Annotated in this window: 62 protein-coding genes and 1 tRNA gene (2 of these 63 only partly in view); 14 read left to right on the top strand and 49 right to left on the bottom strand. The window is 69.1% G+C overall.

The features are described from left to right. From OHS17_RS20270 to rpsJ, 23 genes are all read right to left on the bottom strand, one after another. Positions 1-146, bottom strand: partial view of an adenylate kinase gene (locus OHS17_RS20270; RefSeq protein WP_018101213.1) — the 5' end (the start) only. 514 nt of this gene lie to the left of the window's left edge; the window shows 146 of its 660 coding nt (coding positions 1-146); it begins with the start codon at positions 144-146; the stop codon falls past the left edge of the window. Then, positions 146-1,465 carry a preprotein translocase subunit SecY gene (gene secY, locus OHS17_RS20265; RefSeq protein ID WP_018101214.1) on the bottom strand — a complete coding sequence of 440 codons (1,320 nt, stop codon included), beginning with the start codon at positions 1,463-1,465 and terminating at the stop codon, positions 146-148. The genes OHS17_RS20270 and secY overlap by 1 nt, the downstream gene beginning before the upstream one ends. Before the next feature lie 225 nt (positions 1,466-1,690). Next, complete coding sequence (gene rplO, locus OHS17_RS20260) at positions 1,691-2,146, bottom strand: 50S ribosomal protein L15 (protein WP_018101215.1); 456 nt, start codon at positions 2,144-2,146, stop codon at positions 1,691-1,693. Position 2,147: 1 nt separating this feature from the next. Further along, positions 2,148-2,330, bottom strand: coding sequence for a 50S ribosomal protein L30 (gene rpmD, locus OHS17_RS20255; RefSeq protein ID WP_003966943.1), 183 nt, complete (start codon positions 2,328-2,330; stop codon positions 2,148-2,150). Next, positions 2,330-2,935: a 30S ribosomal protein S5 gene (rpsE, locus tag OHS17_RS20250; protein ID WP_018101216.1), complete on the bottom strand. Its 606-nt coding sequence runs from the start codon at positions 2,933-2,935 to the stop codon at positions 2,330-2,332. Before rpsE ends, rpmD begins: the two co-directional genes overlap by 1 nt. 46 nt (positions 2,936-2,981) lie before the next feature. Next, positions 2,982-3,365 carry a 50S ribosomal protein L18 gene (rplR, locus tag OHS17_RS20245; RefSeq protein WP_018101217.1) on the bottom strand — a complete coding sequence of 128 codons (384 nt, stop codon included), beginning with the start codon at positions 3,363-3,365 and terminating at the stop codon, positions 2,982-2,984. Between the two features lie 2 nt (positions 3,366-3,367). Further along, positions 3,368-3,907: a 50S ribosomal protein L6 gene (rplF, locus tag OHS17_RS20240; RefSeq protein ID WP_018101218.1), complete on the bottom strand. Its 540-nt coding sequence runs from the start codon at positions 3,905-3,907 to the stop codon at positions 3,368-3,370. Between the two features lie 21 nt (positions 3,908-3,928). Further along, positions 3,929-4,327, bottom strand: a complete 399-nt coding sequence (gene rpsH / locus OHS17_RS20235) for a 30S ribosomal protein S8 (protein WP_164399965.1) — start codon at positions 4,325-4,327, stop codon at positions 3,929-3,931. Between the two features lie 224 nt (positions 4,328-4,551). Next, on the bottom strand, positions 4,552-4,737 hold the full coding sequence (locus OHS17_RS20230; protein ID WP_003948630.1) for a type Z 30S ribosomal protein S14: 186 nt from the start codon (positions 4,735-4,737) through the stop codon (positions 4,552-4,554). Between the two features lie 2 nt (positions 4,738-4,739). After that, a complete protein-coding gene (gene rplE, locus OHS17_RS20225; protein ID WP_018101220.1) occupies positions 4,740-5,297 on the bottom strand; it encodes a 50S ribosomal protein L5 in 558 nt (185 codons plus the stop codon). Continuing rightward, positions 5,297-5,620, bottom strand: a complete 324-nt coding sequence (rplX, locus tag OHS17_RS20220; RefSeq protein WP_003966949.1) for a 50S ribosomal protein L24 — start codon at positions 5,618-5,620, stop codon at positions 5,297-5,299. The genes rplE and rplX overlap by 1 nt, the downstream gene beginning before the upstream one ends. A 2-nt stretch (positions 5,621-5,622) precedes the next feature. Next, entirely contained in the window at positions 5,623-5,991 is a 369-nt protein-coding gene (gene rplN, locus OHS17_RS20215) for a 50S ribosomal protein L14 (RefSeq protein ID WP_003966950.1), read from the bottom strand. Positions 5,992-6,092: 101 nt separating this feature from the next. Further along, the gene (rpsQ, locus tag OHS17_RS20210; RefSeq protein WP_018101221.1) at positions 6,093-6,380 is read right to left on the bottom strand and encodes a 30S ribosomal protein S17; all 288 of its coding nucleotides are present in this window, start codon (positions 6,378-6,380) and stop codon (positions 6,093-6,095) included. Then, a complete protein-coding gene (rpmC, locus tag OHS17_RS20205) occupies positions 6,380-6,604 on the bottom strand; it encodes a 50S ribosomal protein L29 (protein ID WP_014047786.1) in 225 nt (74 codons plus the stop codon). The genes rpsQ and rpmC overlap by 1 nt, the downstream gene beginning before the upstream one ends. Next, positions 6,604-7,023, bottom strand: a complete 420-nt coding sequence (gene rplP, locus OHS17_RS20200; RefSeq protein WP_018101222.1) for a 50S ribosomal protein L16 — start codon at positions 7,021-7,023, stop codon at positions 6,604-6,606. Before rplP ends, rpmC begins: the two co-directional genes overlap by 1 nt. Positions 7,024-7,028: 5 nt before the next feature. Further along, positions 7,029-7,865, bottom strand: a complete 837-nt coding sequence (gene rpsC, locus OHS17_RS20195) for a 30S ribosomal protein S3 (protein WP_018101223.1) — start codon at positions 7,863-7,865, stop codon at positions 7,029-7,031. Then, positions 7,865-8,212, bottom strand: a complete 348-nt coding sequence (gene rplV / locus OHS17_RS20190; protein ID WP_004571827.1) for a 50S ribosomal protein L22 — start codon at positions 8,210-8,212, stop codon at positions 7,865-7,867. The genes rpsC and rplV overlap by 1 nt, the downstream gene beginning before the upstream one ends. 40 nt (positions 8,213-8,252) lie before the next feature. Next, entirely contained in the window at positions 8,253-8,534 is a 282-nt protein-coding gene (gene rpsS, locus OHS17_RS20185; protein ID WP_018101224.1) for a 30S ribosomal protein S19, read from the bottom strand. A 12-nt stretch (positions 8,535-8,546) separates the two neighbouring features. After that, positions 8,547-9,383, bottom strand: coding sequence for a 50S ribosomal protein L2 (gene rplB, locus OHS17_RS20180; RefSeq protein ID WP_018101225.1), 837 nt, complete (start codon positions 9,381-9,383; stop codon positions 8,547-8,549). A 38-nt stretch (positions 9,384-9,421) separates the two neighbouring features. Next, the gene (rplW, locus tag OHS17_RS20175; RefSeq protein ID WP_018101226.1) at positions 9,422-9,745 is read right to left on the bottom strand and encodes a 50S ribosomal protein L23; all 324 of its coding nucleotides are present in this window, start codon (positions 9,743-9,745) and stop codon (positions 9,422-9,424) included. Further along, on the bottom strand, positions 9,745-10,395 hold the full coding sequence (gene rplD, locus OHS17_RS20170; RefSeq protein WP_018101227.1) for a 50S ribosomal protein L4: 651 nt from the start codon (positions 10,393-10,395) through the stop codon (positions 9,745-9,747). The genes rplW and rplD overlap by 1 nt, the downstream gene beginning before the upstream one ends. 4 nt (positions 10,396-10,399) lie before the next feature. Then, on the bottom strand, positions 10,400-11,044 hold the full coding sequence (gene rplC / locus OHS17_RS20165) for a 50S ribosomal protein L3 (protein ID WP_018101228.1): 645 nt from the start codon (positions 11,042-11,044) through the stop codon (positions 10,400-10,402). 14 nt (positions 11,045-11,058) lie between these two features. After that, positions 11,059-11,367 carry a 30S ribosomal protein S10 gene (rpsJ, locus tag OHS17_RS20160; RefSeq protein ID WP_003948644.1) on the bottom strand — a complete coding sequence of 103 codons (309 nt, stop codon included), beginning with the start codon at positions 11,365-11,367 and terminating at the stop codon, positions 11,059-11,061. A gap of 512 nt (positions 11,368-11,879) precedes the next feature. On the opposite strand from rpsJ, the gene OHS17_RS20155 reads away from it, so the two are divergent. The 4 genes from OHS17_RS20155 (at position 11,880) to OHS17_RS20140 (ending at position 17,058) form a co-directional block, all read left to right on the top strand. Beyond that, positions 11,880-13,580, top strand: a complete 1,701-nt coding sequence (locus tag OHS17_RS20155) for an RNA ligase family protein (RefSeq protein ID WP_330313310.1) — start codon at positions 11,880-11,882, stop codon at positions 13,578-13,580. Beyond that, the gene (locus OHS17_RS20150) at positions 13,580-15,721 is read left to right on the top strand and encodes an RNA repair domain-containing protein (RefSeq protein WP_330313309.1); all 2,142 of its coding nucleotides are present in this window, start codon (positions 13,580-13,582) and stop codon (positions 15,719-15,721) included. Before OHS17_RS20155 ends, OHS17_RS20150 begins: the two co-directional genes overlap by 1 nt. Before the next feature lie 72 nt (positions 15,722-15,793). Then, positions 15,794-16,417 (top strand): RNA polymerase sigma factor, encoded by a 624-nt coding sequence (locus OHS17_RS20145; protein WP_330313308.1) that lies wholly within the window; start codon positions 15,794-15,796, stop codon positions 16,415-16,417. After that, positions 16,414-17,058: a hypothetical protein gene (locus OHS17_RS20140; RefSeq protein ID WP_330313307.1), complete on the top strand. Its 645-nt coding sequence runs from the start codon at positions 16,414-16,416 to the stop codon at positions 17,056-17,058. Before OHS17_RS20145 ends, OHS17_RS20140 begins: the two co-directional genes overlap by 4 nt. 121 nt (positions 17,059-17,179) lie before the next feature. Here the strand turns inward: OHS17_RS20140 and OHS17_RS20135 are convergent, their stop codons facing one another. After that, on the bottom strand, positions 17,180-17,449 hold the full coding sequence (locus OHS17_RS20135; protein ID WP_073964445.1) for a GlsB/YeaQ/YmgE family stress response membrane protein: 270 nt from the start codon (positions 17,447-17,449) through the stop codon (positions 17,180-17,182). A 167-nt stretch (positions 17,450-17,616) separates the two neighbouring features. Between OHS17_RS20135 and OHS17_RS20130 the strand changes: the two genes are divergently transcribed. Then, positions 17,617-18,264, top strand: coding sequence for a nucleotidyltransferase domain-containing protein (locus tag OHS17_RS20130; protein WP_330313306.1), 648 nt, complete (start codon positions 17,617-17,619; stop codon positions 18,262-18,264). Positions 18,265-18,271: 7 nt separating this feature from the next. On the opposite strand, the gene OHS17_RS20125 is transcribed toward OHS17_RS20130, so the two are convergent. Both OHS17_RS20125 and OHS17_RS20120 read right to left on the bottom strand, forming a co-directional pair. Next, positions 18,272-18,481 (bottom strand): DUF397 domain-containing protein, encoded by a 210-nt coding sequence (locus tag OHS17_RS20125; protein WP_330313305.1) that lies wholly within the window; start codon positions 18,479-18,481, stop codon positions 18,272-18,274. Beyond that, positions 18,478-19,359: a helix-turn-helix domain-containing protein gene (locus tag OHS17_RS20120; RefSeq protein ID WP_330315304.1), complete on the bottom strand. Its 882-nt coding sequence runs from the start codon at positions 19,357-19,359 to the stop codon at positions 18,478-18,480. The genes OHS17_RS20125 and OHS17_RS20120 overlap by 4 nt, the downstream gene beginning before the upstream one ends. Positions 19,360-19,519: 160 nt before the next feature. On the opposite strand from OHS17_RS20120, the gene OHS17_RS20115 reads away from it, so the two are divergent. The 3 genes from OHS17_RS20115 to OHS17_RS20105 all read left to right on the top strand — a co-directional run bounded on the left by OHS17_RS20115 (position 19,520) and on the right by OHS17_RS20105 (position 21,366). Next, positions 19,520-19,945 carry an ATP-binding protein gene (locus OHS17_RS20115; protein WP_330313304.1) on the top strand — a complete coding sequence of 142 codons (426 nt, stop codon included), beginning with the start codon at positions 19,520-19,522 and terminating at the stop codon, positions 19,943-19,945. A gap of 270 nt (positions 19,946-20,215) precedes the next feature. Continuing rightward, positions 20,216-20,974, top strand: a complete 759-nt coding sequence (locus OHS17_RS20110; RefSeq protein ID WP_330313303.1) for a helix-turn-helix domain-containing protein — start codon at positions 20,216-20,218, stop codon at positions 20,972-20,974. Positions 20,975-21,015: 41 nt separating this feature from the next. Then, entirely contained in the window at positions 21,016-21,366 is a 351-nt protein-coding gene (locus OHS17_RS20105) for a hypothetical protein (protein WP_330313302.1), read from the top strand. A gap of 40 nt (positions 21,367-21,406) precedes the next feature. Here the strand turns inward: OHS17_RS20105 and OHS17_RS20100 are convergent, their stop codons facing one another. From OHS17_RS20100 to OHS17_RS20080, 5 genes are all read right to left on the bottom strand, one after another. Beyond that, positions 21,407-21,853: a penicillin-binding transpeptidase domain-containing protein gene (locus OHS17_RS20100; RefSeq protein WP_330313301.1), complete on the bottom strand. Its 447-nt coding sequence runs from the start codon at positions 21,851-21,853 to the stop codon at positions 21,407-21,409. Between the two features lie 200 nt (positions 21,854-22,053). Beyond that, positions 22,054-22,506, bottom strand: coding sequence for a hemerythrin domain-containing protein (locus tag OHS17_RS20095; protein WP_330313300.1), 453 nt, complete (start codon positions 22,504-22,506; stop codon positions 22,054-22,056). A 32-nt stretch (positions 22,507-22,538) separates the two neighbouring features. Then, positions 22,539-23,312 (bottom strand): ABC transporter permease subunit, encoded by a 774-nt coding sequence (locus OHS17_RS20090; protein WP_330313299.1) that lies wholly within the window; start codon positions 23,310-23,312, stop codon positions 22,539-22,541. After that, positions 23,309-24,814: an ABC transporter permease subunit gene (locus OHS17_RS20085; RefSeq protein WP_330313298.1), complete on the bottom strand. Its 1,506-nt coding sequence runs from the start codon at positions 24,812-24,814 to the stop codon at positions 23,309-23,311. Before OHS17_RS20085 ends, OHS17_RS20090 begins: the two co-directional genes overlap by 4 nt. Then, entirely contained in the window at positions 24,811-25,758 is a 948-nt protein-coding gene (locus tag OHS17_RS20080) for an ATP-binding cassette domain-containing protein (protein WP_330313297.1), read from the bottom strand. Before OHS17_RS20080 ends, OHS17_RS20085 begins: the two co-directional genes overlap by 4 nt. 115 nt (positions 25,759-25,873) lie before the next feature. Here OHS17_RS20080 and OHS17_RS20075 point away from each other — a divergent pair, with 115 nt between their 5' ends. Genes OHS17_RS20075 through OHS17_RS20065 form a run of 3 tightly spaced genes read left to right on the top strand, consistent with a single transcriptional unit; the run spans position 25,874 to position 28,206 of the window. Beyond that, the gene (locus OHS17_RS20075) at positions 25,874-27,061 is read left to right on the top strand and encodes a sensor histidine kinase (protein ID WP_330313296.1); all 1,188 of its coding nucleotides are present in this window, start codon (positions 25,874-25,876) and stop codon (positions 27,059-27,061) included. Further along, positions 27,058-27,729: a response regulator transcription factor gene (locus OHS17_RS20070; RefSeq protein ID WP_330313295.1), complete on the top strand. Its 672-nt coding sequence runs from the start codon at positions 27,058-27,060 to the stop codon at positions 27,727-27,729. Before OHS17_RS20075 ends, OHS17_RS20070 begins: the two co-directional genes overlap by 4 nt. 12 nt (positions 27,730-27,741) lie before the next feature. After that, positions 27,742-28,206 (top strand): GNAT family N-acetyltransferase, encoded by a 465-nt coding sequence (locus tag OHS17_RS20065; protein WP_330313294.1) that lies wholly within the window; start codon positions 27,742-27,744, stop codon positions 28,204-28,206. Positions 28,207-28,347: 141 nt separating this feature from the next. Here OHS17_RS20065 and tuf read toward each other — a convergent pair whose 3' ends face one another. From tuf to OHS17_RS19995, 14 genes are all read right to left on the bottom strand, one after another. Then, entirely contained in the window at positions 28,348-29,541 is a 1,194-nt protein-coding gene (tuf, locus tag OHS17_RS20060) for an elongation factor Tu (RefSeq protein ID WP_018101246.1), read from the bottom strand. Between the two features lie 160 nt (positions 29,542-29,701). Next, positions 29,702-31,831 (bottom strand): elongation factor G, encoded by a 2,130-nt coding sequence (gene fusA, locus OHS17_RS20055; protein WP_073862614.1) that lies wholly within the window; start codon positions 31,829-31,831, stop codon positions 29,702-29,704. A 38-nt stretch (positions 31,832-31,869) separates the two neighbouring features. Continuing rightward, positions 31,870-32,340, bottom strand: a complete 471-nt coding sequence (gene rpsG, locus OHS17_RS20050; protein WP_018101248.1) for a 30S ribosomal protein S7 — start codon at positions 32,338-32,340, stop codon at positions 31,870-31,872. A 2-nt stretch (positions 32,341-32,342) separates the two neighbouring features. Beyond that, a complete protein-coding gene (gene rpsL / locus OHS17_RS20045; RefSeq protein WP_003948652.1) occupies positions 32,343-32,714 on the bottom strand; it encodes a 30S ribosomal protein S12 in 372 nt (123 codons plus the stop codon). 447 nt (positions 32,715-33,161) lie between these two features. Beyond that, positions 33,162-37,061, bottom strand: coding sequence for a DNA-directed RNA polymerase subunit beta' (locus OHS17_RS20040; RefSeq protein ID WP_018101255.1), 3,900 nt, complete (start codon positions 37,059-37,061; stop codon positions 33,162-33,164). Between the two features lie 130 nt (positions 37,062-37,191). Beyond that, a complete protein-coding gene (gene rpoB, locus OHS17_RS20035) occupies positions 37,192-40,677 on the bottom strand; it encodes a DNA-directed RNA polymerase subunit beta (protein ID WP_018101256.1) in 3,486 nt (1,161 codons plus the stop codon). A gap of 562 nt (positions 40,678-41,239) precedes the next feature. Continuing rightward, complete coding sequence (gene rplL, locus OHS17_RS20030) at positions 41,240-41,623, bottom strand: 50S ribosomal protein L7/L12 (RefSeq protein WP_018101257.1); 384 nt, start codon at positions 41,621-41,623, stop codon at positions 41,240-41,242. A gap of 84 nt (positions 41,624-41,707) precedes the next feature. Beyond that, positions 41,708-42,265: a 50S ribosomal protein L10 gene (rplJ, locus tag OHS17_RS20025; protein ID WP_018101258.1), complete on the bottom strand. Its 558-nt coding sequence runs from the start codon at positions 42,263-42,265 to the stop codon at positions 41,708-41,710. A gap of 292 nt (positions 42,266-42,557) precedes the next feature. Further along, positions 42,558-43,469, bottom strand: a complete 912-nt coding sequence (locus OHS17_RS20020; protein ID WP_330313293.1) for a hypothetical protein — start codon at positions 43,467-43,469, stop codon at positions 42,558-42,560. A gap of 159 nt (positions 43,470-43,628) precedes the next feature. Further along, positions 43,629-44,351 carry a 50S ribosomal protein L1 gene (rplA, locus tag OHS17_RS20015; RefSeq protein ID WP_018101260.1) on the bottom strand — a complete coding sequence of 241 codons (723 nt, stop codon included), beginning with the start codon at positions 44,349-44,351 and terminating at the stop codon, positions 43,629-43,631. 80 nt (positions 44,352-44,431) lie between these two features. Further along, positions 44,432-44,866: a 50S ribosomal protein L11 gene (rplK, locus tag OHS17_RS20010; protein WP_018101261.1), complete on the bottom strand. Its 435-nt coding sequence runs from the start codon at positions 44,864-44,866 to the stop codon at positions 44,432-44,434. Positions 44,867-45,041: 175 nt separating this feature from the next. Continuing rightward, positions 45,042-45,875, bottom strand: a complete 834-nt coding sequence (gene nusG, locus OHS17_RS20005; RefSeq protein WP_330313292.1) for a transcription termination/antitermination protein NusG — start codon at positions 45,873-45,875, stop codon at positions 45,042-45,044. Between the two features lie 71 nt (positions 45,876-45,946). Further along, complete coding sequence (gene secE, locus OHS17_RS20000; protein WP_018101263.1) at positions 45,947-46,234, bottom strand: preprotein translocase subunit SecE; 288 nt, start codon at positions 46,232-46,234, stop codon at positions 45,947-45,949. Positions 46,235-46,340: 106 nt separating this feature from the next. Next, positions 46,341-46,413, bottom strand: a tRNA-Trp gene (locus tag OHS17_RS19995). A 224-nt stretch (positions 46,414-46,637) separates the two neighbouring features. On the opposite strand from OHS17_RS19995, the gene OHS17_RS19990 reads away from it, so the two are divergent. Together OHS17_RS19990 and OHS17_RS19985 are read left to right on the top strand one after the other, a co-directional pair. Beyond that, positions 46,638-47,864: a pyridoxal phosphate-dependent aminotransferase gene (locus OHS17_RS19990; protein WP_026171281.1), complete on the top strand. Its 1,227-nt coding sequence runs from the start codon at positions 46,638-46,640 to the stop codon at positions 47,862-47,864. 125 nt (positions 47,865-47,989) lie between these two features. After that, positions 47,990-49,012: an adenosine deaminase gene (locus OHS17_RS19985; RefSeq protein WP_330313291.1), complete on the top strand. Its 1,023-nt coding sequence runs from the start codon at positions 47,990-47,992 to the stop codon at positions 49,010-49,012. A 3-nt stretch (positions 49,013-49,015) separates the two neighbouring features. Here the strand turns inward: OHS17_RS19985 and OHS17_RS19980 are convergent, their stop codons facing one another. Next, positions 49,016-49,615 (bottom strand): TetR/AcrR family transcriptional regulator, encoded by a 600-nt coding sequence (locus OHS17_RS19980; protein ID WP_018101266.1) that lies wholly within the window; start codon positions 49,613-49,615, stop codon positions 49,016-49,018. An 87-nt stretch (positions 49,616-49,702) separates the two neighbouring features. Between OHS17_RS19980 and OHS17_RS19975 the strand changes: the two genes are divergently transcribed. Then, positions 49,703-50,338, top strand: a complete 636-nt coding sequence (locus tag OHS17_RS19975) for an NAD(P)-dependent oxidoreductase (protein ID WP_330313290.1) — start codon at positions 49,703-49,705, stop codon at positions 50,336-50,338. A gap of 36 nt (positions 50,339-50,374) precedes the next feature. Here the strand turns inward: OHS17_RS19975 and OHS17_RS19970 are convergent, their stop codons facing one another. The 3 genes from OHS17_RS19970 to OHS17_RS19960 form a co-directional block, all read right to left on the bottom strand. Further along, positions 50,375-51,430 (bottom strand): UDP-N-acetylmuramate dehydrogenase, encoded by a 1,056-nt coding sequence (locus OHS17_RS19970; protein WP_330313289.1) that lies wholly within the window; start codon positions 51,428-51,430, stop codon positions 50,375-50,377. Positions 51,431-51,502: 72 nt separating this feature from the next. Continuing rightward, positions 51,503-52,957 carry an MFS transporter gene (locus OHS17_RS19965; RefSeq protein WP_330313288.1) on the bottom strand — a complete coding sequence of 485 codons (1,455 nt, stop codon included), beginning with the start codon at positions 52,955-52,957 and terminating at the stop codon, positions 51,503-51,505. A gap of 77 nt (positions 52,958-53,034) precedes the next feature. Continuing rightward, a protein-coding gene (locus OHS17_RS19960) for a TetR/AcrR family transcriptional regulator (protein ID WP_330315303.1) crosses the window boundary here: on the bottom strand, positions 53,035-53,521 show its 3' portion. 62 nt of this gene lie beyond the right edge of the window; the window shows 487 of its 549 coding nt (coding positions 63-549); its start codon lies off the right edge, out of view; it ends in the stop codon at positions 53,035-53,037.

Raw genomic sequence — 53,521 nt, 5'->3', positions numbered from 1 at the left:
GCCTGCTTGCCAAGGTCGGTGCCCTGGCTGATGTTGGCGCGGAAGAGATCGCCCGTGGAGATGTGCGGAATCGACAGGTTCTTGGCAAGGTACGCGGCCTGCGTTCCCTTGCCGGCACCCGGCGGGCCGACGAGGACGATTCGCATCAGCGGAGGAACCCTTCGTAATTGCGCTGCTGGAGCTGACTCTCGATCTGCTTCACGGTCTCCAGACCCACACCCACGATGATGAGGATGCTCGTCCCGCCGAACGGGAAGTTCTGGTTAGCGCCACCGAAGCTTGCCAACGCCATCGTCGGCACCAGAGCGATCAGACCCAGGTACAGCGAGCCCGGCCAAGTGATCCTGTTGAGCACATAGCTCAGGTACTCGGCAGTAGGTCGACCAGCCCGGATACCCGGGATGAAGCCACCATACTTCTTCATGTTGTCGGCGACTTCCTCGGGGTTGAACGAGATCGCCACGTAGAAGAAGGCGAAGAACACGATCAACAGGAAGTACGCCGTCATGTAGTACGGGTGGGTGCCCTTGGTCAGGTTGTCCTGGATCCAGATGGCCCAGCCCGCCTTGGAGTTGGAGAACTGGACGATCAGGGCCGGGATGTAGAGCAGCGAAGAAGCGAAGATGACGGGGATCACACCCGCCTGGTTCACCTTCAGCGGGATGTAGGTGGAGGTGCCGCCGTACGAACGGCGTCCGATCATGCGCTTCGCGTACTGCACCGGGATACGGCGCTGGGCCTGCTCGACGAAGACGACGAGGGCCACCATGACGAAGCCGACCAGGATGACGGTGGCGAACTCGATCCAGCCGTCCGCCAGCTTGCCGCTGGTCTTGATGGCCCACATGGCCGACGGGAAGGTCGCGGCGATCGAGATGAACATCAGGATCGACATGCCGTTGCCGATGCCGCGGTCGGTGATGAGCTCACCGAGCCACATGACGGCGGCGGTGCCGGCGGTCATCGTGATGACCATCGTGATCGTCGTGAACAGCGAGTCGTTCGGGACGATCTGGTCGGCGACCGGGCAGCCGCTGAACAGGGCGCCGCTGCGGGCGGTGGCGACCAGGCCGGTGCCCTGGAGGATGGCGAGCGCGACCGTCAGATAACGCGTGTACTGCGTGATCTTCGCCTGGCCGGACGAGCCCTCCTTCTTGAGCGCCTCGAGTCGGGGGATGACCACGGTCAGCAGCTGGAGAATGATGCTGGCCGTGATGTACGGCATGATGCCGAGCGCGAAGATCGTGATCTGCAGCAGCGCACCACCGCTGAACATGTTCACCAGGCCGAAGAGGCTGTTGTTTCCCTTGCTGGCCTGATCAACACAGGTCTGGACGTTCTCGTAGCTCACACCCGGAACCGGGATGTGGGCCCCGAGCCGGTAGAGCACGATGATGCCGAGAGTGAAGAGCAGCTTCTTGCGCAGGTCGGGCGTCTTGAACGCCCGGGCGAAGCCGGTGAGCACGGTGCCTCCTGCGACCCCCGCGCAGAGCGTAGAGGTGACGGTCTTGAGGATCGACGGATACGTATGAAAGCCAAGGAGCCCAGGCGCACGCGCCCAGGGGATACCACAGCAACGGACGCCACCTTACCGGCGTACATGCCCCCCTAGGAACGACCAACCGGGGATGCCCCATTTGAGAGGGCATCCCCGGTCGGATGTTCAGGTCACCTGAGTGTCCGAGTTGTCTCAGACGAGCTCGGTGACGGTACCGCCGGCGGCGGTGATCTTCTCCTTGGCGGAGCCGGAGACGGCGTCAACCGAAACCTGCAGCGCCACGGAGATCTCGCCCTGTCCGAGGACCTTGACGAGGTGGTTGTTGCGCACGGCACCCTTGGCGACCAGGTCGGCCACCGTGACCTCTCCACCCTCGGGGTAGAGCGTCGCGAGCTTGTCCAGGTTCACGACCTGGTACTCCGTGCGGAACGGGTTCTTGAAGCCCTTGAGCTTCGGCAGACGCATGTGGAGGGGCATCTGCCCACCCTCGAAGCGCTGCGGAACCTGGTAACGGGCCTTGGTGCCCTTGGTACCACGACCAGCGGTCTTACCCTTGGACGCCTCACCACGACCCACACGGGTCTTGGCGGTCTTGGCACCCGGGGCAGGCCGGAGGTCATGCGCCTTCAGCGGCTTGTTCTCCGCCATGTCAGTCGACCTCCTCAACCGTCACGAGGTGGCGGACGGTGTGCACCATGCCGCGGAACTCGGGGCGGTCCTCCTTGACAACCGAGTCGTTCAGGCGCTTGAGCCCGAGCGAACGCAGGGTGTCGCGGTGGTTCTGCTTGCTGCCGATGTACGACTTCGTCTGCGTGATCTTGAGACGGGCCATTACGCACCCGCTCCCGCACGCGCACGAAGCAGGGCCGCGGGGGCGACGTCCTCGAGGGGCAGACCGCGGCGGGCCGCGATCTCCTCGGGACGCTGCAGGCCCTGGAGGGCCGCCACGGTCGCGTGCACGATGTTGATCGGGTTCGAGGACCCGAGCGACTTCGACAGGATGTCGTGGACGCCGGCGCACTCGAGAACGGCGCGCACCGGGCCACCGGCGATCACACCGGTACCGGGGGAAGCCGGCTTGAGCAGGACGACGCCCGCAGCCTTCTCACCCTGGATCGGGTGAGGGATGGTGCCCTGGATGCGCGGGACCTTGAAGAAGTTCTTCTTGGCCTCTTCCACGCCCTTGGCGATGGCCGCGGGAACTTCCTTGGCCTTGCCGTAACCGACACCGACGGTGCCGTCACCATCGCCCACCACGACCAGCGCGGTGAAGCTGAAGCGACGACCACCCTTCACAACCTTGGCGACTCGGTTGATCGCGACGACGCGCTCGACGTACGCGGTCTTCTCGGCGGCGGCAGCGCCGCCGTCACGGCCCTTCCGGTCCCGCCGCTCGCCGCCACCGGCACCGCTTCCGCGGCGCTGGGGTCCAGCCATTGGATTTACCTCTCTCTGTTACGTCCGCTGTGCGTAGGAACCGGGGCTAGAACTTCAGCCCGGCTTCACGGGCGGCGTCAGCCAGAGCGGCAATCCGCCCGGCGTACTGGTTACCACCGCGGTCAAACACGACGGCCTCGACGCCTGCGGCCTTGGCACGCTCGGCGACCAGGGCGCCGACCTGCTTGGCCTGGCTGCTCTTGTCGCCCTCGCCGCCACGGATGGAGACGTCCAGGGTCGACGCCGACGCGAGCGTGTGGCCCGCGATGTCGTCGATGATCTGGGCGACCATGTGGCGGTTGGAGCGGGTCACGACCAGGCGCGGACGCTCCGGCGAACCGGAGATGTGCTTGCGGACGCGGATGTGGCGCCGCTTGCGAGCCGCGCGCTTGTACGCGTCGCCCTTGGCGATCTTCACGCCGTATGCCATGGCTACTTACCAGCCTTTCCGACCTTGCGGCGGATGACCTCGCCGGCGTACTTGACGCCCTTGGCCTTGTACGGGTCAGGCTTCCGCAGCTTGCGGATCTTGGCCGCGGTCTCGCCGACCTTCTGCTTGTCGATGCCCTCGACGGTGAACTTCGTGGGGGTCTCCACCTTGAAGGTGATGCCCTCCGGGGCCTCGATCAGGATCGGGTGGCTGTAGCCCAGGGCGAACTCCAGGTTGGAGCCCTTCGCCTGGACGCGGTAACCGACACCACTGATCTCGAGCGCCTTGATGTACCCCTGGGTCACACCGGTGATCATGTTCGCCACCAGCGTGCGGGACAGGCCGTGCAGGGCCTTGTTCTGACGCTCGTCGTTCGGGCGGACGACGTTCAGGACGCCGTCCTCACCCTTGGTGACCTCGATCGGCGACGCGACGGTGTGCGTGAGGGTGCCCTTGGGGCCCTTCACGTTGACCGTGCGGCCATCGATGGTGACGTCCACACCGGCGGGAACCTGGATGGGGAGCTTGCCGATTCGCGACATGAGCTATTCCTCCGTTCCCGACTACCAGACGTAGGCGAGGACTTCCCCACCTACGCCCTTCTTCTGAGCCTGCTGGCCGGTCAGGAGACCGTGGGACGTGGAGATGATCGCCACGCCCAGGCCGCCGAGGACCTTCGGCAGGTTGGTGGACTTTGCGTAGACACGCAGACCCGGCTTCGAAATACGCTTGATGCCGGCGATCGAGCGCTCGCGGTTCGGACCGAACTTCAGGTTGAGGACGAGGTTCTTGCCGACCTCGGCGTCCTCGACCTTCCAGCCGGTGATGAAGCCCTCCTGCTGGAGGATCTCCGCGATGTGCGACTTGATCTTGCTGTGCGGCATCACGACGTCGTCGTGGTACGCCGAGTTCGCGTTGCGCAGACGCGTGAGCATGTCTGCGATGGGATCAGTCATGGTCATGAGTTGGCCTTCGGCCTCTCTCGCCGGGGTTTCCTGTATGCGCCATCCCTCTCCCCGCTCAGAGGCGGGACGGGTGCGGTGCGGGGACCTACGGCGTAGTAAGTCGGTCATGGGCGGCAGGCGCCCAACCCTGCAAGCCTACGGCATGCGGGGCCGGGCTCCTGCCGACCAGATGCTTACCGAGAGTCTCCGGTGATTCCCAACGCCCAAAGGGCGAAGGAGAATTACCAGGAGCTCTTGGTCACGCCCGGCAGCTCGCCACGGTGAGCCATCTCACGAAGGCACACGCGGCACAGGCCGAACTTGCGGTAGACGGAGTGGGGCCGGCCGCAGCGCTGGCACCGGGTGTAACCCCGGACGCCGAACTTCGGCTTACGGGCGGCCTTAGCGATCAGAGCCTTCTTCGCCACGGTCAGTTCTCCTTGAACGGGAAGCCGAGGTGACGAAGGAGGGCACGACCCTCGTCGTCATTGGTCGCCGTGGTGACCACGGTGATGTCCATGCCCCGGACCCGGTCGATCTTGTCCTGGTCGATCTCGTGGAACATGACCTGCTCCGTGAGACCGAAGGTGTAGTTGCCACGGCCGTCGAACTGCTTGGGCGACAGGCCGCGGAAGTCACGGATACGCGGCAGCGCGAGCGACAGCGTACGGTCCAGGAACTCCCACATGCGGTCACCGCGGAGGGTGACGTGGCAGCCGATCGGCTGCCCCTCGCGCAGCTTGAACTGCGCGATCGACTTGCGGGCCTTGGTGACGGCCGGCTTCTGACCGGTGATCGTGGTGAGGTCCTTGACGGCACCGTCGATCAGCTTGGAGTCGCGGGCGGCGTCGCCCACACCCATGTTGACCACGATCTTGACCAGACCGGGAATCTGCATGACGTTCTCGTAGGAGAACTCCTCACGCAGCTTGCCGGCGATTTCCTCGCGGTAGCGCGTCTTGAGACGCGGCGCGGTGGTGGTAGTCATCAGATGTCCTCACCGGTGCGCTTGGCAACACGGATCTTGTTGCCCTCGTCGTCAAAGCGGTAGCCGACGCGAGTAACGACCTTGTTGCCGTCCTTCTCAACAACCAGCTGCACGTTGCTGACGTGGATCGGGGCCTCGGTCGTCACAATGCCACCGGTCTGCGAACCGCGAGCGGTCTGGCCGGCCTTGGTGTGCTTCTTGACCCGGTTGACACCCTCGACGAGGACGCGGTCCTGAGCGGGGTAGGCCACGATGACCTTGCCCTGCTTGCCCTTGTCCTTACCGGTGATGACCTGTACCAGGTCGCCCTTCTTGATCTTCATGCTTACAGCACCTCCGGCGCGAGCGAGATGATCTTCATGAACTTCTTCTCGCGCAGCTCACGGCCCACCGGGCCGAAGATACGGGTGCCGCGGGGGTCGCCGTCGTTCTTCAGAATGACGGCGGCGTTCTCGTCGAAGCGGATGTACGAGCCATCCTGGCGACGACGCTCCTTGACGGTGCGAACGATGACCGCCTTGACGACGTCACCCTTCTTCACGTTGCCACCGGGGATCGCGTCCTTGACGGTGGCGACGATGACGTCACCGATGCCCGCGTAGCGGCGACCCGAGCCACCGAGAACACGGATGGTGAGAATTTCCTTCGCACCCGTGTTGTCGGCGACACGCAGTCGCGACTCCTGCTGGATCACGTCTATCTCCTGATCGTCTGCCGGTTCCCGGCAGGGGCCCCGCTAACGGGAGCCCCTGCCGAGCCTGGCGGAACTGACCTGAGGGGAAGTCCCCTCAGGAATTACTTGGCCTTCTCGAGGATCTCGACGATGCGCCACCGCTTCGTGGCGGACAGCGGCCGGGTCTCCATCAGGAGGACGCGGTCGCCGACGCCGGCGGCGTTCTGCTCGTCGTGGGCCTTGAGCTTGTTCGTACGGCGGATGACCTTGCCGTACAGCGCGTGCTTCACGCGGTCCTCGACGGCGACGACGACGGTCTTGTCCATCTTGTCGCTGACGACGAGGCCCTCGCGGGTCTTGCGGAAGCCGCGCTCGGCGGTCTTGCTCTCAGTCACAGTCTTCTCGCTCATCAGACGCTCTCCACCGTCTCGATACCGAGCTCGCGCTCGCGCATCAGGGTGTAGATCCGGGCGATGTCCTTACGGACGGACTTGAGCCGACCGTGGTTCTCGAGCTGGCCCGTCGCCGCCTGAAAGCGGAGGTTGAACAGCTCTTCCTTGGCCTCGCGGAGCTTGTTGAGGAGCTCCTCGTTGCCCAGCTCGCGCAGCTCGGACGCCTTGGTACCGGCCGACATCACGCTTCACCTGCCTCGCGCTTGACGATCCGGCACTTCATCGGCAGCTTGTGGGCCGCACGAGTCAGCGCCTCACGGGCGATCTTCTCGTTGGGGTACGACAGCTCGAACATGACGCGTCCGGGCTTGACGTTGGCGATCCACCACTCCGGGGAACCCTTACCGGAACCCATGCGGGTCTCGGCAGGCTTCTTGGTGAGGGGACGGTCCGGGTAGATGTTGATCCAGACCTTGCCGCCACGCTTGATGTGACGCGTCATGGCGATACGAGCGGACTCGATCTGACGGTTCGTCACGTACGCCGGGGTCAGCGCCTGGATGCCGTACTCGCCGAACGCAACCTGCGTGCCACCCTTGGACATGCCGCTGCGCTTCGGGTGGTGCTGCTTGCGGTGCTTGACCCTACGGGGGATCAGCATTTCGGTCAGGCCTCCGTTCCGGTGCTCTCAGCAGCCGGAGCAGCGGCGGTCGCCTCGGCCTTGGGGGCCTCGGCGGCCGGAGCCGACTGCTGCGGCTTACGGCCGCGACCGCCACGCTCGCCACCGCGGCCACCGCGGCCGGCCGGGCGGTCAGCGCCGCCACGGGCCGGGCGGTTGCCCGCACGGGCAGCAGCGTTCTCGGCGCGGACCTCGGCGATGTTCTTGACGTCGCCCTTGTAGATCCAGACCTTCACGCCGATGCGGCCGAAGGTCGTCTTGGCCTCGAAGAAGCCGTAGTCGACGTTCGCGCGGAGCGTGTGCAGGGGCACACGGCCCTCGCGGTAGAACTCCGAGCGGGACATCTCGGCGCCGCCGAGGCGACCGCCGCACTGGACCTTGATGCCCTTGGCGCCGGCCTTCATCGTGCTCTGCATGCTCTTGCGCATGGCACGACGGAAGGAGACGCGGGAGGAGAGCTGCTCGGCGACGGCCTGGGCCACCAGCTGAGCGTCCACCTCGGGGTTCTTGACCTCGAGGATGTTCAGCTGGACCTGCTTGCCGGTCAGCTTCTCCAGCTCGCCGCGGATGCGGTCGGCCTCGGCGCCGCGGCGGCCGATGACGATGCCCGGGCGAGCGGTGTGGATGTCGACGCGGACGCGGTCGCGGGTGCGCTCGATCTCAACCTTCGAGATGCCGGCGCGCTCCATGCCCTTCGTCATCATGCGACGAATGGCGACGTCTTCCTTGACGTAGTCCTTGTACAGCTTGTCGGCGTACCAGCGGGACTTGAAGTCCGTGGTGATGCCGAGCCGGAACCCGTGCGGGTTTACCTTCTGGCCCATTACCGGGTTCCTTCCTTGCTGCTGACGACCACGGTGATGTGGCTGGTCCGCTTACGGATCCGGTAGGCACGGCCCTGAGCACGCGGACGGAACCGCTTCAGGGTCGGGCCCTCATCCACGTACGCCTCGCTGATGACCAGCGAAGAGGCGTCGGTGTGGTCGTAGTTGTGTGCGGCGTTGGCAATGGCGCTGTCCAGCACCTTGCCGACCGGCACGCTCGCGGCCTGCGGGGCGAAACGCAGGACCGCCTGAGCCTCCGTGGCATCCATGCCACGGATGAGGTCCACCACGCGGCGGGCCTTCATGGGCGTGACGCGGATGTACCGCGCCTGGGCCCTGGCTTCCATGGTTGTCCCTTCGGTGTAAGTCATAGTCAGTCACCCCGCGTTAGCGGCGCTTCGACTTCCGGTCGTCCTTGACGTGGCCGCGGAAGGTGCGAGTCGGCGAGAACTCGCCGAGCTTGTGGCCGACCATCGACTCGGTGACGAACACCGGGACGTGGATCTTGCCGTTGTGCACCGCGATGGTGTGACCCAGCATGGCCGGGACGATCATCGAGCGACGGGACCAGGTCTTGATGACGTTCTTGGTGCCGGCCTCGTTCTGTACGTCCACCTTCTTGGCGAGGTGGCCGTCGACGAAGGGCCCCTTCTTGAGACTGCGCGGCATCTAAACCCGCTCCTAGCGCTTCTTGTTCGTCTTGCGGCGGCGGACGATGTACTTGTTCGACGCCTTCTTGGGCGAACGAGTACGACCTTCCTTCTTACCCCACGGCGAAACCGGGTGACGGCCACCGGAGGTCTTACCCTCACCACCACCGTGCGGGTGGTCGACCGGGTTCATCACGACACCACGGACGGTCGGGCGGACGCCCTTCCACCGCATACGGCCGGCCTTGCCCCAGTTGATGTTCGACTGCTCGGCGTTGCCGACCTCGCCGATGGTGGCGCGGCAGCGGGCGTCGACCAGGCGGATCTCACCCGACGGCATACGAAGGTGGGCCATGGTGCCCTCCTTCGCCAGCAGCTGCACGGAGGCACCCGCGGAGCGGGCGAACTTCGCGCCGCCGCCGGGCCGCAGCTCGATGGCGTGGATGGTCGTACCGACCGGGATGTTGCGCAGCGCCAGGTTGTTGCCGGGCTTGATGTCGGCGGCCGGGCCGTTCTCGACACGGTCGCCCTGGCCCAGGCCACGCGGCGCGATGATGTAGCGCTTCTCGCCGTCCGCGTAGTGCAGGAGCGCGATGCGCGCGGTGCGGTTGGGGTCGTACTCGATGTGCGCGACCTTGGCCGGCACGCCGTCCTTGTCGTGACGACGGAAGTCGATCACGCGGTAGGCGCGCTTGTGGCCACCACCCTGGTGGCGAACGGTCACACGACCGGTGTTGTTACGGCCGCCCTTGTTGTGCAGGGGGCGGACCAGCGACTTCTCCGGCGTGGACCGCGTGATCTCGACAAAGTCGGCGACGCTGGAGCCACGACGGCCCGGGGTCGTCGGCTTGTACTTGCGGATACCCATTTCTCAGTCCTCGTCCGATTCCGGACGACTCGGCCTCACTAGGAGGTCGGGCCGCCGAAGATGTCGATACGGTCGCCCTCAGCGAGGGTCACGATGGCGCGCTTGGTGTCAGCGCGCTTGCCGAAACCGCTCTTGGTGCGCTTGCGCTTGCCCTGGCGGTTGATCGTGTTGACCCCGGTGACCTTGACCGAGAAGACCGCTTCCACGGCCTGCTTGATCTGGGTCTTGTTGGAGCCCGGCGCGACGATGAACGTGTACTTGTTCTCGTCGAGCAGCGCGTAGCTCTTCTCCGAGACAACCGGCTTGACGAGAACGTCGCGCGGGTCGTCGTAGGTCTTGCTGGTAACGGTCGCCTCGCTCATCAGGCGTCGCTCCCTTCGGTCTCAGCGGTCTGGGGGCCAGACACGAAGGACTCGAAGGCGGCCTGGGTGAAGACCACGTCGTCAGAGACGATCACGTCGTACGTGTTCAGCTGGCCCGGCTCCAGGATGTGCACCTGGGGCAGGTTGCGTGCGGAGAGCCACGCGGCCTCGTCGTTGCGGTCGACGACCAGGAGCACGTTCTTGCGCTCCGAGATCTTGCCGAACAGCGTCTTGGCGGCCTTCGTGGAGACCCCACCCTCGACCACGCCGGTGACGACGTGGATACGGGAGTGACGCGCCCGGTCGGAGAGGGCACCGCGGAGGGCGGCGGCCTTCATCTTCTTCGGGGTGCGCTGCGAGTAGTCACGCGGCTGCGGGCCGTGGACGACGCCACCGCCGACGAACTGCGGCGCACGGGTCGAACCCTGGCGCGCGCGGCCGGTGCCCTTCTGGCGGTACGGCTTGCGCCCACCACCGCGGACCTCGCCACGACGCTTGGTCTTGTGCGTGCCCTGACGGGCAGCTGCCAGCTGTGCGACGACGACCTGGTGGATCAGCGGAACGCTGGTCTTCGCGTCGAAGATCTCCGCGGGGAGCTCGACGGTACCGGCCTTGTCGCCTGCCGGCGAAAGGATGTCAATGGTGCTCATTACCTCAAGCCCCCTTGGCCGCGGTACGGACCAGGACGAGGCCGCCGTTCGGACCGGGGACCGCGCCCTTGATGAGCAGCAGACCCTTCTCCGCGTCAACCGCGTGGATGGTCAGGTTCTGGGTGGTGACGCGCTCGTTACCCATGCGACCGGCCATGCGCATGCCCTTGAAGACACGCCCAGGGGTGGCGCAGCCACCGATCGAACCGGGGGAACGGTGCTTGCGCTGCACGCCGTGACCGGCGCCGAGGCCCCGGAAGTTGTGACGCTTCATGACACCGGCGAAGCCCTTGCCCTTGCTCTTGCCCGTGACGTCAACCTTGACGCCGGACTCGAACACCTCGGCATTGATCTCCTGGCCGAGCGTGTACTCGCTGGCGTCAGGAGTGCGGATCTCCACCAGGTGGCGGCGCGGGGTGACGTCGGCCTTGGCGAAGTGACCCTTGAGGGGCTTGTTCACCTTGCGCGGGTCGATCTCGCCGAAGGCGATCTGCACCGACTCGTAGCCGTCGCTGTCGTTCGTACGGACCTGCGTCACGACGCACGGACCGGCCTTGACGACGGTCACCGGGACAACCCGGTTGTTCTCGTCCCAGACCTGGGTCATGCCGAGCTTCTCGCCCAGGACGCCCTTGATGTTCTTGCTCATCTCGGCCCGTCCCCTCAGAGCTTGATCTCGATGTCGACGCCAGCCGGCAGGTCGAGGCGCATCAGCGAGTCAACCGTCTTCGGCGTGGGGTCGAGGATGTCGATGAGGCGCTTGTGCGTGCGCATCTCGAAGTGCTCGCGAGAGTCCTTGTACTTGTGCGGCGACTTGATGACGCAGTACACGTTCTTCTCAGTGGGCAGCGGCACCGGGCCCGCGACCGACGCACCAGTGCGGGTCACCGTCTCGACGATCTTCTTCGCCGAGGAGTCGATGACCTCGTGGTCGTAGGCCTTGAGCCGGATGCGGATCTTCTGTCCCGCCATGGCTACTAGTAGTCCTGTCTCTCGTTTAACGCTCTGGAACCCGGGGTTCGGTACCTTCTCCTCCGACCCACGCGGTCGGGCGTGTCGCATCCCCTCTACGCAGAAGTCCCGAAGGATTTCCCAACCAAGGGGGTGCGGGCCGAAGACCACGCTGCCGGGGGTGAAACCCCACCGGGCGCCTGGCCGGTGCCCCACTTACGCTTCCCGGAAGATTCCCGTACGTCCGGCCCGCATGGGGCCGACGAGTACTGTGGGACTCGCTTCCGGTCCTCCCGGCGGGAGGCGCGCAGCATTGACACTCAACCGAGCAACCTGGCTAGTGTGCCATACGGGCTGCGAGCCTGGCCAATCGGGCCGGGGATCTTACCCCGGCCGAGTGTCCGGTCAAACGCAGGCGCGCATCGGGGGCCTGCGGACCCCACTCCCCTCCCCCGTTATTTCGGTCGTACGCGCGTGCTGCCCGCCCCTACAGTTTCCGACCGGATACGGCAAAGGCACGGGGGCGGAAGATCATGCGGACGCACTATCCACGGACGGCTCATCTGCCCTGGTCGCCCGGGGCCACGTCCGACGACGTGCGGATGACGGACCTGGCGGCGCTGGCCGGGACCGAGGTCGTCGTCACCGAGAAGCTGGACGGCGAGAACACCACGTTGTACGCGGACGGGCTGCACGCCCGTTCGCTGGATTCGGCGCACCATCCGTCGCGGACCTGGGTGAAGGCCCTCCAGGCCCGCGTCGGGGCACGCATTCCGCAGGGGTGGCGGATCTGCGGGGAGAACATGTTCGCGCGGCACTCCCTGGCGTACGACGCGCTGGACAGCCACTTCTACGGGTTCTCCGTGTGGGACGGCGACCGCTGCCTGGGCTGGGACCGGACCGTGGAGTTCCTGCGTTCCCTGGGCATCCCGGCGCCGCCGGTGCTGTGGCGCGGGGTGTTCGACGCAAAGGCGCTGCGCGCGCTGAAGCCGGACACGGGGCGGCAGGAGGGGTACGTCGTCCGCCCGGCGGCGGGCTTCCCGGCCGCGCTGTTCGGGCGCGTCGTCGGGAAGTGGGTACGGCCGGGCCATGTGGTGACCGATACGCACTGGATGCACGCGGAGGTCGTGGAGAACGGGCTCGGTGCGGGGGCGGCGCTGTGGGCGGTACGGAGTGGAGCCCCGGTGGACGCGGGGGCGCTGCGCGCGGCGGTGGGCGCCGGTCCGGAAGCCGGGCCGGAGCCGGGAGCCGGGCCGGCGCCGGGAGCCGGGCCGGCGCACGCCCTCGCCGCCGCCGACGCCCTGGACGCCCTCGGCCGCACCGGGGACGACCGCCTCGCCGGTGTCCTCGCCGCCCTGCTGCACGGCACCCGCCGCACCGCCCTCGCCCCGCTCCTGGCCCCCGCCCTCGGCATGCCGCTCGCCCGGCGCGTCGCGGACCTCGTCGGGCTGGCGCCCGGGCTGCACCGGCCCTACCCCGACGAGGAGCGGCGCGCCGGGCTCGCCCGGATGGCGCTCGCCGCCGACCTGTCCGTCCTGCACGCCGTTTCCGGGGTGCTGGCGGACACCGCCGAGGCGCGGGAGCAGGTCGAGTGGTCGGCGCTGCACGCGGCGGAGGTGCGGGAGCCGGACGGGCTCGCCGAGGCGTTCGCCGATCTCGGGCCGGAGGCCGCCGCGCGCTGCCTGGCGCAGGCCCGCGAGGCGCACGCGGACGGGCGCGTCGCCACCGCGGAGGAGGCGGTCGCCGCGACCTGGCGGTGGCGGTCCGGGGACTTCCCGCGCCTGGTCCAGCTCGCCGGGCCCTCCGGCAGCGGCAAGAGCACCTTCGGCCGGGGCCTGCCGGGGGTCGCCACGTACATCTCGCTGGACGATCTGCGCCTGGCCCGGGGCTCGCGCGCCGATCAGAGCGCCAACGGGGACGTGCTGCGCGAGGGCCTGGACCGCCTGGACGCGGCCCTCGTCCCCGGCGCGACGGTGGTCTGGGACGCCACCTCGCTCAACCCGCACCAGCGCTCCCTGGTGCGCGCGGTCGCCCGTCGCCGCGACGCCCTGGTCACGCACGCCGTGGCCTGGATCGGCGAGGCGGATTTGGCGGCGCGCAACGGACGCCGGGAGCACCCCGTACCACCGCAGGTGCTGGCGTCGCAGCTGCACCGGTTCGTACCCCCGTACCCCGGCCAGGCGCACCGCACCTGGTACATCGGCACCAGCGGAACCGTGGAGGACTGGGCCTGATGCGTACGAGCGAGGAGATCTACCACCGGGTCCGCTGGGACGCCCGCTTCGATCCGGCGCGCTTCGTGCTGGGCGTGGCGCAGCGCGCCCGGGAGCCGAAGCGGGTGCCGTTGGACCGGTTCACTCCGGGCGGGGACATCCCCTGGCACCGGGTCCTCTTCTTCGAGGCGGACGGGGAGGTGGTCTGGGACCGGGCGACGGGCACGGACCGCATCGACGCGACGGACGCCGGGCGCATACGGGAGGCGCGCCGCCTGCCTTCCCCGTACTTCACGGCGCGAACCCCGCACGCGTACTCCCCCGCGACGGGCACCTGGGAACCGGCGCCGACCGGCGCGAAGGGCCCGAGCGGTCCGCTGACCGTCCTCACCTGGAACACCCTCTGGGACCGTTACGACAGCGACCGCATCGACACCGCGCGTCGCCGTCCCCTGTTGGCCGAGGCGTTGCGCGCGGCGGACGCGGACGTGATCGCGCTCCAGGAGGTGGAGCCCGCGCTGCTCATGCTGCTACTGGGGTGCGAGTGGGTGAGTGCTCACTACACCCTCGCGACCGACCCGGCCGGCCACGACGTCCCCGACCACGGTCTGCTGCTGCTCAGCCGCCTGCCGGTGAGCGAGGCGGCGGTGCACGGGCTGGGCCCGCACAAGGCGGTCGCGGCGGCGGTGGTGGAGACGGCGGACGGCCCGGTCACGATCGCCGTCACGCATCTCAGCAGCGACCACTCCCCCGACGGTGCGGCTCGCCGGGAGGCGGAACTCGCGGACCTGGCCACAGGGTTGGCGAACGTGGCGGGCGAACTGCTGCTCGTCGGCGACTTCAACGACGGCGGCGACCACCCGCAGGCCCGTCTGGCGATGACGGACGCGTGGACGGAGGTGCACGGCCCCGCCGACGACACCCCGACCTTCGACCCGTCGGCCAATCCGCTGGCCGCGATCTCGTCCCTCTCGGGCCGGGTGTCCCGCCTGGACCGGGTGCTGCTGCGCACGGACCGGCTGCGGGCGTGTGGGGCGACCCTGCTCGGGGAAGAGCCCGGGCCGGGTGGGCTGCATGTGTCGGACCACTACGGGGTACGGGTGGGACTCGGCGCGGCTTCCCCGAGGGTGGCCGCCGAAACCGCCCGCTCCACCCAGGCGGCCGACGCCGTAACCGCCCGCGTCGCCGCCGCCCTCCCCGAAGCGCACGTCCACCTCGTCGGCTCCCGGCGCATGGGCTGCGCGCGCCCCGGCGCGGATCTGGACCTGGTGGCGGCGCTCCCCGAGGTCACGGGCGTACGGGACCGGCTCGCCGAAGCCTTCCCGGAGGCGCGGGACCCGCGCGAGGTGAGCGGGGCCCGTGTCCCCGGACTGCGGTGGTACGTGGACGGCCTGCGGGTCGACCTGGTCACCGTGGCGACGGGCGCCCTGCCCCCGGCCGAAGCGGTGGCGCGCCGCGCGGAGCTGGGCGAGGCGGCGGCCGTCGCGCTGAGCGCGGTGAGCGACGCGGAAGCGTTCCCGCGCGATGAGGCGTTCACCGCCCTGGCCCGGGACGTGAAGGAGTGGGCGGCGGCCAGGGGCCTGGACTCCGCCCCGTGCGGCGGCCTCCCGGGCATCGCGTGGGCGACCCTCGCGGCCCGTACGGCCCACGAGGGCGGCGGCCTCCGGGACTTCTTCGCGACCTGGGCGGCATGGGACTGGCGCGCCCCGGTGGGCGAGGGCTCGGCGACGGGCGACCCGGTGACGGTGTACACCCCGACAGCCCCGGTCCGCTCCTGCACGACCCAAGTGAGCGCCGCAGGACGCGACGTGCTGACGGCGGAGCTGTTCCGGGCCTGGGAGCTCCTGGACACGGAACCGGCCGCGCTCTGCACCCCGCCCCCGCTCACCGAGCACACCGCCTGGGCCCTCGCCATGGCAACCCCACCCGAGGAGGGCCGCCTACGAGGCCGCCTCCTCGCCCTCACCGCCGCACTCGCGGACGCTGGCGCCCCGGACACCCGCATCTGGCCCCGCCCGGTCACGACCCCCGACCACACGGGCTACGCGATCGGCCTGGGCGCGACACCCCCGGAGGCCCACCGCCTGGCGGAGATCGGGGCGGAGGTCCTGCGCGGGCTGAAGGGGGCGTCGCTGGGCCCCGGCCCGAATCCGCTGGCGTGATGCGCGTGTAACGCCTTGCCCGTCCACTGCCAAGTAGGTGTGACAGGCAGGCCGGGAGATGGGGAGACGACCTTGACGAGCGACACCCGCAGCAAGGAAGGACCAGCGGCGGCGGCGCGCGATCCGGACCTCTTCGAGGAGTTCTACCGGCGCCACTTCGACGCGATCACCCGCTTCGTCGCGCGGCGCGTCACCGACCCTCACACGGTCGCGGACGTGACGGCGGAGGTCTTCCTCGCCGCGATCGACTCCGCGGACTCCTACCGTCCGGGCCGGGGCAGCGAGACGGCCTGGCTGTACGGCATAGCCCGCAACCTCGTCGGCGCCGAGGCCCGCCGCACCGCCCGCCAAGCGGCCCTGGGCGCCCGGATAGCCGGGCGCAGGCTGCTGGAGGCGGACGACATCGCGCGCCTGGAGGAGCAGCTGGACGCCGAGGCCGCCGGGCGCCGGGCGCTGGCCGCGCTCACCGGCCTCCCGCAGGGCGAGCGCGCGCTGCTGGAGCTCATCACCGTGGACCAGCTCACCCTCCCCGAGGCCGCGTCGGCGCTCGGCCTCCGCCAGGTCACCGCCCGGGTCCGGCTGCACCGGGCACGCAAGACCCTGCGCGGGGCGACCGGCAGCGTCCCGGATCAACCGCCCCCGGAACCGGCACTCGCCAGGGACACACTCATCGCGGGGACAGGGGAACGAGCATGAACGCGACATTCGAGGACCGGCTGCTCGAAGAGCTGAAGCGGGAGATCGAGGCACGCGGACCTCAGCCCGCCCCGGCGCGCCGCCCGCGCCGCCTGGTCACGGCACCGCGACTCGCGCTCGTCGCCGGACTGGCCACCGCGGCGACGGTGGCGGCGGTGCTGCTGCCCGGTTCGCCCACGACACCGAAGGCGTACGCCGTGGACCGGAACGGCGACGGCACCGTCACCGTCACCCTCTACGACCTCACCCCGGACCCCGAGGAACAGGACGCCCTCGTGGCGCGGGTACGCGAGCTGGGCGTGCTGGTCAGCATCGACAGCCCGCCCGACGGAACCACCTGCACCCAGCCCAGGGGGGAGGTCATCCAGTCCCCGGCGGGCGTCGCGGACCCCGGGATGAAGATCGAAATCGCGAAGCCGGCGGATACCCCGCCCGGCGTCCCGACCCCGCCGGTCACCAAGGGCAAGGCCCCTGATTCCGATACCGGCTGGCGGGCCACCCTTCACCCCGGCGACACCCTGGTGATCGAGCGCGACAGCGCCTTCGCGTGGTTCTCCGCGGTCAAGGGCGCCGCCACCCCGTGCAACCCCCGGCCCGTCAACCAGCCCGGGCCCCTGCCGCCCCCCGCCACCGCCGACTGAGTTCGCGGCGCCCCTGCCGGTGAACCACCTGTCCACCTGTTGACGGGTGGCGTCCGGGATGCGCGAAACGGCTCCCCCGTGGCTGGGGGAGCCGTTTCGCGACCGTGCGGAGCGGTGTGGGTCAGGCGTGGCGGCGGTTGCCGGTGATGACCCGGTAGAGCACGAGCAGGATGATCGAGCCGACGATGGCCGCGATCCAGGTGGAGAGTTCGAAGAAGCCGTCGATGGAGTCGACGCCGAAGATGACCTTGCCGAGCCAGCCGCCGAGAAGGCCGCCCGCAATGCCGATGAGCATCGTGATGATGATGCCGCCCGGGTCCTTGCCCGGCACGAGCGCCTTGGCGATGAGACCCGCAAGAAGCCCGATGATGATCCACGCGATGATGCCCATGATGTCCCACCTACCTGGTCGTATAAAGATTTCGTCAACGACCGTGTTCACCGGAACGGCGCGTTCAAACATCGGCCGTGCAAATGTCTTCGGCGGGCCTGGAGGTGACGACCGGAATCGGGGCGCACGGGGGCGTTGATGAAACGGCACGCACTACGGTGTGCGTCATGGCGAGTGAGACCGATCGTGCCGCTCTGGCCCATGAGGTGCGCCTCGCGCTGAAGAGGTCCTGCCCCGGATCACGCGCGGAGCTGACCGGCTCGCTGGGGTCGGGCACGGCGGACGCCTTCAGCGACATCGACATCGCGTGGGTGGTGCCGGACGCGCGGTTCCCGGACTGCCTGGATCGCGCGGTGGAGGTCCTGGGCGAGGTCCGGCCGGTCGACGGCGTCCGTATCGACCCGGACTTCTCTCGCTCCGACCGCCGCCGCCTCCTGTTCGTCCGCTTCGCAGGGGTGCCGCTGTTCTGGCGCCTTGACCTGGACGTCCGCGCCGCGTCGGTCGCGGACGACCCGCACTACGACGCGGAGAACCCGGCGGCACGCGCCCATGACGACGAGTGGTCACGCCCTGCCAGTGCCCTGGCGAACGCCATCGGCGCGGTCAAGGCGGTGGCCCGGAAGCGGGACGACGAGGCCCGTGGCCTGCTGGACCGGGGGTTCGCCCGCATCAACGAGGACGACCGGGCCAGCGGCGCCTGGGCGAACGACGTAGTCCGGCTCGCGCACGCCGCCGCCCTGCGCGAGCCGTCCTTGTCGGACCTGGCCGCCCAGGTCACCGTGCTCGCAGCGCGGCACGTGGGCGGCACCGCCTGACGACTCCCTAGGAGTCAGCAGCGTACGAAACGAACCCCGCCCACGCGGTCTCGCCGAAGGCGAGCTCCGGCACGGACAAGTCCTTCGAGTCGCGGACGTGCACAGCCCCCGGAGCCGCAGCGACCTCGACGCAGTCATTTGGGTTGCTGCTGTCGCTGTAGCTGCTCTTGAACCACCGCAGCTCAGAGGCTTCCCCGGCAGTCGGCCTGTGGGTCATGTTTCTCCCCGTACTTGCTTGATGAAAGCCATGGACTCCTCCGGAGTTAGAGCGCGAGCCCGGATGATGCCGAACCCTAGCTCAAGGATACGAAGCTGCTTGGGGTGAACAATGGGCCTGCCAGCGAACTCATCGTCCGCACGGCCAACGGCCGATCCGTCGGCGAACTTCAGCACTTGGATGCGTCCGCCCGTTCCGGGGTGGTCCCACCGGGCGGTCGGCATCACCTGGATGTCAACGAAGGGCAACTCGCCCAGGCGCAGCAGGTTGTCGAGCTGCCGATGCCACACCTCCCTGCCGCCGACCGGACGGAGCAGCGAAGACTCCTCCTGGACAAAGCTGAGTTCAGGCACCGGCACGCGCTCGAAGATGGACTGCCGGGCCACGCGTGCGGCTACAGCTCGCTCCAGGTCGTCCGGCGAGAGAACGGGACGCCTCGTACCGATGAGGGCCCGGGCGTACTCCTCCGTCTGCAAAAGGCCGTGCAGGTTGTGGCTTCCGTACGCCGACAACTCGACGGCCTTCGCCTCCAGCTTCGCCAGGTCCCGGACCTTCTTCGGGTACCGGACCTCCGCGAGGTCCTTCTTCATCGCGGCGATCTTCCCGCCCGCCCCGCACACCTCATCCGCCATGTCCAGCAGCTCGGGCCGGGGAATCCGGCGGCCCCCCTCCACCTTGTAGATCAGGTTCTCGCCATACCCCAGCCGCGTACCGAACTCCGCCGCCGTCAGCCCCGCCGCCTCGCGCCAGGCCCTGATCTGGCGGCCCACGGCGGCGACCACCGCGACGCCCGACTCGTCGTCGGGGTCCACGTCCCAGCCGGGTTCGTCCGCCCCCGCGTCGGGCTGCCAGTCCGCACCGATCTCGTCCACACTCATCCGTGCCCCGCTTTCACGCGTGCCGTCGTTCCTCAACCGTGTACGTCCCCCGGGCGTCACCCCGTACAGCGGGGACAACGCTGGACAAGCTCGGGACAATGACCGTACGTAAGCGCCGAGTCACTGTTCACGGTAGGGGCGCGCGACCACCCTGAGTGACGTGAATCGAGAAATCACCCGAACCGAAACGTCCACTCCCGCCCGGCAGTTCGCCGTTCTGCTCTCCCCCACGCGCCGGGGCGCACGGCTCGCCCGGCTGCTCACGACGGCGCATTTGGGCGACTGGGGGCTCCCCACCGAGGCGGCCGCGCACATCGTGGCCGAACTGGCCGCGAACGCGGCCACGCACGGGCGGGTGCAGGGCCGGGACTTCCGGCTGAGCCTCACCGTGGACGAAGCGTCACGGCTGCGGATCGAGCTGACGGACACCCGGAGTGACCGCCTGCCCGTGCCGGACACCCCCGGCCCGTGCGCGGAGAGCGGGCGCGGCCTGCTCATCGTGGCGGCGCTGGCGGACCGCTGGGGCGTCGAGGAGGGGCCGGTGCCCCGGAAGACGGTGTGGGCCGAGCTCGACCTCGTACCGTGACGCCCCCGACCGCGTCCCGGAGCACCGGGTCGCGGTCCTTCGCGACGCAAAAAGGCTTTTAAAGAACCTGGGAAAGAACCAGACCAAAACCCACCCCACCCCGTCTTGACCTGCATCACTCGCGCGAGTGAACTCGGGCAACTGGGCTGGATTCGGGCCGGGTTCGCTGGCATATGCTCGCCGCGACAACACCACAGAACGTGACGGCCCCCGGCGAGACGGGAATCTCCACCGAGGGCCTGACCAACACGGAAGAGCACAGGCTTCCTGATGGCTACCTCGCAGGTTATCGCGCCCCCTCGCGCCCCCTCCGGCTCACCCGCCGCAGGCGTCCAGCACGCCAACGTCCGCCACACCACCGGCTTCACGGTGATCGGCAACCACCTCGCCCAGCACGCGCAGCTCTCGCTGCTCGCGATCGGGCTCGCCGCGCACATCCAGTCGCTGCCCACGGGCGCCAGGATCGGCATCAAGCTCCTCGCGGCCCGCTTCCCGGAGAGCGAGGCCCGAATTGCCGCTGCGCTACGGGAGTTGGAGGCGGCCGGATACCTGCACCGGGACCGCGTACGCCTGCCGGACGGCCGGGTGGTCACCCGTACGACGTCGTACAACCAGCCGCACGCGACCCCCGAGCAGCAGGAACCCGCCGCCCCGGCGGCACCCCCGGCCCCCGAACCGCACCCCGAGGCGGCCACCCTCCTCACGGGCCTCCGCCGCCACGCGCCCCAACTCACCCTGTCCGCACAGGCGATCAGCGAACTGGCCCCCGCAGTCGCGACCTGGCTCGCCCGCGACGTACACCCCTCCACGGTCCGGCACGCCCTGACGAGCGACCTCCCCCCGATCATCCGGCACCCGGCAGGCTTCGTACACAACCGCCTCACCGCCCTCCTGCCACCCCCACTCCCCAATGCACCGACGTCGGCCATCCCCCTCCAGGACTGCGACCGCTGCGACCGCGTCTTCCGAGCCCCGGAACCGGGCCACTGCCGGGACTGCCGCGAGGCGGAACCGTACAGAGCCGCCTGACCGGCCGAAACCGCCGGCCCCGGACGGGCGTCTCCTCGTACATGGAATCCGCGCACACGACCCCCCGACGCGAAGCCCTCACCGGCACCGCAGGGCTCCTCACGGCGGCCCTCGGCGCCCTCGCGGGCCTCGCGGCCTGGCTCCCGTACGGCCGGAGGGGCCTCTTCGGCGCCTTCGAGGGCGAGCGCAACACCGACGTACTCCTGCTGGGTCTCCCCCTGCTCCTGATCGGCGGCACGCTGACGGCCCTGGCCGCCTTCGCCGCCGTGCGAGGGCGGTGGCGCACCGCGCTCGGACTCACGGCGGCCGTCGCAGCACTCGCCGCCCTCGGCTACGGCCTCGACGTCCTGGCGGGGCCGCAGGCGGTCTCGGACTGCGGGTCGCCCTGCTGAGCGGCCCGGTGACCTGAGGGTTTGCGGTGGGTCCTGCCAGTCACCGCAACGCGGCGGCGGCCACCTCCCCCACGTCGACCGCCAACCGCGCGAAGACGTTCCCGCACGCATGGTGCAGCGCAGTGCGGATGGAGGCGTTCCCGCAATGGGCGGGGTCACCGGTCAGCGCCTTGCTGCTGCCGGGAGGGGTGTAGGACGCCGGGGTGTCCGTCGCCTCGTCCACCGAGGAGTAGAACCCCTTCTCCAGAGCCGCTGCCGCGACGACGAGATGAAAGGTCTCACCCGGCGGCATCGATTCCTTCCTGGTCCGGTTCAACAACGGCTTGTGCCTGTCGCCGACCAGTTCGTCCCAGCTGCGGCCGTCTTCCATCGTATTGCCGCTGAAAGTGGCCGGGTCGTACGACGGAGTGCTGGCCAGTGCACGGATGTGCCCGGTCCGCACGTCCACAGCGACCGCGGCACCCTCCCTGCCGTCCAGCGCGTCCATGGCGGCGCGCTGGACGGCAGGCGAAATGGCCGTCACCACGTTGCCCGGCCGGCTGCCGGGGGAGGACGCGCCGGGGTTCAGGACGTCGTCGTACGCCGATTCCAGCTCATTGCGCCCGAATGCCAGTGGCGCTTAGTCGTAGGCATGCGGTCATCCTAGGTCCGCCCCGTAGGCACACCCCTCACCCGCAGGCTACGGCCCTACCCCGGATGCACCGCCCGCCAAGCCCCCATAGCCCGGTCCCACTCCTCCCCCGTCAACGCCGTGAGCGACGCCGGGAACAGGCCGTCCTCCTCCTTGGCGATGTGGTGGTGCAGCTCGGCCACCGCCTCGCGCAGCCGGGCGATGTCCTCGGCACTGCTCAGGTCGATCCCCCGGAGGAACGCGCCGAGTTCGCGGTGTTCGCGTACGAGCGCGTCGATGTACCCCGCGTACTCCGGGTCCGCGCTCATCACCGCGAAGAGGCCCTGCTCCTCGCCCTGCCAGTGCGCCACGAGCTCCCGCTCCATGCGGGCCACCAGGTCCGGGACGAGGGCCCGGTCCCCGTCGTCCAGCGCACGCAGGGCCGCGCCCGCCGTGTCCGTGACGGACTCGTGCTCCGCGATGAACTCCTTGATCAGGGGGATCTCACGGCAGCCGCAGTAATGGCACATAAGGGGCACTTTGCCACACGTGCCTCGGCCCGCTACGCGTCGCGCCCGCGCAGCAGCAGTCCTCCCACCAGCAGGGCGGCGGCCGCCCACGCCGCGAGCACGCCCAAGCCGGCCCAGGGCCCGATGGGCAGCTCGCGCACATGGACCGTGGCCTGCACGGCGAGCCCGGCGGTCATGGGCGAGACCTGCTGGAGGTGGCGCTGCCACTCCGGGTCCTGGACCACCCCGATCACGACCGGGAAGACGTAGAGCAGCCCGAGCACGATCCCGATGGCGGTCGCCGCATCCCGTACCGCCGTCGCCACGCCGAGACCGAGCAGGGCGACGAGGGCGAGGTAGAGCACCGAGCCCGCGGCCGCGCGCAGGGTCGGGCCGTCGGCCAGGGACAACGGGGCGTAGCCGTGCGCCTCGGTGAATCCGCTGCCGGGCAGGATCAGGCGGCCGCCGAGGAGCGAGGCCAGAACGGCCACCGTGCCGGAGGCCAGGACGACCGCCGTGAGGACCGTCGCCTTGGCCGCGAACACGGTCATCCGGTCCGGCATCGCCGTGAGCGTCGTACGGATCATGCCGGTCCCGTACTCCCCGCTGACGGCCAGCACCGCGAGGACGGTGACAACCGCCTGGCCGACCGTGACGCCGGTCAGGGCGAGCTTGACGGCGTCCCGGCCGCATCCCGTGTCCGGGCACTTCACTGCCTCGGCCGTACCGCAGCCGACCGCCGCGGGCAGCGCGACGGCGAGCAGGAGCAGCCTCCCCAGGTCCCCCGCCGTGCGCAGCTTCGTCCACTCCGCGCGCAGGGCGCTCATACGTCCCTCCCGCGCACCCGCGCCACGGCCAGCCCGTACGCGAGCGCCGCGTACCCGCACAGCACGGCGAACCCCGCCCACGGCGCCAGCGGGAAGTACCCGGTCGACGGCTCGTACACGCTGAGCACCTGCGCGTACCGCGGCAGCGTCTGCTGCACGGCGAAGCCCGCGGCCGGGGTCACCCGCAGCAGCCACTCCGCGGCGCCCGCGGGCAGCACTCCGGAGACGGCGAGCAGGAAGGGCAGCACCAGCGACGCGACGACCAGCGCGACCGCCGTACCGCTGCGCCGCAGCAGCGCGCCGACGCCGAGAGCGAGCACGGCGGCCGTCGCGCAGAGCAGGCCGGTCCCGGCCACGACCCGCAGTTCGGTCGCCGTCGTGACGGGGAGGACGAGGAAGCCCCTGCCGCGCGCACCGCGGGCCCCGAGGGGAACGGCGATCGCGGCGGCCACCAGCCCGACGGCACCCGCGACGCCCCCGGCCACCAGCGCCTTGGCGCCGAGCACCCGGCCCCGCCGGGGTGTGGCCGTCATGCTCGTACGCAGCAGACCCCGCCGGTACTCGCCGGTGATGAAGACCGTGGCCATGACGATCACCGCGATCAGCCCGGCGAAGGTGCCGACGAGGAAGTTCTCGACGGAGAAACCGACGCCCATCACCGGTCCGCCGACGACCGGTGCGATGTCCCCGGCCCCGGTCACGGCGAACCCCTCGCCGGTCCGGGTGAAGCCGCCCTTCAGGGTGTCCGTGTAGCTGCCGGAGGTACCCGCGTCGCCGCCCACCTGCGTGCCGCGCCACGGGGTCCGCGACCAGCCACCGGTCAGGGCGGGCCGGCCGAAGGTGCCGGTGGCCACGGCGGGGCTGAAGCCCGCGCCCGCCCCGGTGTCCTGTTTCGCCTGCGGTGACGTGGCGAAGAGCCCGGCCCGCACGGTGCGCGCGAGCCCGGGCAGCCGCGCCCGGCCGACCTCGGTCCAGCGGGAGCCGTCGGCGGAGGCGTAACCGGTGAGCCGGTCACCGGAGCGGACCAGGCGCAGCCACCGCTGCGGGGCCTCGGGGCCCGCCGTGTCGTGCGTGTAGTCGTACTGCATGCGGATGCCGTGGGCGCCGGTGGCCATGAGCGCCGCGTACGGGGAGCCCTGGGCGAGGCTCTCCTTGACGATGATCCCCGCCTTGGCCCAGGGCTGGGCGCCGCGAGCCGTCTTCCCGGCCCCGGTGTCGGCCACACCCGCCAGGGACCGCAGGGGGACGGTGAGAGTGCCGTCGCCGGTGAGCGTCCGGTGGACGAAGTAGAAGCTGTCGTTGACGGCCTCGCCGCCGGGGCCCCTCGGGTACGAGGCGTCGGCGCCGGGGCCCGGGGCGGCCGTTCCGAGCAGGCCGACCACGATCGTCGCCAGGAGCGCCCCGGCCATGGTGAGGACCCAGCCCCGCACCGTACGGAACTTCGTCCACTCGGCGTGCAGCGTCGCGAGGAAGCCGGTGTGCCTCGTGCGGATGGCGGTCATCGCGTGCCCTCCCCCGCCGGAACGCCCCGGTACTCCACCGCGTCCCGGGTGAGCTCCATGTACGCCTCCTCCAGCGTCGCCCGGTGCGCGGACACCTGCGAGAACGGCACTCCGGTCCGGGCGAGCAGGGCCACGACCGCCTCGTCGGCCAGCCCGGTGACGCCGAGGGTGTCGGGGCCGGTGACGAGTACGGTGGCGCCCGCGCCGCGCAGGGCCTCGGCGGCGCGCTGCGGTGCGGAGGTGCGCAGGACGACCCGGCCGCCGGACGCCTCGGCGAGCAGCGCGGAGACGGCGGTGTCCGCGAGGACCCGGCCCCGCCCGATCACCACCAAGTGATCGGCGGTGTCCTCCAGTTCGCCCATCAGATGGCTGGAGACCAGAACGGCGCGGCCGTCCCGGGCCAGCGACGACAGGACGCCGCGCATCCATACGATGCCGTCGGGATCGAGGCCGTTGAACGGCTCGTCCAGCACGAGCACCGGCGGGTCGCCGAGGAGCGCCGCCGCGATACCCAGGCGCTGGCGCATCCCCAGCGAGAAGCCGCCCGCCCTGCGCCGGGCCGCCCCGCCCAGGCCGGCCTGTTCGATGACCTCGTCCACCCGCCGGGCGGGCAGGCCCTGGGAGTGGGCCAGCCACAGCAGGTGGTTGCGGGCGGTGCGGCCCGGCTGCACCGCGGAGGCGTCGAGCAGGGCCCCCAGATGCCGGAGCGGCCGGCGCAGGGTGCGGTACGGCACCCCGCCGACCAAGACCTCCCCGTCCTCGGCCGCGTCGAGGCCCAGGATGACACGCATGGTGGTGGACTTGCCCGCGCCGTTCGGCCCGACGAAGCCGGTGACACGCCCGGGCCGCACGGTGAACGTCATCCCGTCCAGGGCCAGTCGGGCGCCGAAGCGTTTACGGAGACCGATGACCTCGATCGTCGCGCTCGTACTCTCATCGCTCATGGCCACACCCTCGGAGGCACCGCGTCACAGCAGCCGAACAGCCGCTGTCATCCCGCTGTTAGGCGTCTCCGCCTAGCCTGACCCGTACCGGCCGTGGCGAGAGGGGAGCACGCGGATGACATGGGGTCCTCCCCGACGGCTCGCGGGCCCGCGCCGCACCACCGCCCGCACCCGCTTCACCGCCCTGTACGTCACGCTGTTCCTGCTGTCGGGAACGGCACTGCTCACCATCGCGGCCGTGGTGGCCTCCGGCGGTACGCGGGACAGCCGGACCGCCCCCGGTGCCACCGGACAGCCCGCGGCGGCCCAGGCTCAGGGCCGCATCGCCGAGCTGGAGCAGCAGCTGGCCCAGGTCCACGACACCCAGACCCAGCAGATCCTGATCGGCTGCGCCATCGCCCTCGGCGTGATGGTGGTCCTCTCGGCCGTCCTCGGCTGGTTCGTCGCCGGCCGGGTACTGCGCCCGCTGCGCGTGATGACGGCGGCCACCCGCCGGATCACCGCCGACGGCCTGCACGAACGCCTGGCCATGGACGGGCCCGGCGACGAGGTGAAGGAACTCGCCGACACGATCGACGATCTCCTCGGCCGCTTGGAGAACTCCTTCGAAAGCCAGCGCCTCTTCGTCGCGAACGCCTCCCACGAACTGCGCACGCCGCTCACCACGATGCGGGCCTCGCTGGACGTCGCCCTCGCCAAGCCGGGCCCGCTCCCCCCGCCCACGACCACCCTGGCCGCCCGGCTGCGCACCGAACTCGACCAAGTGGACCGGCTGCTGGAGAACTTCCTCGTCCTGGCCCGCAGCCGGCAGGGCGAGTTCACCGACACGGCGCGCCTCGCCCTCGCCCCGCTCGCCTCGGCCGCCCTGGCGGACCGCGCGGAAGACATCGCGGCCGGGGACCTGACCGTACGCCAGGACCGGGCCGACGGGACCGCGTGGGTGTCCGGCAGCCCGACGCTGCTGCGCCGCGCGGTCGACAACCTGGTCGACAACGCCGTCGTGCACAACGGCCCCGGCGGCTGGATCGGTGTCGCGGTCCGGGCGGAGGGAAGCGCGGTGTCCCTGGTCGTGGAGTCGGGCGGACCGGTCCTCGGCCAGGAGGCGGTGGCGGCCCTCGTCCGGCCCTTCCGGCGCCTGGGCGGCGACCGGACGGGCACCGGCCGGGGCAGCGGGCTCGGGCTCTCCATCGTCGCGGCCATCGCTCGGGCCCACCACGGCACCCTGGACCTGCGCGCCCGCCCCGCCGGCGGCCTGCGCGTCACGCTCACCCTGCCCGGCGCGGGCACGGAGGCGGCGCCGTGAGAGTCCTGGTGGTCGAGGACGCCCGTACCCTCGCCGAGGTCGTCGCCGAGGGGCTGCGCGACCAGGGCATGGCCGTCGACGTGGCCCACGACGGCCTCGACGCCGCGGCCAAACTGGACGCCACCGCGTACGACGTCGTCGTGCTCGACCGGGACCTGCCGGGCATCCACGGCGACACCCTCTGCCGGATGATCACCGAGCGCGACGGCCGGGCGATGGTCCTGATGCTGACGGCCGCGGGTTCGCCGGGCGACCGGGTCAGCGGCCTGACCCTGGGCGCCGACGACTACCTGGGCAAGCCGTTCCACTTCCCCGAGCTCGTCCTGCGCATCCGCGCCCTGGCCCGCCGCCGCCCGGCCGCCCGGCCCCGCACCCTGAGCGCCGCGGGCATCGAGCTCGACCCGGTGCACCGGACCGCCGGCCGCGACGGCCGCAGGCTCGACCTCTCCGTCAAGGAGTTCGCCGTCCTCGAAGCGCTCCTGGCCGCGAGCCCCGCCTTCCTCAGCGCGGAGGACCTGCTCGAACAGGTCTGGGACGAGCACGCCGACCCCTTCACCAACACGGTCGCCGTGACCATCAGCCGCCTGCGCCGCAAGCTCGGCGAACCCGCGGTCATCGCCACCACCCCGGGCGTGGGATACCGGATCGCCGGGCCGGGCGCCCTCTGACAGACTCCCGCCATGCATGTACGTACCACCCAAACCTGCGACCTGCGCCCCGCCACCCCCGCCGACCTGGACGACATCGTCGAGCTCCGGGCCGTCGTGATGCGCCCCGACCTGGTCCGCCTCGGCCGCTACGACGAGCACCGGGTGCGGCAGCGGATGCGTGACTCGTACGTCCCCGAGCACACCTCGGTCCTCGTGGTGGACGGCCGCTTCGCGGGCTGCGTGACGCTGAAGCCGTACGAGGACGGGTGGTGCCTGGAGAGCTTCTTCCTGGACGCGGCGCTCCAGGGGCGGGGCATCGGCTCCGGCGTGCTGCGGCGCCTGCTGGCGCGTGCGGACGCGGAAGGGGTGCCGGTGCGGCTGAACGTGCTCCAGGGCAGCGCCGCGCGGCGGCTGTACGAGCGGCACGGCTTCGTGACCGAGCGGGAGGACCCGGTGGACGTGTTCATGGTCCGGTGGCCCGAGCCCGCGGCGTAAGCCCGTAAACCGACCGCGTAAGCCCGTAAGCCCGCCGCGTAAGCCCGTAGAACCCGAAGGGCCCCGCCCCACCGCGTGAACGGTGGGACGGGGCCCTTCTTGGTGCTCTGTGCGGAGCAACCAGGTCAGACGAACAAGTGATTACTTGTTGATCTTGGTGACCTGGCCGGCGCCCACGGTCCGGCCACCCTCACGGATGGCGAACTTGAGGCCCTCCTCCATGGCGACCGGCTGGATCAGCTGGACCGACATGACGGTGTTGTCGCCCGGCATGACCATCTCGGTGCCCTCGGGGAGGGTCACGACGCCGGTCACGTCCGTGGTACGGAAGTAGAACTGCGGGCGGTAGTTGTTGAAGAAGGGGGTGTGACGGCCACCCTCGTCCTTCGACAGGATGTAGGCCTGGGCCTCGAACTCGGTGTGCGGCGTGACCGAACCGGGCTTGATGATGACCTGGCCGCGCTCGACGTCCTCGCGCTTGATGCCACGGAGGAGCAGACCGACGTTCTCACCGGCCTGGCCCTCGTCGAGCAGCTTGCGGAACATCTCGATGCCGGTGACCGTGGTGGTGGTCTTCTCCTGCTTGATGCCCACGATGTCAACGGTCTCGTTGACCTTGAGGACACCACGCTCGATACGGCCGGTGACGACGGTGCCACGACCGGTGATCGTGAAGACGTCCTCGATCGGCATCAGGAACGGCTTGTCGACGTCGCGCTCGGGCTGCGGGATGTTCTCGTCCACGGCCTTCATGAGCTCGAGGACGGTGTTGCCCCACTCCTTGTCGCCCTCAAGGGCCTTGAGCGCCGAGACCTTGACGACCGGAAGGTCGTCGCCCGGGAACTCGTACTCGGAGAGCAGCTCGCGGACCTCGAGCTCGACGAGCTCCAGGATCTCCTCGTCGTCCACCATGTCGGCCTTGTTCAGGGCGACGACGATGTACGGAACGCCGACCTGGCGGGCCAGGAGCACGTGCTCCTTGGTCTGCGGCATCGGGCCGTCGGTGGCGGCGACCACGAGGATGGCGCCGTCCATCTGCGCGGCACCGGTGATCATGTTCTTGATGTAGTCCGCGTGACCCGGGCAGTCGACGTGCGCGTAGTGACGCGACTCCGTCTGGTACTCGACGTGCGCGATCGAGATCGTGATACCGCGCTGGCGCTCCTCGGGAGCCTTGTCGATCTGGTCGAAGGCCGAGGCCTCGTTCAGGTCCGGGTACGCGTCGTGCAGCACCTTGGTAATGGCGGCCGTGAGGGTCGTCTTACCGTGGTCGATGTGACCGATGGTGCCGATGTTGACGTGCGGCTTAGTCCGCTCGAACTTCGCCTTCGCCACTGGGTCCTCCTGTGGAGTGGTTCTGTACGCCTTGCTTCATCGGCGCCAGGTGATCTTTGCTGGGATGCCGGCCCCCGGGGGCATTCTCCGCGAAGTGTGAACTGCGCGACGAATGCCCCACGGGCTCCGGTGACAAGCCTAAAGCGTGAGCTCGGGAGAGTTACTCGCCCTTGGCCTTCGCGATGATCTCCTCGGCGACGTTCCGCGGAACCTCGGCGTAGGAGTCGAACTGCATCGAGTAGCTTGCGCGACCCGAGGTCTTGCTGCGGAGGTCTCCGACGTAGCCGAACATCTCCGAGAGGGGCACGAGGCCCTTCACGACGCGAGCGCCGCTGCGCTCCTCCATGGCCTGGATCTGGCCACGGCGGGAGTTGAGGTCGCCGATGACATCGCCCATGTAGTCCTCGGGCGTGGTGACCTCGACGGCCATCATCGGCTCGAGGAGCACGGGGGACGCCTTGCGGGCACCCTCCTTGAACGCCTGCGAACCGGCGATCTTGAAGGCGAGCTCCGAGGAGTCGACCTCGTGGTAACCACCGTCGAGAAGGATGACGCGGACGCCGACCATCTCGTAACCGGCCAGGATGCCGAACTGCATGGCTTCCTGAGCACCCGCGTCCACCGAGGGGATGTACTCACGGGGGATGCGGCCACCGGTGACCTTGTTGACGAACTCGTACGACGCGTCGCCGCCCTCGAGGGGCTCGATGGCGATCTGCACCTTCGCGAACTGGCCGGTACCACCAGTCTGCTTCTTGTGCGTGTAGTCGATGCGCTCGACGGCCTTGCGGATCGTCTCGCGGTACGCGACCTGCGGCTTACCGACGTTCGCCTCGACGCGGAACTCGCGCTTCATGCGGTCGACAAGCACCTCGAGGTGCAGCTCGCCCATACCACCGATGATGGTCTGGCCGGTCTCCTCGTCGGAGTGCACCTGGAAGGACGGGTCCTCCTCGGAGAGGCGCTGGATGGCGACACCCAGCTTCTCCTGGTCACCCTTGGACTTGGGCTCGATCGCGACCTGAATGACCGGCGCCGGGAAGTCCATGGACTCCAGGATGACCGGGTTCTTGTCGTCGCACAGCGTCTCACCGGTGGTGGTCTGCTTCAGGCCCATGACGGCGATGATGTCGCCGGCGCCCACCGAGTCGATCTCCTCACGCTTGTTCGCGTGCATACGGTAGATCTTGCCGATGCGCTCCTTCTTGCCCTTGACGGAGTTCAGCACCGCGGTGCCGGCGTCCAGGCGACCGGAGTAGATCCGGACGAAGGTGAGCTTGCCGAGGTGCGGGTCGCTCGCGATCTTGAACGCCAGAGCCGACAGCGGCTCGTCGTCCGAGGGCTTGCGCTTCACGACGGTCTCGGGGTCCTTGGGGTCGTGGCCCTCGATGGCCTCGACGTCCAGGGGGGAAGGCAGGTAGCGGACGACCGCGTCGAGCAGGGGCTGGACGCCCTTGTTCTTGAACGCGGTGCCACAGAACACCGGGGTGACGGTGACGGAGTCGGCGCCGCCCTTGGAGGCCAGGGTGATGCGACGGATCGCCTCGTGCAGCTGCTCCTGGGTGGGCTCGGTGCCCTCCAGGTACAGCTCCATCATGGCGTCGTCGTTCTCCGCGACGGCCTCGAGCAGCTTGCCGCGCCACTCGTCCGCCTGCTCCTGGAGCTCGGCCGGGATGTCAACGACGTTGTACATCTCGCCCTTGGCGGCCTCTTCGGGGTACACGAAGGCCTTCATCGACACGAGGTCGACGACGCCCGTGAAGTCCGCCTCGGCACCGATCGGCAGCTGCATGACGATCGGGGTCGCGCCGAGGCGGTCCACGATCATGTTGACGCAGCGCAGGAAGTCGGCACCGGTGCGGTCGAGCTTGTTGACGAAGCAGATACGCGGCACGCCGTAGCGGTCCGCCTGACGCCAGACGGTCTCGGACTGCGGCTCGACGCCGGCCACACCGTCGAACACGGTGACGGCGCCGTCGAGGACGCGGAGCGAACGCTCCACCTCGACGGTGAAGTCCACGTGACCCGGGGTGTCGATGATGTTGATGGTGTGGTCAACATCGTTGAGCGGCCAGTGACAGGTCGTCGCGGCGGACGTGATGGTGATGCCGCGCTCCTGCTCCTGCTCCATCCAGTCCATCGTGGCAGCGCCGTCGTGGACCTCACCGATCTTGTACGAAACGCCGGTGTAGAACAGGATCCGCTCAGTGGTGGTCGTCTTGCCCGCGTCGATGTGGGCCATGATCCCAATGTTGCGGACCTTGGCCAGGTCAAGCGAAGTGGTGGCCATAAGGCTCAGTCTTCTCTCGGTCTCGATGGGGGTAGCGACTACCAGCGGTAGTGCGCGAAGGCCTTGTTGGACTCGGCCATCTTGTGGGTGTCCTCACGCTTCTTGACGGCAGCGCCAAGACCGTTCGAGGCGTCGAGCAGCTCGTTCATGAGCCGCTCGGTCATCGTCTTCTCACGGCGGGCGCGGGAGTAACCCACGACCCAGCGGAGGGCCAGCGTGGCGGCACGACCGGGCTTGACCTCGATCGGCACCTGGTAGGTGGCGCCACCGACACGGCGGGACTTGACCTCGAGCGAGGGCTTGACGTTCTCCAGCGCGCGCTTCAGCGTGATGACCGGGTCGGCGCCGGTCTTCTCGCGAAGACCCTCCATGGCGCCGTACACGATCCGCTCGGCGGTGGAACGCTTGCCGTCGAGCAGGATCTTGTTGATCAGCGACGTGACAAGAGGAGAGCTGTAGACCGGGTCGATGATGACCGGGCGCTTCGGGGCGGGGCCCTTACGAGGCATTCTTACTTCTCCTTCTTGGCGCCGTAGCGGCTGCGGGCCTGCTTGCGGTTCTTGACACCCTGGGTGTCGAGCGAGCCGCGGATGATCTTGTAACGAACACCCGGCAGGTCCTTCACACGGCCACCACGCACGAGCACGATGGAGTGCTCCTGCAGGTTGTGTCCCTCACCCGGGATGTAGGCCGTGACCTCGATGCCCGAGGTCAGGCGCACACGTGCGACCTTCCGGAGCGCGGAGTTCGGCTTCTTCGGGGTGGTCGTGAACACACGCGTGCAGACGCCGCGGCGCTGGGGCGAACCCTCGAGTGCGGGCGTCTTGTTCTTCTCGACCTTGTCCTGCCGGCCCTTCCGGACCAGCTGCTGGATCGTAGGCACTACTTCTCCGGTTTCTGTGTGCCGTCGGTGAAACTAACCTGGAACGTCGCCGACCCACGCGGTCGGGTGTGTCGAATCCTGCGAGCCCGTACCGGAACGGCATGAGGAGCACGGATCACGGTGGCCGAAGACAGGCTCGCCATGCGGTTGAGGACACGCACACGAACCCAGGCACACCCCAGGCACAAGGTCTGAGCGTACCTACCTCACGGACCTGGGTCAAAACAAATGCCGTCCAGCCCGGACGGCCGGCTCCCGCGCCCGGCTTGTCCCGACCCGTACGGATGCCCCACGGCCCCCTGAGAGCGCCCCTGAGGCCGTACGAGCCCCGCGCGGGGCCCCGGGAGCCCTGCCGCACGGGCCCGCCCCTGTGACGTATCACACGCCGAAGGGCGGCCACCCCGTGTGTACGGGACGACCGCCCTCCGGGCGTATCAAGCGACTCGCTTACTGGTTGTACGGACCGTAGTCGTAGTCCTCCAGCGGAACGGCCTGGCCGGAGCCCGTGCCGAACGGCGAGTAGTCGATGTCGTCGTAGCCGACGGCCGAGTACATGGCGGCCTTGGCCTCCTCGGTCGGCTCGACCCGGATGTTGCGGTAGCGGGACAGGCCCGTACCGGCCGGGATGAGCTTACCGATGATGACGTTCTCCTTGAGGCCGATCAGGGAGTCGGACTTGGCGTTGATCGCCGCGTCCGTCAGGACCCTGGTCGTCTCCTGGAAGGAGGCCGCGGACAGCCACGACTCCGTCGCCAGCGACGCCTTGGTGATACCCATCAGCTGCGGACGGCCGGAGGCGGGGTGACCGCCCTCGGTGACCACGCGACGGTTCTCGGTCTCGAACTTCGAGCGCTCCACGAGCTCGCCCGGCAGCAGCTCCGCGTCGCCGGACTCGATGATCGTCACGCGGCGGAGCATCTGCCGGATGATGATCTCGATGTGCTTGTCGTGGATCGACACGCCCTGCGAGTTGTAGACCTTCTGGACCTCGCCGACCAGGTGGACCTGGACCGCGCGCTGGCCGAGGATGCGCAGCACGTCGTGCGGGTTGGTGGCACCCACGGTGAGCTTCTGGCCCACCTCGACGTGGTCGCCCTCGCCCACCAGGAGACGGGCGCGCTTCGAGATCGGGAAGGCGATCTCGTCGCTGCCGTCGTCCGGGGTGACGACGAGCTTCTTGGTCTTCTCGGTCTCCTCGATGCGGACACGGCCCGCGGACTCGGAGATCGGGGCGACACCCTTGGGCGTACGCGCCTCGAAGAGCTCGACGACACGCGGCAGACCCTGGGTGATGTCGTCACCGGCCACACCACCGGTGTGGAAGGTACGCATCGTCAGCTGGGTACCGGGCTCACCGATGGACTGGGCGGCGATGATGCCGACCGCCTCACCGATGTCGACCAGCTTGCCGGTGGCGAGCGAGCGCCCGTAGCAGAAGGCACAGGTGCCGACCGCGGACTCACAGGTCAGGACCGAGCGGGTCTTGACCTCCTCGACGCCGGCGCCCACCAGGGCGTCGATCAGGACGTCACCGAGGTCGACGTTGGCAGGCGCGATGACCTTGCCGTCCACCACGACGTCCTCGGCGAGCATGCGGGCGTAGACCGAGGTCTCGACGTCGTCCGTCTTGCGGAGGACACCGTCGGCACCCTTGACGGCGATCTTCAGCTTGAGGCCGCGGTCGGTGCCGCAGTCCTCCTCGCGAATGATCACGTCCTGCGAGACGTCCACCAGACGACGGGTCAGGTAACCCGAGTCGGCGGTACGCAGGGCGGTGTCCGCCAGACCCTTACGGGCACCGTGCGTGGAGATGAAGTACTCCAGAACGGTGAGGCCCTCACGGAAGGACGCCTTGATGGGACGCGGGATCGTCTCGTTCTTGGCGTTGGACACCAGACCACGCATACCGGCGATCTGACGCATCTGCATCATGTTTCCTCGGGCACCCGAGTCAACCATCATGAAGATGGGGTTCGTCTTGGGGAAGTTCTCGTTCATGGCCTCGGCAACCTCGTTGGTCGCCTTGGTCCAGATCGCGATGAGCTCCTGCGTGCGCTCGTCCTTGGTGATCAGACCGCGCTCGTACTGCTTCTGGACCTTCTCGTCCTGCTCCTCGTAGCCCTTGACGATGGCCTTCTTGGCCTCGGGCACGACGACGTCGGAGATGGCCACGGTGACGCCCGAACGGGTCGCCCAGTGGAAGCCGGCCGCCTTCAGGTTGTCGAGCGTCGCCGCCACGATGACCTTGGGGTAGCGCTCGGCGAGGTCGTTGACGATCTCGGAGAGCTGCTTCTTGCCGACCGAGTAGTCGACGAACGGGTAGTCCTCGGGCAGCAGCTCGTTGAAGAGCGCGCGGCCCAGGCTCGTCCGCAGCCGGAAGGTGTCACCCGGCTGGTACTCGGGCTCGCCCTCCTCGGCGACCGGCGGCACCCAGCCACGCGGCGGGATGGTGCCCACCGGGAAGCGGATGTCGACGGACGACTGGAGCGCCAGCTCGCCGGCGTCGAACGCCATGATCGCCTCGGCCGTGGAGCCGAACGCGCGGCCCTCGCCCTTGGTGTCGCGGAGCTCGCCGTCGGTGGTCAGGAAGAACAGACCCAGCACCATGTCCTGGGTCGGCATCGTGACCGGGCGGCCGTCGGCCGGCTTGAGGATGTTGTTCGAGGACAGCATCAGGATGCGGGCCTCGGCCTGCGCCTCCGCGGAGAGCGGCAGGTGCACGGCCATCTGGTCACCGTCGAAGTCCGCGTTGAACGCGGTGCAGACGAGCGGGTGGATCTGGATGGCCTTGCCCTCGACCAGCTGCGGCTCGAAGGCCTGGATGCCGAGGCGGTGCAGGGTGGGCGCACGGTTCAGCAGCACCGGGTGCTCGGCGATGACCTCTTCGAGGACGTCGTACACCACGGTGCGGCCGCGCTCGACCATGCGCTTGGCCGACTTGATGTTCTGCGCGTGGTTCAGGTCGACCAGGCGCTTCATCACGAACGGCTTGAAGAGCTCCAGCGCCATCGCCTTCGGCAGACCGCACTGGTGCAGCTTGAGCTGCGGACCGACGACGATCACGGAACGCGCGGAGTAGTCCACGCGCTTGCCGAGCAGGTTCTGACGGAAACGACCCTGCTTGCCCTTCAGCATGTCGCTGAGGGACTTCAGGGGACGGTTACCGGGGCCGGTGACCGGGCGACCGCGACGACCGTTGTCGAAGAGGGCGTCCACGGCCTCCTGGAGCATGCGCTTCTCGTTGTTCACGATGATCTCGGGCGCGCCGAGGTCGAGAAGCCGCTTCAGGCGGTTGTTGCGGTTGATCACGCGGCGGTACAGGTCGTTCAGGTCGGAGGTCGCGAAGCGGCCACCGTCCAGCTGCACCATCGGACGCAGGTCCGGCGGGATGACCGGCACGCAGTCGAGCACCATGCCCTTGGGCTTGTTGCTGGTCTGCAGGAACGCGGAGACGACCTTGAGGCGCTTGAGCGCACGGGTCTTCTTCTGGCCCTTGCCGGTACGGATGATCTCGCGGAGGCGCTCGGCCTCCTCGTCGAGGTCGAAGGACTCCAGGCGCTTCTGCAGCGCGGCGGCGCCCATGCAGCCGTCGAAGTACGTGCCGAAGCGGTCACGCAGCTCGCGGTAGAGCAGCTCGTCGCCCTCCAGGTCCTGGACCTTGAGGTTCTTGAAGCGGCTCCACACCTCGTCGAGGCGGTCGATCTCGCGCTGCGCACGGTCGCGCAGCTGCTTCATCTCGCGCTCGGCACCTTCGCGCACCTTGCGGCGCACGTCGGCCTTGGCGCCCTCGGCCTCCAGCTCGGCCAGGTCGGACTCGAGCTTCTTGGCGCGGTTCTCCAGGTCGGAGTCGCGGCGGTTCTCGATCTGCTGGCGCTCGACGGAGACGTGGGCCTCCAGGGAGGGGAGGTCGCGGGTGCGGCGCTCCTCGTCCACGAACGTGATCATGTACGCGGCGAAGTAGATGACCTTCTCGAGGTCCTTCGGCGCGAGGTCCAGCAGGTAGCCCAGGCGCGACGGGACGCCCTTGAAGTACCAGATGTGGGTGACGGGAGCGGCGAGCTCGATGTGGCCCATGCGCTCGCGGCGCACCTTGGCACGGGTGACCTCGACGCCACAGCGCTCACAGATGATGCCCTTGAAGCGGACACGCTTGTACTTGCCGCAGTAGCACTCCCAGTCCCGGGTCGGACCGAAGATCTTCTCGCAGAAGAGTCCGTCCTTTTCGGGCTTGAGGGTGCGGTAGTTGATGGTCTCCGGCTTCTTGACCTCGCCGTGGGACCAGGTCCGGATGTCGTCCGCGGTGGCAAGGCCGATCCGCAGCTCGTCGAAGAAGTTGACGTCGAGCACTTGTCGTCAATCCCTCTTTCGGGGGTTCGAGCCCCCTCGCGTCACGCGAGTAAATCGGGGCACTTCAGCAATGGTCTGAACGGGTCCGGGGAGAGCCGGCCGGATCACGGGGATCCGGCCGGCCAACCCGTCAGACCTCTTCGACGCTGCTCGGCTCGCGCCGGGACAGGTCGATACCGAGCTCCTCCGCCGCGCGGAAGACGTCCTCGTCCGTGTCGCGCATCTCGATGGACATGCCGTCCGAGGACAGCACCTCCACGTTGAGGCAGAGCGACTGCATTTCCTTGATGAGCACCTTGAAGGACTCGGGAATGCCCGGCTCGGGGATGTTCTCGCCCTTGACGATCGCCTCGTAGACCTTCACGCGGCCGGTGACGTCGTCGGACTTGATCGTCAGCAGTTCCTGGAGGGCGTAAGCGGCGCCGTAAGCCTCAAGGGCCCACACCTCCATCTCACCGAATCGCTGCCCACCGAACTGCGCCTTACCACCCAGCGGCTGCTGCGTGATCATGGAGTACGGGCCGGTCGAACGGGCGTGGAGCTTGTCGTCGACCAGGTGGTGCAGCTTGAGGATGTACATGTAGCCGACCGAGACCGGGTCCGGGAACGGCTCGCCGGAGCGGCCGTCGAACAGCTTGGCCTTGCCGGAGGGCTGCACCAGACGCATGCCGTCGCGGTTCGGGATCGTGGCCTCGAAGAGACCGGAGATCTCGTCCTCGCGCGCGCCGTCGAAGACGGGCGTGGCGACGTTGGTGCCGGGGGCGACCTGGTCGGCGCCGATGGCCTGCAGGCGCTTGGCCCACTCGTCACCGAGGCCGGAGACGTCCCAGCCGCGGCTGGCGAGCCAGCCGAGGTGGATCTCCAGGACCTGTCCCGGGTTCATTCGGGACGGGACACCCAGCGGGTTGAGGATGATGTCGACCGGGGTGCCGTCCTCCAGGAACGGCATGTCCTCGATCGGCAGGATCTTCGAGATGACGCCCTTGTTGCCGTGACGGCCGGCGAGCTTGTCACCGTCGGTGATCTTGCGCTTCTGCGCGACGTAGACGCGGACCAGCTGGTTCACGCCCGGCGGCAGCTCGTCGCCCTCTTCGCGGTCGAAGACGCGGACGCCGATGACCTTGCCGATCTCGCCGTGCGGCACCTTCAACGAGGTATCGCGGACCTCGCGCGCCTTCTCGCCGAAGATCGCGCGGAGCAGGCGCTCCTCGGGGGTCAGCTCGGTCTCACCCTTGGGCGTGACCTTGCCGACGAGGATGTCGCCGGCGACGACCTCGGCACCGATACGGATGATGCCGCGCTCGTCCAGGTCCGCGAGGACCTCCTCGGAGACGTTCGGGATGTCCCGGGTGATCTCCTCGGGGCCGAGCTTGGTGTCACGGGCGTCGACCTCGTGCTCCTCGATGTGGATCGAGGAGAGGACGTCGTCCTGCACGAGGCGCTGCGACAGGATGATCGCGTCCTCGTAGTTGTGACCCTCCCAGGGCATGAACGCCACGAGCAGGTTCTTGCCGAGCGCCATCTCACCGAACTCGGTGGCCGGGCCGTCGGCGAGGACCTGGCCCTCGATGACGCGGTCGCCCTCGGAGACGACGACCTTCTGGTTGACCGAGGTGCCCTGGTTCGAGCGCATGAACTTGGCGATGCGGTACGTGGTGTACGTACCGTCGTCGTTCGTGACGGTGATGTAGTCCGCGGAGACCTCCTGGACCACACCGTCCTTCTCGGCCTTCAGCACGTCACCGGCGTCGGTGGCGCAGCGGTACTCCATGCCGGTGCCGACGAGCGGCGCCTCGCTCTTGATGAGCGGAACGGCCTGGCGCATCATGTTCGCGCCCATGAGGGCACGGTTGGCGTCGTCGTGCTCCAGGAAGGGGATCATCGCGGTCGCGACGGACACCATCTGGCGCGGCGAGACGTCCATGTAGTCGACCTCGCCACCGGGGACGTAGTCGACCTCGCCGCCACGACGGCGGACCAGGACGCGGGGCTCGGTGAAGCGCAGGTCGTCGGAGAGCGTCGCGTTCGCCTGGGCGATGACGAAACGGTCTTCCTCGTCGGCGGTGACGTAGTCGACCTCGTCGGTGACCTGGCCGTCGACGACCTTGCGGTACGGCGTCTCGATGAAGCCGAACGCGTTGACGCGGCCGTACGAGGCGAGCGAACCGATCAGACCGATGTTCGGGCCTTCGGGGGTCTCGATCGGGCACATGCGTCCGTAGTGGGACGGGTGCACGTCTCGGACCTCGAAGCCGGCCCGCTCACGGGAGAGACCACCCGGGCCAAGAGCCGACAGACGGCGCTTGTGGGTGAGACCCGACAGCGGGTTGTTCTGGTCCATGAACTGCGACAGCTGGCTGGTGCCGAAGAACTCCTTGATGGAGGCGACGACCGGCCGGATGTTGATCAGGGTCTGCGGCGTGATCGCCTCGACGTCCTGGGTGGTCATGCGCTCGCGCACGACACGCTCCATACGGGCGAGACCCGTACGGACCTGGTTCTGGATGAGCTCGCCGACGTTGCGCAGGCGGCGGTTGCCGAAGTGGTCGATGTCGTCGGTCTCGACGACGATCGTCCGACCGGACTCGCCGACCGTCTCGGTCTCACCGGCGTGCAGCTTGACCAGGTACTTGATGGTCGCGATGACGTCGTCGGTGGTGAGCACGCCGGCGTCCAGCGGCTCGTCCGCGCCGAGCTTCTTGTTCACCTTGTAGCGGCCGACCTTCGCGAGGTCGTAGCGCTTCGGGTTGAAGTAGAGGTTCTCGAGCAGCGTCTGAGCGGCCTCGCGGGTGGGCGGCTCGCCCGGGCGGAGCTTGCGGTAGATGTCGAGCAGCGCGTCGTCCTGGCCCTGGGTGTGGTCCTTCTCCAGGGTGGCGCGCATGGACTCGTACTCGCCGAACTCCTCGAGGATCTGCTCGGTGCTCCAGCCGAGCGCCTTCAGGAGGACGGTGACCGACTGCTTGCGCTTGCGGTCGATGCGGACACCGACCATGTCGCGCTTGTCGATCTCCATCTCCAGCCAGGCACCCCGGGAGGGGATGATCTTGGCGGAGAAGATGTCCTTGTCGGACGTCTTGTCGATCGAGGAGTCGAAGTAGACACCCGGCGAGCGGACCAGCTGCGACACCACGACACGCTCGGTGCCGTTGATGACGAAGGTGCCCTTGTTGGTCATGAGCGGGAAGTCGCCCATGAAGACCGTCTGGGACTTGATCTCGCCGGTCTCGTTGTTGGTGAACTCGGCCGTGACGAAGAGCGGGGCGGCGAACGTGAAGTCGCGCTCCTTGCACTCGTCGATCGAGTTCTTCGGGGGCTCGAAGCGGTGGTCGCGGAACGTGAGCGACATCGACCCGGAGAAGTCCTCGATCGGAGAGATCTCCTCGAAGATCTCCTCCAGGCCGGACTTGGTGGGGACGTCTTGTCCACTGTCCAGAGCAGCCTCGACGCGAGCCTTCCAGGCGGCGTTGCCGAGGAGCCAGTCAAAGCTCTCGGTCTGCAGCGCGAGGAGGTTCGGAACCTCGAGGGGCTCCTTGATCTTTGCAAAAGAGATGCGCAGCGGGGCGGTGCTGGCGCCGTTGTTCGTATTCGCGGTCGAGGCGTTGCGCGAGGCGGCCAAGAGGGGGTCCTTCCGAGGGCTCGGACTCACTACGCGCGTACCGGTCCCAAATTGGACATGAGGGCAGAAAATCCCAGGTCAGGGAAGATCGGTCCACGATGCTCAGGATGGGTATGCCCCTGGTGACGGGCAGGAGGCAGCTAACAGGCAGCGCAAAGGGTCAGTGTAGCCAAGTGCCACACTGATGTCCAGTCGGGGTTTTCAGAGACCCACGTTGCTCTCAACAGCTCTTCTCAACACCTATGTCCAGCCCTGCGCGAGGTGCGCCCTTCTTTACTGCCCGCTTCGCCGTCGATCCATGCCTCGGATTCGGATCGATTCGGCGACGCGCCTTGAGAATTGCGCGCCGCGTGCGGTTCGTCAAGGGCCCCTTCGGCCCCGGCCGCCCTCGGGCCCCGCGAGAGGCGCACGGCGAAGATCACCATACTCGTCAACGCGGGAAGGGCAAGGCACCCTCCTCCGGTACGCCGAAAGGCGACCACCCGTACGGGTGATCGCCTTTCGCGATGTGACTCCGCGCCTCGCGACACGGGGGTCCTGAGGAGTCAGAGGACTCCTCGGGTCACTTGACCTCGACGGAGGCGCCGGCGCCCTTGAGGGACTCGGCAGCCTTGTCCGCGGCGTCCTTCGCGACCTTCTCGAGGACGGGCTTCGGGGCGCCGTCCACGAGGTCCTTGGCCTCCTTCAGGCCGAGGGAGGTCAGCTCACGCACGACCTTGATGACCTGGATCTTCTTGTCACCGGCGGCGGTGAGGATGACGTCGAACTCGTCCTTCTCGTCCTCGACCGGGGCGGCCGGGCCGGCCTGGCCCGGGCCCGCGACGGCGACGGCCGCGGCGGCGGTGACGTCGAACTTCTCCTCGAAGGCCTTCACGAACTCGGAGAGCTCGATGAGGGTGAGCTCCTCGAACTGAGCGAGCAGGTCTTCCTGGCTGAGCTTCGCCATGACAGGCGTCCTTCCACTATTCGGCAGGTGCCGGATGTATATGTCGGCGGGCGTACGTGGGGCCCGCTGGACCGCTGAGCGTGATTACTCGGCGGCCTCGGCGGGAGCCGGCGTACCGGCACCGCCCTGCTCCTCCAGCTTGACGCGAAGCGCTTCCGCGGTGCGGACGAACTTCGACGGCAGCGCCTGGAAGAGCTGCGCAGCCTGAGTCTGCTTGCCCTTCATGGCACCGGCCAGCTTGGCGAGCAGAACCTCGCGGGACTCGAGGTCCGCGAGCTGCTTGATGTCATCGGCGGACAGCGCCTTGCCGTCAAGGACACCGCCCTTGATGATCAGGTTCGGGTTGTCCTTGGCGAAGTCACGAAGACCCTTCGCCGACTCCACCGGGTCACCGGTGACGAAGGCAACCGCCGTCGGACCTGCGAACAGGTCGTCCAGCGTGTCGATCCCGGCCTCGTTGGCCGCAATCTTGGTCAGCGTGTTCTTCACCACGGCGTACTGGGCGTTCTCACCGAGCGAACGGCGCAGCTGCTTGAGCTGTGCCACGGTGAGACCCCGGTACTCGGTCAGCACGGCGGCGTTCGAGCTGCGGAACTGGTCCGCGAGCTCGGCTACCGCTGCAGCCTTGTCGGGCCTAGCCATAGCGTCGGCCTCCTTCCGGGTGATGAGGACCGCTCGAAAGGGACCGGAAAGACGAAACGCCCCGGCGCAGGCGCCAGGGCGTAGCTCGACCGAACGAAGTCCGGGAGCTCTCCACAGTCACCTGCGCAGGTCGTCCGCATCAACGGAGCCTTCGGTTGCCCGAATCCATCACGGATTCAAGAAACGACCAGCGGTCTTTGGCTTCTAAAGGAGAGTACGCGACTCGGGTCGCGCCGGGCAAATCCGTCCCGCTTCGGGTGCTGCCGGGAGGTTTGAACGTCCCGGAACCGGGTTACGAAGCGGCTCCCTGCTGCTGCTTCATCAGCTCGGTGAAGTCGACGGTCTGGGCGGCCGGCGGGGCCTCGACCGACACCTTCACGCCGTAGTCGCTGTAGAACACCGTGGAGTTGAGCTCGCCGGTCTGCATCTCGCCGCGCTCGGTCTTCTTCACCAGCAGATCGTTCTCGTCCACCCAGATGTCGATCTTCTCGGTGGTGATCCCGGACGTGGCCAGCTGCTTCTTGAGCTCGGCGATCTCGTCGGCGTCCAGACTGCTGTTCTTGGCGGTCAGCTCGGCGACGTCGACCGTGCCCGAGTAGTGCGTGGCGCTGACGCCGCGCACGTCCTCCTGGCCGACCTTCTTCACGTCACCGGAGGCCAGCAGCGACTTCACCCCCTGCTCCGGGGTGCTGTTCTGCATCTGGTCCTTCATCGCGGCGCCCGCGGCGCCGGAGAGCTTGGCCATGTCGTCGTAGCTGTAGCTGATCCAGCGCTTGCCGCCGGTCTGCTGGGCCATGGCCTCGCCCATGTCCACCACGTACCCGTCCTTGAGGTAACGGGCCTCCATCGTGCCGTCGCTGCCGAGCTGCTTCATGCTGTCGGCCATGGCCCCGCCGGTGGACGTGATCTTCAGCGTGCCGGTGATGCCGTCGGACCAGTCGATGGTGCCCTGCTGCTTGGCGGACATCGCGCTGCCCATGGTCGTCGTGCCGTCGATCCGGGCCGAGTGCGCCTGGCCGGTCTTCTTCTGCACGGCGACCAGCGCGGCGATAGGGTCGACCTTCGCCACGGCACGGCCGGCGCTCTCGTTCTTGTCCCCGCCCTTGCTGCCGCCGTCGTCCGATCCCCCACAGGCCGCGACCGAGGTCAGCGCCGCCGCCACAGCGACGGACAGGCCCACGCGCCGTACGGTTTTGGTCAACATATGTGATTCCCACCCCTCGTTCGACTCTCGGTCACCCACGCTAACGCAGGGCTCCGACAGTCATGTCCACGTACGAATGAGGACGGGCCCCGCACCTCGAAAGGTTGCGGGGCCCGTCCCATGTCACACGTGACGCGGCGGTCATACGAGCGCGGAGGCTCAGACGGCGGCCGGGTCCTCCTCGGTGAGGAGGTTACGGGTGCGGTTGGAGTCCAGCGGGATGCCGGGGCCCATCGTGGTCGCCAGGGCGGCCTTCTTGATGTAACGGCCCTTCGCCGCGGACGGCTTGAGGCGGAGGACCTCTTCCAGCGCCGCTGCGTAGTTCTCCACCAGCTTGGTCTCGTCGAAGGAGACCTTGCCGATGATGAAGTGCAGGTTCGAGTGCTTGTCGACGCGGAACTCGATCTTGCCGCCCTTGATGTCGTTGACAGCCTTCACGACATCGGGGGTGACCGTACCGGTCTTCGGGTTCGGCATCAGACCACGCGGACCGAGCACGCGGCCGAGACGGCCGACCTTGCCCATGAGGTCCGGGGTCGCGACGACGGCGTCGAAGTCCAGACGGCCCTTCGCCACCTCGTCGATGAGCTCGTCGGAGCCGACGATGTCGGCGCCGGCGGCTTCCGCGGCCGCAGCACGGTCACCGGTCGCGAAGACCAGGACCCGGGCGGTCTTGCCGGTGCCGTGCGGGAGGTTCACGGTGCCGCGGACCATCTGGTCGGCCTTGCGCGGGTCAACACCCAGGCGGAAGGCGACCTCGACGGTGCCGTCGAACTTCGTGGTGGCGGTCTCCTTGGCGAGACGGACGGCCTCGAGCGGGGCGTACAGGCGCTCCCGGTCGATCTTGGCGTCCGCAGCGCGGAGGTTCTTGCTGCGCTTCACTTCTACTCCTGATGGTTTTCAGAGTGTGGAGTCGTGGTGCGGACCAGCGCCGGTCCTACCACTGAGGGCGTGGGGCTGAATCAGCCTTCGACCGTGATGCCCATGGAACGGGCGGTGCCAGCGATGATCTTCGACGCGGCGTCGAGGTCGTTGGCGTTCAGGTCGGGGAGCTTCGTCGTGGCGATCTCGCGGACCTGGGCAGCCGTCAGCTTGGCGACCTTGGTCTTGTGCGGCTCGCCGGAGCCCTTCTCCACACCCGCGGCCTTGAGGATCAGCTTGGCGGCCGGCGGAGTCTTGGTGATGAAGGTGAAGGAGCGGTCCTCGTAGACCGTAATTTCCACCGGCACGACCATGCCACGCTGCGACTCGGTCGCGGCGTTGTAGGCCTTGCAGAACTCCATGATGTTGACGCCGTGCTGACCCAGTGCGGGGCCGACCGGCGGGGCCGGGTTGGCCGCACCGGCGTTGATCTGGAGCTTGATAAGCCCCGTGACCTTCTTCTTCTTGGGAGGCATGTGCTCTCTCCGGGTCCTAGTGAGAGTTTTCGCCTTCATCCGGTCATCCGGATGCAGGCATACCGCACAACGATAACGGGTATAGCCGTGCGACCAAAAACCAAGCAGGTCAGACCGGCTGCGAGAGCCTGTCTGACCTGCTCGGTAGGCATGTGTCCAGAAGCGGGCGGAAAGCTCAGTTCTTCTGGATCTGGTCGAAGCTCAGCTCGACCGGGGTCTCGCGACCGAAGATCTCGACCAGGCCCTTGACCTTCTTCGAGTCGGCGTTGATCTCGTTGATCGTCGCCTGCAGCGTCGCGAACGGGCCGTCGGTGACGGTGACCGAGTCGCCGACCTCGAAGTCGAGGACCTCGACGGTGACCTTGCGGGCCGGAGCCGGCTTGCCCTCGGCCTCGGCGGCCTCGCGGGCGGCCTTCTCCTCGGCCTCCGGAGCGAGCATCTTGACGATCTCGTCCAGCGTCAGCGGGTACGGGTCGTAGGCGTTGCCCACGAAGCCGGTGACACCGGGGGTGTTGCGGACGACGCCCCAGGACTCGTTCGTCAGGTCCATGCGCACCAGGACGTAGCCCGGGAGCTTGTTCTGACGGACGTTCTTGCGCTCGCCGTTCTTGATCTGGACGATTTCCTCCTCAGGCACCTCGGCCTGATAGATGAACTCCTCCACGTTCAGCGAGACGGCGCGCTGCTCCAGGTTGGCCTTCACACGCTTCTCGTAACCGGCGTACGTGTGGATGACGTACCACTCGCCCGGCAGCCCGCGGAGCTCTTCGCGCAGGGCCGTGACGGGGTCGACGGGCTCGGCCGGCTCGGCCTCCTCCTCGTCGGCCGCGTCCGCGGTCTCCTCGGCGGTGTCCTCGGACGCCTCGTCGCCGGCCTCGTCGGCGTCGGCGGCTTCGGCCTGGTCCGACTCCTCGGCGTCCGCCGCCTCGACGATGTCGAGCTCGTCCTCGGCGGACTCGAAGGCGCCCGCCGTCGGCTCGACGGCGTCGTTCAGGTTCGGGTCAGACACGGTGGCTTCTTCCTGGATACAGATGGGTGGAACATGCGAAAGGGGCGCCCATCAGGCGCCCTTCGCGTGGATCAGCCGAAGACGTACTTGATGACCCGCGCGAAACCGAAGTCAATCACGGTTACGAGGCCGATCATGACGACGACGAACGCAATCACCACAGTGGTGTACGTCGTCAGCTGGTTGCGCGTCGGCCAGACGACCTTGCGGAGCTCCGCGACGATCTGGCGGTAGAAGAGCGCGAGACGGCCCAGAGGGCCCTTCTTGCCGCGCTTGCCGCCCTTCCGGGTCTTCTTCTTCGACTCGGGGGCCTCGTCCTCGGCATCAGGCTTGTCGATGGAGCCCACGGCGTCCGTCACGCTTCTCACCTGATTCCGGGTCGTGGCCGTGCCGCGCCCGGTGGAGCCGCACGGCGGTGCATTGAAGTACGTACATGCGCACACATCCTGGCGAAGGAGTGTGTAGCAGGGCCGGAGGGACTTGAACCCCCAACCGCTGGTTTTGGAGACCAGTGCTCTACCAATTGAGCTACGACCCTTTGTGGATTCCACCAACCTACCGCATGTTCCCGGATGACCCGAGTGCAGGAACGGTGCGGCTGGTGAAGGCCAACGACAGGAGAGTGTACGTGCTCAGCGGCCCGGCGTCGAACAGAAAGCTGCTGATCGCTCCTGGTCGCTTCGTGTCCGCATGCTGTCCGAGTGCTGTCCGGTCCCTGAAACCCCTGTGCCGACGCGGAAAACGGTCTGCGAGCATGGGGGCATGAGCGCTGCTACTTCTCCGTCCGAGAGCCGGGTCTCCGCCCGCATCGGTGCCATCTCCGAGTCCGCCACCCTCGCCGTCGACGCCAAGGCCAAGGCCCTCAAGGCCGCCGGCCGCCCGGTGATCGGCTTCGGTGCGGGCGAGCCCGACTTCCCGACCCCCGGCTACATCGTGGACGCCGCCGTCGAGGCGTGCCGCACCCCGAAGTACCACCGCTACACCCCGGCGGGCGGGCTCCCCGAGCTCAAGGCCGCCATCGCGGAGAAGACGCTGCGCGACTCCGGTTACGAGGTCGACGCGTCCCAGATCCTGGTGACCAACGGCGGCAAGCAGGCGATCTACGAGGCGTTCGCCGCGATCCTCGACCCGGGCGACGAGGTCATCGTCCCGGCCCCGTACTGGACCACCTACCCCGAGTCGATCCGGCTGGCCGGCGGCGTCCCGGTGGAGGTCGTGGCCGACGAGACCACCGGTTACCGGGTCTCCGTGGAGCAGCTGGAGGCGGCCCGTACCGAGCGTACGAAGGTCGTCCTGTTCGTCTCCCCGTCGAACCCGACCGGCGCGGTCTACAGCGAGGCCGACACCGAGGCGATCGGCCGCTGGGCCGTCGAGCACGGCCTCTGGGTGATGACCGACGAGATCTACGAGCACCTGGTCTACGGGGACGCGAAGTTCACCTCGCTCCCGGCGGTCGTGCCGGAGCTGCGCGACAAGTGCATCGTGGTCAACGGCGTCGCCAAGACGTACGCGATGACCGGCTGGCGGGTCGGGTGGATCATCGGCCCCAAGGACGTCGTGAAGGCCGCGACGAACCTCCAGTCGCACGCCACGTCCAACGTCGCCAACGTCTCGCAGGCCGCCGCGCTGGCCGCCGTCTCCGGGGACCTGGACGCGGTCGCCGAGATGCGCACCGCCTTCGACCGGCGCCGCCGGACCATCGTGAAGATGCTCAACGACATCGACGGCGTGTTCTGCCCGGAGCCCGAGGGCGCGTTCTACGCGTACCCCTCGGTCAAGGACCTGCTCGGCAAGGAGATCCGCGGCAAGCGCCCGCAGACCTCGGTGGAGCTGGCCGCGCTGATCCTGGACGAGGCCGAGGTGGCGGTCGTCCCGGGCGAGGCGTTCGGCACGCCGGGCTACCTGCGCCTGTCGTACGCGCTGGGCGACGACGACCTGGTCGAGGGCGTCTCGCGGCTCCAAAAGCTGCTGGGCGAGGCGAAGGCGTAAGCGCCTCCCCCTTCCCGTAAAAGCGGCCCCCGATGTCCGAACCGGGGGTCGCTTTCGCGTTCGAGAGGGCACTCGATGGAGAAAGCGGCTACCGCGCCGCCCCCTCCGTGCGGCAGGATCTTGCAATGGAACGTGATGTACGGCTGCTGCCCAAGGCCCACCTGCACCTGCACTTCACCGGGTCGATGCGGCCCACGACGCTGCTGGAGCTCGCCGACAAGTACGGGGTGCGGCTGCCCGAGGCCCTGACCGGCGGCGAGCCGCCCAAGCTGCGCGCCACGGACGAGCGGGGCTGGTTCCGCTTCCAGCGGCTGTACGACATCGCCCGGTCCTGCCTGCGGGCCCCCGAGGACATCCAGCGCCTGGTGCGCGAGACCGCCCAGGAGGACGTGGCGGACGGCTCCGGCTGGCTGGAGATCCAGGTCGACCCCACCTCGTACGCACCCCTGCTCGGCGGCCTGATCCCGGCGATCGAGATCATCCTGGACGCGGTGGACGCCGCCTCGCGCGAGACCGGGCTGCCGATCCGGGTGGTCATCGCGGCGAACCGGATGAAACACCCGCTGGACGCGCGGACCCTCGCCCGGCTCGCCGTGCGGTACGCGGACCGGGGCGTCGTCGGCTTCGGCCTCTCCAACGACGAACGGCGCGGGATGGCCCGCGACTTCGACCGGGCCTTCGCCATCGCCCGGGAGGGCGGTCTGCTGGCCGCCCCGCACGGCGGCGAGCTGTCCGGCCCGTCCAGCGTCCGGGACTGCCTGGACGACCTCGACGCGGCCCGTGTGGGGCACGGGGTGCGCTCCGCCGAGGACCCCCGGCTGCTGCGCCGGCTCGCGGAGGCGGGGGTGACCTGCGAGGTGTGCCCCGCGTCCAACGTGGCGCTCGGCGTCTACGAGAAGCCCGCCGATGTCCCCCTGCGCACTCTGTTCGACGCGGGGGTGCCGATGGCCCTCGGCGCGGACGACCCGCTGCTCTTCGGCTCCCGGCTGGCCGCGCAGTACGACCTGGTGCGCCGCCACCACGCGTTCACCGACGAGGAGCTGGCCGAGCTGGCCCGCCAGTCGGTGCGCGGTTCGACGGCGCCGGAGCCGGTGCGGGCGGAGCTGCTGGCGGGGGTCGACGCGTGGCTGGCGGGTCCTGCGGCCTGAGCCTCAGCCCGCGAGGCCGTTGAGCAGGGTGCGGGCGAGGGACGCGGCGAAGTCGTCCAGCGGCTGGGGCGGTTCGCCGTCGTCCGTGGCGTCGTAGGCGAAGGCGCGCTGGGCGCAGGCGCCGAGGAGCAGTGCGGCGGCCGCGTAGGTGTCGGCGTCGGGGCGGACGCGGCCGGCGGTCTGTTCGGCCCGCAGATACGTGTCGACGCCGCGGATGGGCAGGTGGGGGCCGGTGCCGAGCTCGCGCATGGCCGCGTCGTGGCGCTCCTTGAGCCTCGGTTCGGCGTACAGGGAGGCGGCGATCGGGAAGCTCTGCTCGTAGAACAGAGCGGCCTGCCGGGCGATGTCGGTGAGGTTCTCCTCGACCGACCGCTCCCCCGCGCCCGGATCGGCGATGAGCTCGCGCAGATCGATCTTGGGCAGCCGTTCCTTGAGGACCACCACGAACAGCTCCTCCTTGCTGAGGAAGTTCTTGTAGAGCGCGGCCTCCGAGCAGCCGGCGGCCTTGGCGATCTCCTTGGTGGTGGTCCGGGCCAGGCCCTTGGTGAGCATGAGCTCGTGGGCGGCGTCGACGAGGCGGACGCGGGCCGGCTTCTGCTCCATGAGCACTCCGATAAGACTTGACGGGTGAGTGATTACCCACCCACTCTAGAGGTGAGTGAACACTTACCCACCTCGAAGGGGTGTGCCATGAAGCTCACGGTTTTTGGTGCGACCGGCGGTATCGGGCAGGAGATCGTCCGCCAGGCGGTGGCGGCGGGGCACGAGGTGACGGCGGTGGTGCGCGATCCCGCCCGGCTCGCGGTCCCGCTCTCGGACATCACGGTGCACACGGCTGCCCGGGTGGACGACCCGGAGGCGCTGCGGGAGGCGGTGGCGGGCCGGGACGCGGTCCTCTCCGGCCTCGGGTCCAGAGGCCGGAAGGCCGACGGGATCGCCGAGCGGCTGACCCGCGCCGTGCTGACGGCCATGGAGGTGGAGGGCACCCGGCGGCTGCTGGTGGTCAGCGCCGCCCCGGTCGCCCCCACGCCCGCCGACGAGCCGCTGCTCGATCGGATGATGCTCTCGATGATCGGCGCGGTCCTCAAGGAGGTGTACGCGGATCTCACCGCGATGGAGGCGGCGCTGGCGGCCTCGGCCACGGACTGGACGTCGGTGCGGCCGCCCAAGCTGACGAACGGGCCCCTGACGGGCACCTACCGCACGGTCGTCGGCGGCAACCCGCGCAGCGGCCGGTCCATCTCCCGGGCCGACGTGGCCCACGCGATGCTGGCGCTGATCGGCGACGCGGCGACGGTGAAGCAGGGCGTGGGCGTCGCGTACTGAAGGCGTGGAGCACCCGGGGCACGGGGCCCGGGCGCTCTACAGGCTGACGCCCACCGTCACCGGTTCGTTGACCAGGGTGACGCCGAAGGCCGCGTGCACCCCGGCCACGACCTCGCGCGCCAGGGCGAGCAGGTCCTCCGTGGTCGCCGCGCCCCGGTTGGTGAGGGCCAGCGTGTGCTTGGTGGAGATGCGGGCGGGTCCGGTGCCGTAGCCCTTGGTGAAGCCGGCCCGGTCGATGAGCCAGGCGGCGGAGGTCTTGGTGCGCCCGTCACCGGCGGGGAAGGCGGGGGGCGCCACCTCGGGGCCGAGCCGGTCGGCGACCCGGGCGAGGAACGCGTCGAACTCGGCCTGTTCCAGGATCGGGTTGGTGAAGAAGGACCCGGCCGACCAGGTGTCGTGGTCCTCGGGGTCCAGCACCATGCCCTTGCCGGCGCGCAGCCGGAGCACCGTTTCACGGGCCTCGGCGGTGGGAACGCGCTCCCCCTCCTGGACGCCCATGGCCCGCGCGGTCTCCGGGTACTTCAGGGGCGCCGAGAGCCCGCCGGACTCCTCCAGGCCGAAGCGGACGCGCAGCACCACGTACCGGTCGGGTTCGGCCTTGAAGCGGCTGTGCCGGTAGGAGAACGCGCACTCGGAGTTGGGCAGGACGACCGTTTCCCGGGTGCGCCGGTCGTAGGCGACGACCTCCGTGATGGTGGCGGACACCTCCTGTCCGTACGCCCCGACGTTCTGGATGGGCGTCGCACCCGCCGAGCCGGGGATGCCGGCCAGGCATTCGAGGCCCGCGAGACCGGCCTCCACGGTGCGGGTGACGGCGTCGGTCCAGACCTCGCCCGCGGCCAGTTCCAGGGAGCCGCCGTCGAGGACGAAGCCCTTGGTGGCGATCCGCAGGGCGGTGCCCTCGAAGCCCTTGTCGCCGATGACCAGGTTGCTGCCGCCGCCGATGATCAGGAGCGGGGTGCCGCTGTCGTCGGCCTCGCGCACGGCTTCGATCACCTCGGTGTCCGTGGTGGCCGTGAGGAGCCGGGTGGCGGGGCCGCCGAGCCGGAAGGTGGTCAGGGGGGCGAGGGGCGCGTCGTGGAGTTCCTGCACGGGGACAAGGGTACGGTCCGTGGCCCCGCCGTCTGGGCGGGGCCACGGACCGTGTGGCGGGTGCGGGGTGCGTCAGGCGGGTACGGAGACCTGCTCCTCGGCGTGGGCCGGGGTCTCGGCCGTCTCCCCGGCGGCCTCCTGCTCACCGGCGGCGCGGCGGCCGGGGATCATCAGGGCGACGAGCGCGGCCAGGGCGACGACTCCGGAGCCGATCCAGACGGCGGGCACGGTGCCGTCGGTGAAGGACTGCGCGGACTCCAGGCCGCCCTGCGAGGCGAAGACGGTGGTGAGCACGGCGACCCCGAGGGCGCCGCCGACCTCGCGGAGGGCGTTGTTGGCGCCGGACGCGATGCCCTGGTCACCGGGGCGGACGCTGGACATCACCAGGCTGGCGGCCGGCGCGAAGTACAGGGCCATTCCGATGCCGCCGATGATCAGGGCGGGCAGCTGCGAGACGTAGGAGGCGTCCGGGGCGATGGCGAGGGCGAAGAGGGCGAGGCCGACCGCCTGGAGGGCGAGCCCGGTCACGACCACCGGGCGGCCGCCGAACCGGTCGGAGAGCATCCCGGCGATGGGGGCTACGAGCATCGGCATGCCGGTCCAGGGCAGCATCCGCAGCCCGGCCTCGGTCGGCGAGTAGCCCAGGACGCCCTGGAGGTACTGGCTGAGCAGGAAGATCGCGCCGAACATCCCGAGGTACATCAGCATGCTGGCGATGTTGATCCCGAAGAAGCCGCGGTCCCGGAAGAGCTGCATGGGGAGCATGGGCTTGCGGCCCCGGAAGCCGTGGCGGATGAAGGCGCCGATGAGCACGACGCCGGCGACGAGGGAGGTCAGGACGGTCGGGCTGGTCCAGCCGTCGGCGTTGGCGTTGACGAGGCCGTAGACGATGCCGAAGAGACCGCCGCTGACGAGGAGGGTGCCGGGGACGTCGAGCCGGGCGCCGGGGGCGTGCGACTCGGCGAGGCGGAAGCGGGCGAGCGGCAGCAGGAGCAGGCCGATCGGGACGTTGAGCCAGAAGATCCACTGCCAGGAGATGTGCTCGGTGAGGCTGCCGCCGATCAGAGGTCCGCTGGCCACGGCGAGGCCGGTCGCGGCGCTGAAGATGCCGAGCGCCATGCCCCGTCGGGCGGGTTCCACGGCGGCGGTGAGCAGGGTGAGCGTGAGCGGCATCATGATCGCGGCGCCGACGCCCTGGACGGCGCGGAAGGCGATGAGTTCGTTGATGCCGGGCGAGAGGGCGGCCGCGGCGGAGGCGCCGGTGAAGATGGTGAGGCCGGTGAGGAAGAGCCGGCGGCGGCCGAAGCGGTCACCGAGGGCGGCGCCGAACATCAGCAGGACGGCGAAGGTGAGCGTGTAGGCGTTGACCGTCCACTCCAGCTCCTCCATCTCTCCGCCGAGGCTTTCGCGGATGGACGGCAGGGCGGTGGTGACGACGAGGTTGTCGAGAGCCGCCATGAAGCCGGCGACGCTGGTGATGACGAGGGCCCAGGCCGCTCCCGCGCGGCCCTTCGATTGCTGGTTCACTGCTCCCCCTGAGGGTTAGTTATTGATGACTAACTTTTCCGGGCAGAAAACCGGGCGGAACCCGGGGTCGAACACGTTCAGGAGACCGGCTGGGCGGAGGCGTAGAAACCGGACCAGATCCGGTGTCCGGCCGGGAAGCCGAGCGAGGTCAGCGTGTTGGCGAGCATGCCGTACGCGAGGAACTGGGTGGCCTCGTTGACCTCGGCGCCGAGCGCGAGGTTGACGGAGTCGAAGAGCTCCAGCCAGCCGGCCCGCACCGACTCGCCGAACTCGTGGTCCCCGGCGGCTTCGGCGGCGGCGACGGCCGCGTACATCTGCATCTGCATGAGCAGCTTCTCGGGGTCGTCGGCGATCAGCTGCTGGTAGGCGCGGGCCATGGCGTGCAGCGCCTCTTCGCCGGCCAGCCCGTCGGCCGCCTCGGCGAAGACCCGCCGGGTCTCTTCGAGGCAGCGCTCGGCCGCCGCGAGGAACATCGCTTCCTTGTTGGGGAAGAGACGGAAGAGGTACGGCTGCGAGACGCCCACCCGCTGGGCGATCACCGCGGTGGAGGTCGCGCTGTACCCG

It is taken from the genome of Streptomyces sp. NBC_00523, from assembly GCF_036346615.1.
Taxonomy (GTDB): Bacteria; Actinomycetota; Actinomycetes; order Streptomycetales; family Streptomycetaceae; genus Streptomyces.
The sequence above is the reverse complement of the archived record's forward strand: the minus strand, read 5'-3'. Positions and strand labels throughout refer to the sequence as shown.

Bases quoted from the DNA above. Each gene is read 5' to 3' on its own strand.
- rplO (WP_018101215.1), bottom strand. From the start codon at position 2,146: ATGGCGGAGAACAAGCCGCTGAAGGCGCATGACCTCCGGCCTGCCCCG.
- rpmD (WP_003966943.1), bottom strand. From the start codon at position 2,330: ATGGCCCGTCTCAAGATCACGCAGACGAAGTCGTACATCGGCAGCAAG.
- rpsE (WP_018101216.1), bottom strand. From the start codon at position 2,935: ATGGCTGGACCCCAGCGCCGCGGAAGCGGTGCCGGTGGCGGCGAGCGG.
- rplR (WP_018101217.1), bottom strand. From the start codon at position 3,365: ATGGCATACGGCGTGAAGATCGCCAAGGGCGACGCGTACAAGCGCGCG.
- rplF (WP_018101218.1), bottom strand. From the start codon at position 3,907: ATGTCGCGAATCGGCAAGCTCCCCATCCAGGTTCCCGCCGGTGTGGAC.
- rpsH (WP_164399965.1), bottom strand. From the start codon at position 4,327: ATGACCATGACTGATCCCATCGCAGACATGCTCACGCGTCTGCGCAAC.
- rplE (WP_018101220.1), bottom strand. From the start codon at position 5,297: ATGACTACCACCACCGCGCCGCGTCTCAAGACGCGCTACCGCGAGGAA.
- rplX (WP_003966949.1), bottom strand. From the start codon at position 5,620: ATGAAGATCAAGAAGGGCGACCTGGTACAGGTCATCACCGGTAAGGAC.
- rpsQ (WP_018101221.1), bottom strand. From the start codon at position 6,380: ATGAGCGAGAAGACTGTGACTGAGAGCAAGACCGCCGAGCGCGGCTTC.
- rpmC (WP_014047786.1), bottom strand. From the start codon at position 6,604: ATGTCGGCCGGTACCAAGGCGTCCGAGCTGCGCGAGCTGGGCAACGAG.
- rplP (WP_018101222.1), bottom strand. From the start codon at position 7,023: ATGCTGATCCCCCGTAGGGTCAAGCACCGCAAGCAGCACCACCCGAAG.
- rpsC (WP_018101223.1), bottom strand. From the start codon at position 7,865: ATGGGCCAGAAGGTAAACCCGCACGGGTTCCGGCTCGGCATCACCACG.
- rplV (WP_004571827.1), bottom strand. From the start codon at position 8,212: ATGGAAGCCAGGGCCCAGGCGCGGTACATCCGCGTCACGCCCATGAAG.
- rpsS (WP_018101224.1), bottom strand. From the start codon at position 8,534: ATGCCGCGCAGTCTCAAGAAGGGGCCCTTCGTCGACGGCCACCTCGCC.
- rplB (WP_018101225.1), bottom strand. From the start codon at position 9,383: ATGGGTATCCGCAAGTACAAGCCGACGACCCCGGGCCGTCGTGGCTCC.
- rplW (WP_018101226.1), bottom strand. From the start codon at position 9,745: ATGAGCGAGGCGACCGTTACCAGCAAGACCTACGACGACCCGCGCGAC.
- rplD (WP_018101227.1), bottom strand. From the start codon at position 10,395: ATGAGCACCATTGACATCCTTTCGCCGGCAGGCGACAAGGCCGGTACC.
- rplC (WP_018101228.1), bottom strand. From the start codon at position 11,044: ATGAGCAAGAACATCAAGGGCGTCCTGGGCGAGAAGCTCGGCATGACC.
- rpsJ (WP_003948644.1), bottom strand. From the start codon at position 11,367: ATGGCGGGACAGAAGATCCGCATCCGGCTCAAGGCCTACGACCACGAG.
- OHS17_RS20155 (WP_330313310.1), top strand. From the start codon at position 11,880: ATGCGGACGCACTATCCACGGACGGCTCATCTGCCCTGGTCGCCCGGG.
- OHS17_RS20150 (WP_330313309.1), top strand. From the start codon at position 13,580: ATGCGTACGAGCGAGGAGATCTACCACCGGGTCCGCTGGGACGCCCGC.
- OHS17_RS20140 (WP_330313307.1), top strand. From the start codon at position 16,414: ATGAACGCGACATTCGAGGACCGGCTGCTCGAAGAGCTGAAGCGGGAG.
- OHS17_RS20135 (WP_073964445.1), bottom strand. From the start codon at position 17,449: ATGGGCATCATCGCGTGGATCATCATCGGGCTTCTTGCGGGTCTCATC.
- OHS17_RS20130 (WP_330313306.1), top strand. From the start codon at position 17,617: ATGGCGAGTGAGACCGATCGTGCCGCTCTGGCCCATGAGGTGCGCCTC.
- OHS17_RS20125 (WP_330313305.1), bottom strand. From the start codon at position 18,481: ATGACCCACAGGCCGACTGCCGGGGAAGCCTCTGAGCTGCGGTGGTTC.
- OHS17_RS20120 (WP_330315304.1), bottom strand. From the start codon at position 19,359: ATGAGTGTGGACGAGATCGGTGCGGACTGGCAGCCCGACGCGGGGGCG.
- OHS17_RS20110 (WP_330313303.1), top strand. From the start codon at position 20,216: ATGGCTACCTCGCAGGTTATCGCGCCCCCTCGCGCCCCCTCCGGCTCA.
- OHS17_RS20105 (WP_330313302.1), top strand. From the start codon at position 21,016: ATGGAATCCGCGCACACGACCCCCCGACGCGAAGCCCTCACCGGCACC.
- OHS17_RS20100 (WP_330313301.1), bottom strand. From the start codon at position 21,853: ATGGACGCGCTGGACGGCAGGGAGGGTGCCGCGGTCGCTGTGGACGTG.
- OHS17_RS20095 (WP_330313300.1), bottom strand. From the start codon at position 22,506: ATGTGCCATTACTGCGGCTGCCGTGAGATCCCCCTGATCAAGGAGTTC.
- OHS17_RS20090 (WP_330313299.1), bottom strand. From the start codon at position 23,312: ATGAGCGCCCTGCGCGCGGAGTGGACGAAGCTGCGCACGGCGGGGGAC.
- OHS17_RS20085 (WP_330313298.1), bottom strand. From the start codon at position 24,814: ATGACCGCCATCCGCACGAGGCACACCGGCTTCCTCGCGACGCTGCAC.
- OHS17_RS20080 (WP_330313297.1), bottom strand. From the start codon at position 25,758: ATGAGCGATGAGAGTACGAGCGCGACGATCGAGGTCATCGGTCTCCGT.
- OHS17_RS20075 (WP_330313296.1), top strand. From the start codon at position 25,874: ATGACATGGGGTCCTCCCCGACGGCTCGCGGGCCCGCGCCGCACCACC.
- OHS17_RS20065 (WP_330313294.1), top strand. From the start codon at position 27,742: ATGCATGTACGTACCACCCAAACCTGCGACCTGCGCCCCGCCACCCCC.
- fusA (WP_073862614.1), bottom strand. From the start codon at position 31,831: ATGGCCACCACTTCGCTTGACCTGGCCAAGGTCCGCAACATTGGGATC.
- rpsG (WP_018101248.1), bottom strand. From the start codon at position 32,340: ATGCCTCGTAAGGGCCCCGCCCCGAAGCGCCCGGTCATCATCGACCCG.
- rplL (WP_018101257.1), bottom strand. From the start codon at position 41,623: ATGGCGAAGCTCAGCCAGGAAGACCTGCTCGCTCAGTTCGAGGAGCTC.
- rplJ (WP_018101258.1), bottom strand. From the start codon at position 42,265: ATGGCTAGGCCCGACAAGGCTGCAGCGGTAGCCGAGCTCGCGGACCAG.
- OHS17_RS20020 (WP_330313293.1), bottom strand. From the start codon at position 43,469: ATGTTGACCAAAACCGTACGGCGCGTGGGCCTGTCCGTCGCTGTGGCG.
- rplK (WP_018101261.1), bottom strand. From the start codon at position 44,866: ATGCCTCCCAAGAAGAAGAAGGTCACGGGGCTTATCAAGCTCCAGATC.
- OHS17_RS19990 (WP_026171281.1), top strand. From the start codon at position 46,638: ATGAGCGCTGCTACTTCTCCGTCCGAGAGCCGGGTCTCCGCCCGCATC.
- OHS17_RS19985 (WP_330313291.1), top strand. From the start codon at position 47,990: ATGGAACGTGATGTACGGCTGCTGCCCAAGGCCCACCTGCACCTGCAC.
- OHS17_RS19980 (WP_018101266.1), bottom strand. From the start codon at position 49,615: ATGGAGCAGAAGCCGGCCCGCGTCCGCCTCGTCGACGCCGCCCACGAG.
- OHS17_RS19975 (WP_330313290.1), top strand. From the start codon at position 49,703: ATGAAGCTCACGGTTTTTGGTGCGACCGGCGGTATCGGGCAGGAGATC.